Source organism: Clostridium sp. UBA3061, from assembly GCF_002367465.1.
In the GTDB taxonomy this organism is placed as follows: domain Bacteria; phylum Bacillota; class Clostridia; order Clostridiales; family Clostridiaceae; genus Clostridium_J; species Clostridium_J sulfidigenes.
Map to the genome: position 1 here is coordinate 115343 of NZ_DFCF01000008.1, position 57671 is coordinate 173013.

The following is a 57671-nucleotide window of genomic DNA, read 5'->3' on the forward strand; positions in this document are numbered from 1 at the left end:
AGCTTGAAAAATTAATTTAAGATTCTTCAAAGTTATCCCCCCAAATTATGATAGCTTGTATATTTATATTGAAGTCCACACAAGAATATGTGGAAAACTATTAATATGTGGAAAACTTTTTAAAGTATTGTTAGTAAATTTTCATTTAGGTATCTGAAAATAAATAATAAGTCAAAGATGAGAAGTATAACACAAAATAGACAAGCATTCTGAGTTGTTTATTTTTTGAAGATGTCTTAGTGGATTTTGAAAGATAAAAGAGTTAAACTATAATTGAATATAGAAGATTACTATATGGATATATTTAAAATAGATAACAGAAGAATAGGATAGGAAGATTAGAAATGAGAAAAGATTTTAATGGAAAGAGATATCATAATTTAAATTATTTTTTAAGAAAAAAGTTTAATGGACAAAAAACTTTTAAAATATCATTAGATGGTGGATTTACATGTCCTAATAGAGATGGAAAATTATCAAAAGGTGGGTGTATATTCTGCTCTGAGAGTGGCTCAGGAGATTTTGCTGGAGATAGGTTATCATCTATAACTGAGCAGTTTGTTGATATAAAGGAAATGATGAATAAAAAGTGGAAAGATGGTAAGTATATAGCTTATTTTCAGGCTTATACAAATACCTATGCGCCTGTAGAAGTATTAAAGAAAAAATATGATGAAGCATTAACACAAGAGGATGTGGTTGGACTTGCCATTGCTACAAGACCAGATTGTTTAGAAGAAGATGTGTTAGAATTATTAGAAGACTATTCAAAAAGGGTATATACTTGGGTAGAACTTGGACTTCAAACTAGCAATGATACTACAGCTACCCTTATAAATAGAGGCTATAAGTTAGAAATATTTAAAAAAGCAGTGGAGGAACTACATAAAAGGAAAATAGATGTGGTGGCACATATAATCTTTGGACTTCCAGGAGAAAGTAAAGAGGATATGTTAAAAACCGTTAAGTATATTTCTAAGCTTCCCATAAAAGGAGTTAAGATTCACCTTCTTCATGTAATGAAAAATACAAGGCTAGAAAAGCTGTTAGATGAAGGCAAGATTACATTACTAGAAATGGATGAATATATTGAACTTGTAACTAAGGCTATAACAATGTTACCACAGGATATAGTAATTCATAGACTTACAGGAGATGCTCCAAGAAATTTATTAGTAGGTCCTATGTGGAGTTTGAAAAAGTGGGAAGTCTTAAACGCCATAGATAATAAGTTAGTCACTGAAGACCTATATCAAGGAAAATATTATAAAGAAGATTGATTTAATTAAATGTATAATCAGGGGGGAATAGTACATGAATATTGATGTAGTTATATCTGCACAACATATTAAGCCAGAAAAATTTAAAGATAGGATAGTGGTTGTTATTGATGTCTTAAGAGCAACTTCAGTAATGGTTACAGCATTAAATAATGGTTGTGATAAAATAATTCCTGTAAAAGAGATAGAAGAAGCTATAGATATTGCAAGTAAAGATAAAAATAAATATCTTTTGGGAGGAGAAAGAGGGGGAATAAAAATAGATAAATTTGATTTCTCCAATTCACCTTTAGACTATATTGAGGATATAGTAAAAGGTAAGAGTCTTATAATGACTACCACAAATGGGACTAGAGCTATTAAAAATAGTGAGGAAGCAGAGAAGATATTTATAGGTGCTTTAATAAATGGAAGAGTAGTAGCAGAAAAATTAGCTAAGTTAAATAAGGATGTAACCTTTGTAAATGCAGGAACCGATGGAGAGTTCTCTATGGATGACTTTATAACAAGTGGGTATATAATCAACTGTTTAAGAGATATAATGAAAAACCATTGCACCTTAACAGATATAGCAAAAACTTCAGAATATGTATATATAAATAATCCTAGTATAATAAGTTTTGTAAAAGATGCACTTCATTATAAAAGGATGAAGTATCTCAGGTATAATGAAGATTTAAGATATTGCCTTTCAAAGGATTTAATAAATATAGTTCCAGAATACAAGGATGGAGAAATAAAGATATATTAATGAACAGATTTCTAAGCTTCAGAGGGAGTTTTACTCCTACTGAGGCTTAGAAATCTATTTTAAGAACTGCTGCTTTTAGTAGTTCTTTTTCTTTTAGCTAAAGTTAAAAATATAACTTCATATACTACAGTATATAAGGTAAAGAGAGCTATGAAAATAATTTGCTCAATACCATTCATTTTAGAGGTAGCAAACAATATTATTATAGGGAAACAAAAAACAATCTGAACAAATCTTAGAATGGATAAGCCTTTCATAACATCACCTTTTACCAAATATTACTATATTATTATTGTTACACTTTTAGAACTAACATTCAATAAAAACTGTACAACAAATTTATATCTCATTATCCTTATAATTTAAGAAAATCAAAGAATAAAATTACAATATGTAAAAATAAGTGAAATCATAAGTGATATGCATAAGTATACCTAGTAGTAAATAACTAAAATTTTATTGAATTTATATAAAATAATGTACTCATGTAAGGATAAAATGAATAAAATATATAAAGGGGGAATATTTATGGAATTCTTTAGTTATATTACAGAGAATGCATTGATACTAATACCAGTGCTATATATAATTGGTATGATTTTAAAAGGAATAGAGAAGATAAATGATAAATATATACCAGTAATTTTGCTTCCTGTAGGCATACTGTTATCTATGGGAGTTATGCACAGTTTTAGTGCTGATGCAATAATTCAGGGTGTTTTAGTTACTGGGGCTAGTGTATATGCTAACCAACTAGTAAAACAAAGTCAAAAGAAAGAGTAAAGAAGATTTAAATATAAGAGCTATATAATTTATAAATCAAATAAGATTATAAATTATATAGCTCTTTATAAATAATTAAACCACTTGGAAGATATAAAATTTTAAGTAGTATGATTCATCACTATTCCAAAGAATTGGATGATCAGGAGCTTGAGTTCTAAATTCTACTTGTCTTAGGGTAACCCTTGCATCTTTAGCTGCACTGGCAATGGTATCTCTAAACAGTTCAGGATTCATAAAGTGAGAACATGAACATGTTATAAAATAACCACCTTTATTAACTAATTTCATTCCTCGAAGGTTTATTTCTTTATATCCTCTTGTAGCACTTTTTATAGTAGAACGAGATTTGGTAAAGGCTGGTGGGTCAAGGATAACCACATCATATTTTCTGCCTTCATCAGACCACTCACGAAGTACATCAAAGGCGTTGTGACATTCAAATTTAACTACATCTTGTAGATTATTAAGCTCTGCATTACGTCTACAGAATTCTACTGCATGCTCTGATATATCTACTCCTAATACTGATTTAGCACCAGCAACACCAGCATTTAATGCGAAGGAACCAGTGTGAGTAAAGCAGTCTAGCACAGTGGCATCTTTGCAAAGCTTATGTATAGCAGCTCTATTTTCCTTTTGATCTAAGAAAAATCCTGTCTTTTGCCCATTTTCAACATCAACATAGTACTTAACGCCATTTTCAACTATCTGAATCATAGTATCAAAGGGTTCGGTTAAAAAGCCTTTAATCTGTTCCATGCCTTCAAGGATTCTAACCTTAGCGTCACTTCTCTCATAAATACCTTTAGCACCATATTCTTCTACTAGAATTTTTACAATGATATCTTTATATTTATCAATGCCTAGAGCTAGAGATTGAATAACGTAGTAATCTTCTAATTTATCAATTATAAGTCCAGGTACAAAATCAGCTTCTCCAAACAAAAACCTACAGCTAGAAGTATCTATTATCTTTTTTCTGTATTCCCATGCAGCTCTAAGTCTTTTTCTAAAAAATTCTTCATCAATTTCTTCATTGATATCTCTAGTCATAATTCTTATAGTAATTTTAGAAACATCATTAATATAACCTTTTCCGATGAATTCCTCTCTGCAATTATATACTTCTACAATGTCTCCATTTTCATATTCACCATCATATTCTTCTATATCAGTAGAGTAAACCCAAAGGTGACCATTCTCCACACTTTTTCCTTTTCCCTTTAGTAGATAGAATTTACAAGCCATTTACATCCTCCTATTATCAAAACAATAAATTATTAATAATAATTTATATTGTCAAATTTAAAATTGTTCTATATAAAAATTAAATTTCCTAAACTTTATTTAGACCTCTTATAGTATAAATTTATAGAGAGGATTTTGCAAATAAATTATTTAATTTTTACCATAGAAAAATCTTTGGCAGTAAAGTATAATATTCTTGGTTTGAATTTTTTTAACGCATACCATTTAATGGTGATAGTCAGAAGGATATAGGAGGAAAATGTATGAGTATACTTACAGTTAAAAATATAAGTCATGGTTTTGGGGATAGAGCAATATTTGAAGATGTATCCTTTAGATTATTAAAAGGGGAACATGTAGGTTTAATTGGAGCTAATGGTGAGGGTAAATCTACTTTTATGAATATAATAACTAGTAAACTTATGCCTGATGAAGGCCAAGTAATTTGGTCTAATAATGTGAGGGTAGGATATATGGATCAACATGCAGCTTTAGAACAAGGATTAACTATAAGAGATGTACTAAGAGATGCATTTAAATACCTATTTGATTTAGAGACTGAAATGAATGAACTTTATGGGAAAATGGGTGAAATGGACGAAGAACAAATGAATAAGGCATTAGAAAGAACTGCTATTATTCAAGATATGCTAGATAATAACGGGTTTTATGTTATAGATGCAAAGGTTGAAGAAGTTGCTAAGGGATTAGGACTTTTAGATGTAGGGCTAGATAAAGATGTAACGGCTTTAAGTGGAGGCCAAAGAACTAAGGTTTTACTTGCAAAGCTTCTACTTGAAACTCCAGACATATTACTTCTAGACGAGCCTACAAACTATTTAGATGAAGCACATATAGAGTGGCTGAAGAGATATCTACAAAGCTATGAAAATGCATTTATTCTAATATCTCATGATATTCCTTTCTTAAATTCTGTAATTAATCTTATATACCATGTGGAAGATAGAAAGTTAAGTAGATATGTAGGAGACTATGAAGAGTTTAAGAGAATATATGAAGCAAAAAAAGAACAGCTTGAAAGAGCATATGAAAGGCAACAAGCTGAAATTGCAAAACTTGAAGATTTTGTTGCAAGAAATAAAGCCAATGTTGCTACATCTAACATGGCTAAATCAAGGCAGAAGAAGTTGGATAAAATAGATAGAATAGAGCTTTCTAAGGAAAAGCCAAAGCCAACATTTAACTTCAAAACAGGAAGAGCATCAGGTAAGGTTATTTTTGAAACTAAGGACTTGGTTATAGGATATGATAGTCCATTAACAAAGCCTCTTAATATTTCTATGGAAAGAGGACAAAAGATTGCCCTTGTAGGAGCCAATGGACTTGGAAAAACAACTCTACTTAAGAGCCTTATGGGAGACATAAAACCTATAAGTGGAGAAGTTACCCTAGGTGACTATCAACAAATAGGATACTTTGAGCAAGAAGGTGCATCAGGAAATAAAAATACTTGTATAGAAGAATACTGGAAGGAATTCCCTAGCTGCACTCAATACGAAGTCCGTGCCGCCTTAGCTAAGTGTGGCTTAACTACTAAGCATATAGAAAGTATGGTTATGGTACTATCAGGAGGAGAAGCTGCCAAGGTAAGACTTGCAAAACTTATAAATAGGGAAACAAATATACTAATCCTTGACGAGCCTACCAATCACTTAGATGTAGAAGCAAAGGATGAATTAAAGAGAGCATTACAAGAATATAAAGGAACTATATTACTAGTTTGCCATGAACCAGAGTTTTATAAAGATGTAGTAACAGATATATGGAACTGTGAGGATTGGACGACGAAGATTGTATAATGCATATTTAAAGTTATGTTGTTAGGTGAGGTGTTATTTTACACCTCATTTTTTAAATTTTAAAATATTGAATAAGTAAAATTGGTGGACCCAAAAAGGAAAAATGTAGAATATAATATAAGTACATCAAAAGTAATAATGCTATTATAAGTGCATCAAAGGTGATGATGCTATTATGAGTGCATCAAAAGGGATGATGCTATTGTAAATGCATCATCATTGAAAAAGTATCTAATAAATGTTAAAATTAAAGAAATATTTAAGAAATTATGAGGTAATAAGCATGTACTTTGCAATTATAGGTGATATAGTTGAGTCAAAAAAGATATTAAATAGAAATGAAGCTCAGGAAAAATTAAATCATATATTAAAAGATATAAATATTGAATATGAAAGAAACATTGCTGCAAAATTTATTATTACATTAGGAGATGAATTTCAAGGTTTATTAAGTAATCCTATTCATTTATTTGATATTATTGATAAAATTAAGTTTAAAATGTATCCTATAAAAATTAGATTTGGAGTTGGGATTGGTAATATTTATACTAATATAAATAAAGAGATGGCATTAGGGGCTGACGGTCCAGCATATCATTATGCTAGAAAAATGATAGAGGAGATTAAAATATTAAATAAAACAAACAGTAAATCACAATATAATACAGATATAGGGGTTAGTTCGATTTATAAAACTGATATAGTTAGTTTAATTAATAATAATTTATGCTTATGTTACTTTATAGAAGAGAAGTGGACAGATAAGCAAAGAGAGCTTATTGAAAAAATAATGTTTTCAAATAAAACTCAAAGGGAAATTGCTAATGAATTAAATTTAGTTCAATCAAGCGTACAAAGGAGATTAAAGAGCTCAGGATATTATAATTATATTTATGTAAAACATAGTTTGAATAGAGTTTTGATGGAAGTGTGGGGAGAATATAAATATGCAGATTAAATTTATTGTACTGTGCTTGATAGCACATGTGGTTGGGGATTATTATTTGCAAGATGATGAAATGTCAGAGCTAAAGAAGGAAAAAATAGGTGGCGTATTTAAGCATTCAGTATTCTATAGCATTCCATTTATTTTAATTTTACTTTTGTTTAAGAAAAGTTATAAGATAACAGGATTAATACTATTATTATGCTTAGCTCATTTATTGATCGATGTAGTAAAATATTATTTATATAAGGGATATTTAAAAATATTTCATACTGCATGTAAAAAGAATAAAGTAAAGAAGTATATTAAATCATGGATGGTATATATATTTGATCAAGTTGTACATATAATTTTACTTATAGCCGTAATAGTTTGTTTTAGGGAGAATTTATATCATCCAATAGATACATTGTATATTGGATATAATATATTGGGTATCGATGGATTAACGGTTTTAAAATGGGCATTGATGGTGTTATGTATGCATAAGCCGGCAAATATAACTTTTAAAATAATATTTTCAGGATGTAAGCCTAAGGGAAACTTAGTTACTAGTAATAATTCGGTAGTTAACAATAGTATCAATAGCAGCGTTGCTAACAATGGTAGTAATAATGGCGCAGTTATAGGTTTTTTAGAACGTATAATAATTGCTATGTTTTTATATAGTAATCAATACTCGGCTATAGGATTCATTTTAACAGCAAAGTCAATTGCTAGATATAATAAGATTTCTGAGGATGCAGAATTTGGTGAGTATTATTTAATTGGAACATTATTTAGTACTTTATTTGTTATAGTTATTTATAACTTTATTTTTTAATCGGTTAATAAGATATTTTAATATATTAACTTGAGTTATTCACTAAAATTATTTATATAAGGACAACTACTGCATAGTTTAAATGGTATATATCTACAGCCAGTAACAATCTTAGCCGCTATAGATTATTAAATTTAATTTTCTTGTTTAATTCACATATTTTTCTATTAAACTATTCATATGAGTCTCTCCATTGTTAAGTGTTTTTCTGCAAGTTAACCATAACAAAGGAGGGACTCCTTTTCTATATTTTCATCATTTTTTAGGTGAAAAGCAAAATGTTAATAAATATAGGTATCAAGCTATGCATGGTTTTTATTTTTCTATGAATAATTCAGGTTAAAGCATATAGTTTTTGATAAAAGTATATTTTTTAAAAAAATAAGAATGTGAGAAGAAAAGAATGATGTTAGAATAAGTAAAAGCATATTTACAATATAAAATTATGAGAATATGATAAAATAGAATTTAACATAAGGCATCTTCGAAAAATAAATAAGTCAGAATGTTCGTCTATTTTGTGTTATACTGCGTCAACAGAACCCTTAGATAGTGCTACTATCTGCGGAACCTGTTTCCTTGTCTAACTCAAAATATACTTCCCATCTTTGACTTATTATTTATTTTCAGATACCTTAAATATATAATAAAAACTTTGAGGTGAAAAATGAAAATAAGAGTACCAAAATATCTTAATAAATTCAAATGTATAGCAGACAAGTGTGAGGATACATGTTGTGCTGGTTGGGAAATTGTTATTGATAAAGAAACTTATGATTACTATGAAAATCTTAGTGGTAGCTTTGGAGAAAGACTAAGAAGTGAGATAGTCAATGATGGAGAAGACAATATATTTGTATTGAAAAAAGGAAATTGTGCCTTTCTAAATGAAAACAAATTATGTTATATATATAATGAACTTGGAGAAGATGGTCTTTGCTATACTTGCAAGAAGTATCCTAGGTATATGGAGGAGTTCGGGAACTTACGAGAAATAGGTATATCACTTTCCTGTCCAGAGGCAGCAAGGATAATACTAGGTGATTCTAATAAGGTTGAATTTGAGTTAAGTGAAAATGATGAGTTTATAACTTCCTATAACGATATTGATGCCATGCTATTTATCGACCTTATGCAGTGCAGAAGTATAATTTTTAATATACTTCAGAATCGTAGTATTGATTTAAATATAAGAGCTGCTATAATTCTTGACTTTGCAAAGGAAGTTCAGGATAAGATAGATGAGGACGATCTAACTAGTTTAAAGACCATTAAAGAAAGATATATGGATAAAAACTTTATAAACAAGACTAGTGATGATCTTAATAAAACTATTAGAGATAAAGAACAATGGTATACTGATATAGAAGAGTATTTTTATGTATTTAAAGGCTTAAAGCATATAAATAACAATGATCCCTTAGGCTTAGATAAGGTGTTATCTTATATTAAGAGTAGTGCTGAGAATAAAGATATTTATCTAGATAAATATAAGGAATTTAACAATTTTTATAAAGATAATATGTATAAGTTTGAAAATATATTAGTTTATTTTGTGTTTAGATACTTTATGAAGGCTGTCTTTGATTATGATGTGGCTGCTAAAGTGAAGACTGCCGTGGTGAGTTATTTAATGATTAAACAGTTATGTGTAGTAAGGTGGATAGAAAGTGGAGAGCTTAGTGATGAGGATATGGTAGATATAAGTCATACATATTCTAAAGACATTGAACATTTAGAGGAGAATATAGACACCTTGGCAGAGATTTTTAAAAGAAATCCTGTATTTAAAGAAGATAGAATTATAAATATACTAATAAACTAAAAATAAGGTATTAGATAATTAAGTAATATTTAGACTACTTCGATTTTGAAATATTAGATTACAAATGAAAAAATTAAACTTATAGTTGGAGAAGGAGAGATATGGAACATTATAAAATTTTAGGTGTTGATAAAAATACATCTATGGAAGAGATAACAAAGGCTTATGAAGATAGGATAAATAAATTTAAAGAAGAGATAGAAGATGAAAAAAGAGCAAAATCCTTTATAAAAGTATTTGATGAAGCTTATGAAAAAATAAAGGAAGAGAGAGAAAAAAATAAAAGTCAGCAAACTGTGATTATAGATAATCAAGTGAAAGATTTAAATAATAATTTTCATAAAAATGATAGTAATAGCTATGAAAGTTTTAATGAATATGAACAAGAATCTACAGTTAGTAAAGAAAAGGAGAGATCATCTTCAAAGAGTACATCAATAAGAAAACAAAAAAAATCTAAAAAGAAGTCTACAGAAGATAGAGACAATATTAAATCTGAAAAACAAAGTAAAAGGGATAGTAGTAGAAAAGTAGGAAGTAATAAAAAGAGTAGTGAATCTTCCCTTACTCAATTGTCACTTAAGATATTGCTCATGCCTGTGGTAGTTATATTATCCATAATAATATTTCTATGTAAAATATTAAATATAATATCTTGGATTGCATCTAAGATTATAATAATAGCAGCTATAGCTATATCTGCTATCCATGGATATCAAATTTATATTGGACATGCTATTAAATATAAGATATTTGTATTATGTGCTGTGGGCTTTGTAGTTTCTTTATTTTTACCAAGTATCCTAAAAATTCTTGTATCTACGTTAAGTAAAGTAAATAACAAATTAAAAAAGTTTGTTTTTTAATGTTAAGTGGTAGAAATATAATTGTTAGTATTTTATATTTTTATAATTAAAAAATATAATTTTTATTATATTTTTAAGAAGTTAACTTGAAAAACTTTACTTTACTGAAACTGACCGAACCTTCTGTTGCAATAGTATTTTATTATTGATATAATGAATCAAGTAAAGTTTATTATAAACTTTTTTGATTGTTATAATTGTGGGTTAATTTTATTTTAAAGTAAAGAAAACTAATTCATTCATATCTTGAATATTTTTAAAATAGGAGAGATTGTATATGAAAGAATTTAGTATTAACACAAAGGTCTATTTTGGACAAGGCTCTTTAGAAAAACTAAATGAAATCAAGAATAAAAGAGTGCTAATTGTATGTGATAAATTCATGGAAACATCAGGTATGGCTGAGAAAGTAAAGCAAAAGCTTGTTGATTGTCAAGTAGCTGTATTTAGTGATATTGTACCTGATCCATCTGTAGAAGTTATTGCTGAAGGCATTCAGAAATTACAAAATTGTGATGCTCAGGTTATGATAGCTCTTGGTGGAGGTTCATCAATTGATGGAGCTAAAGCTATGAGAGAATATGCAAAAAAAATTACTGGTGGAGCTTCTTCTATAGAAGAATTCTATGCTATACCTACTACAAGTGGTACAGGGTCTGAAGTAACTGAATATGCAGTAATAACTAATAAACAAGAAGGGTTAAAGTATGCTCTTGCAGATAAATCTCTTCTTCCAACAGTTGCAATTCTTGATCCGGAACTAGTAAAATCTGTACCTAAGGCTATAACTGCTGATACAGGAATGGATGTTATTACACATGCTTTAGAGGCTTATGTTTCAAAGAATGCTACTGATTTTTCAGATGCTCTTGCAGAGAAAGCACTTACTTTAGCTTTTAGATTTTTACCACTAGCTTATGCTGATGGAAATGATGTAGTGGCAAGAGAAAAGCTGCACAATGCATCATGTCTTGCTGGAATGGCTTTTAATGCTGCTGGCTTAGGAATTACTCATAGTTTAGCTCATGCTGTAGGTGGGAAATTACATATTTCTCATGGAAGAAGTAATGCAATGATACTTCCTTATGTAATAGAATATAATGCCAATTTAAATAAGGGTGCTTTCAATGTAGAATATGACATAGCATCTAAAAAGTATCAAAGAGTTGCCAAATTATTGAAGTTGCATGCACCAAATGTAAATATTGGTGTTAATAATTTAATTAAAAGTATTGTAGAACTTCAAAAGACTTTGATGATTCCAACAACATTAAAGGAACAAGGTGCTGATATGGAACTAGCTGAAGCATCAAAAGAAGAAATCATTAAAGCAGCTCTTAATGACATATGTACAACAGCAAATCCTAAAGAAGTAACAGGAGAAGATTTATCAAAAATTTTAGAAAAAGTTTTTGGATAAAATTTTGTATTTTATACCACTCATTAATGGGTGGTTTTTTTATTGGTTCTGCTAAACTCCTTAAATTTAGGATGGAATGTTATACATTTAGCTTGATGTAATAAATTTCCTCTTTACAGTTTGACTATAATATGTAATATTGTTTATACGAATAATATATTTTTTCTTTAATTTCACATGGTAAAATATTCATTTTAAGGTTAAATATTATTCTTCAATTATTTTTGAATATTATCAAACTCTGTTTATTCAAAATCACATAATTAAGTATTTATAATTCTCATCATAATCATAATAATATCCATTTATTTATACAAAAAGTTTGATATAACAATTAGCTAAAATTTCATTAGGATTTTTATTATATATAAGTTTATGATAAACATTTTGAAAATTGCAAAGAGTTCGTGGCTCTTAGAATAAATTTAAAATGTTTATAAATATTACAAAGGTGAAGTTGTTTTTTAATGCTTATAAGGACTCCTCATTATATTCTTTACATTTAGTGGGGGAAATTCTTTTTAATAAAGTTTTGAAATCTTTGGAATAAAATGATTTAGATTTTAAAAACGGCTAAAAATATTATAAAAGAGGTGAACTTAGTATGGGAGAAGAATTATATTCCATAGGAAAAGTGGAAGAGATATGTAAAATAACAAAAAAAGCACTGAGATATTATGATAAAATGGGTATATTATCACCTGATAAAGTAGCTGATGAAAGTGGCTATAGATATTACAGCAAGAAAAACTTACTATCTGTACCAGTAATAAAATATTATAAGCAAAGTGGATTTAAGCTAGAAGAAATGAGAGCTTTTTTACAAGGAACAACTTATGATTTTTTTGATAAAAGTTTTAGAACAAAAATTGATGAATTAAGAGAACTTGAAAAGGAAATAAATTTAAAGATAAGATCTGTAAGAGATTGGCATACACTTATAGTTGAGGCACAGATGGTAATTGAAAATAATGTTTGCGATGTCTCTATAAAATATATTGATGAGCGCAATTTAATATTCTTAAATCAAAATTTTAATTATGATTATATGGAGTGTATAATTAACATAGAGTTTAACAATTATATTGATAGTATAAATAATGCAATAACAGGTCCTGTAATTATATGTTTTCCATCTTTTGAGGATAAGATTAATGGGAAATGTAGTAAGATGAAAATAATGCAAGAGACTATTTTAAAGTGTAAGGACGAAGAAAGTATTGAATTTGGTGGATGGTTAGCAGCTTCTTGCTATCATATAGGTACTCATGAAACAATTAATGAAACATATAAAAAAATAAAAGAATGGGCTAAGGAACATGATTACATATGTTCTGAAGAATCTTATGAAAGATATGTAACAGATTATTGGACAACTAAAAACACTGACAAGTTTGTAACGGAAATTTTGATTAAAATTAGAAGAAAGAGATAGATTCATTAAACTGAAAATACTGAAAACGTTGACCGTAGGGTAAGGGATAAAATGTCGATAAAACTCGGTTTGTAAAAAAATACAAATATATCTTTTGAAAAAAATACATATATTTCTTTTATAAAATAAAATTTCTACTCCATGATATTGACGGAAACTAGTATTTAGCACTTAAAACAACTGGCACAACTAACTTATAATTATTTATTAAGTTAGTTGTGTTAATTTTTTTTGAATTTTGATGACAAATACATGTTGACTTTACCCCATAGGGAAAGGCATATAATTTAATTGTTAATAAAATAACCACAAGATATCAAATGAAAAGTTATTCAATAGTTTTAAAATGAAATATCCCAAATTATAACAATCACAAAACGTACTCATTGTAAATTTTTATTTAGTAATATAAATTTAAAAGTTATTATCAAACTAAGTGGAGGGGATTTATTTTATGAAGGAAGTTTCGAAAACGGTAAGTTTAGAAGCCATTACTGCAAAAAACAAATTATCATCTGATTTCCTTAAAAAAGGTATTTCAATTGCTCTTTTTTCAGGTCTTATGTATGGATTTTATTCAGCATTTTTAACCTTGGGAATGACTAAAGGAGTATGGGGTGACTGGTATGGTGCTAATACAGCAGGTTTATCAGCAGTAGTTATTACATATGTGCTTGGTGCCCTTGGTAGTGCCGTAAACGATACATGTAGTGCTGTTTGGGCAGTGATTTATGCAACTGTTAAAGGTAAACTTGGAGATTTCTTCAGATGTCTTAAAACCAAACCAGGTGCTGTAATGATATTGGCAGCTCTTATCGGAGGACCAATTTCAAGTACAGCTTTTGTTGTGGCTTTACAAATGGCGGGTTCAATTGTTATTCCAATTACAGCTCTTTGTCCAGCTATCGGTGCTATTTTAGGAAGAATATTATTCAAACAAAAACTAGACAAACGTATGATGCTTGGTATTGCCATCTGTGTTGTATCTAGCTTTATGATTGGAAGTACTAGTATTGGTGGAGATGCTCCAGCTGGAATGTTCCTTGGAATTTGTATTGCATTTATTGCAGCTCTTGGATGGGGATTTGAAGGTTGCGTAGCTGGATATGGTACATCTATGATTGACTCAGAGATTGGTATTACAATTCGTCAAGCTACATCTGGGCTTTCAAACTTAATAATATTAGTACCTTTATTTGGAATGATATTTGGAGATGGGATTAAATTTTCAACTAATTTAGTTAGTCAAGCATTTACAAGTGGTCCTGCAATGATATGGTTTGCACTAAGTGGTCTTTGTGCTTTTGTTTCATACATGAGTTGGTATAACGGTAATAGTATGTGTGGTGCTGCTCTTGGTATGGCTTGTAATGGTACATATTCCTTCTGGGGTCCATTCTGCTGTTGGATAATTCTTGGAGTGATAGGCGGTATGGACGGATGGGCATTACCTCCAATCGTATGGATTTCTGCGGTATTAATGATGTTCGGTATCCTTGTAATAGCTATGAATCCAATGGATTTGTTTAAAAAGAAGGAGGTATAAGATAATGAAGCCGCTTAATTATGCAATATTAAAATATTTTACAAAAATTAATGAAGCTTGCGCTGATGATGTTATAAATGCTCTAAAAGTAGAGTATGGCAACTTTAAAGCTTTGAAAAAGAAAGCTGTAATTACGGCGTTAATGACAGCGGAGGCAAATGGTCTCATTGAAGAAACAAGATTTGAATTAGATAAAAATGATGAGTTGAGAGTTTATTATAGAGCCCACGAAGATGGTGCTGCTACAATCAACAAATATATAAAAGACTAAAAAAATTTTTTGAATTAATTAATTAAAAGGCTCATTGCTATAATTTATGTTTCATAGGGATGAGCCATAATTATTTATTAATATACAAAAGATATGGTTAATTGAAAGGAGTTTTATTTTATGAAGGAAGTTTCAAAAGCAGTAAGCCCACAAGCTATGGCTGCAAAGAAGAAATTATCAAGTGATTTCTTCAAAAAGGGTATATCTCTAGCTTTATTTTCAGGACTTACCTATGGGTTATATACAGCATTTCTGACTATGGGTATGACAAAAGGAGTATGGGGTGACTGGTATGGCATTAATTCAGCAGGTTTATCAGCATTTGTTATAGCATACTTACTTGCTGCACTTGGTAATGCAATAAATGATACATGTAGTGCAGTTTGGGCGATTTCATTTGCATTAGTAAAAGGTAAATTTAAAGACTTTGTAAGATGCATTAACACTACTCCGGGACGAATTATGATATTAGCAGCTCTTATTGGAGGACCTATAGCTGGTACTGCTTATGTTATAGCTCTTCAAATGGCTGGACCAATAGTTGTTCCAATATCAGCTCTTTGCCCTGCTATTGCTGCTATATTAGGTAAAATTTTATATAAGCAGGAATTAAATAAACGTATGGCATTAGGTATTGCAGTATGTGTATTTGCTAGTTTCTTAATTGGTAGTACAGGCTTTAGCGGTGGAGCTTCAGCAAGTACTTTAATTGGTATTTTAATAGCTATTATTGCAGCTCTTGCATGGGGATTTGAAGGTTGTGTAGCTGGATATGGTACATCAATGATCGATCCTGAAATTGGTATTTGTATTCGTCAAGTTACATCAGGTATAGCAAATTTATTCATCTTAGTTCCTGTTTTTGGAATTATGGCTGGTGGAATGAACATTTCTGTTGACCTTGCTATACAAGCATTTACAAGTGGTCCTGCAATGATTTGGTTTGCATTAAGTGGTCTTTTATCATTTATCACATTTATGACATGGTATGCTGGAAACAGTATGTGTGGAGCAGGGCTTGGAACTGCATGTAACGGTACATATTCATTCTTTGGACCATTATTCTGCTTATTGTTATTAGGAGTATATGGTGGAATGGATGGATGGTCATTACCTTCAGTTGCTTGGATTGGAGCTGTAATAATGATGTTTGGTATCCTTACAATATCTATGAATCCACTTGATTTATTAAGAGGAAAAAAAGAGGGGGATAAAATAGATGAAGCCGCTTAATTATGCAATATTAAAATATTTCACTAAAGTAGAAGAAGCTTGCGCAGATGACGTTATAGAAGCGTTAAAGGGACAATATGGAAGTTTTAAAGCTTTAAAAAAGAACGCTGTAATTACTGCGTTAATGACAGCAGAAGCAAATGGTCTTATAGAGGAAACAAGATTTGAATTAGATAAAAACAACCAATTAAAGGTTTATTATCATGCCCATGAAGATGGTGCAGCAACAATTAACAAATACATAAGAGATTAATTTTTAACATTACCCATAGGGTAATGCTTATAAGGAAAAATCTCTTATGAATTTAGTAAAATAGTTATTCTTATTAAACATTAAGAAAAGACTTTACTCTTAACAGCATAATTTCTTGTAAAAATATTTAAGAATTTTAATGCAAGAAATATATTGACTTTCCCCCAAAGGGTAAGGGATATAATCAATATATAATAACAAATAAAAGATGCATGCAAACATAAATATAATATATAGAAGTTATGTAGTTAAGCTAAAGTATATTGAGCTAAAAATAGGAAGGAGGAATTAGTAATGAGATATTATGGAGATGAGGCTTTAGGCCTTGTAGAAACAATAGGATTGGTTCCTGCACTTGAGGCTGCAGACAAAATGCTTAAGGCAGCTAATGTTGAATTAATTTCATATGAAAATGTTGGTTCAACACTTGTAACTATTATGGTAAAAGGTGATGTTGGTGCAGTAAGATCTGCTGTAGAAGCAGGTGCTGAAGCAGCGGCAGCAATTGGTAAATTAACAGCACACAATGTTATGCCACGTCCTATTAAAGAAGTTGGAGATATCGTTTCAGTACACGATATCGACGCATAAAGCATAGAAAGGAAATGATTTACATATGTCAAGATATGAAGCTTTAGGATTAATCGAAACTTTTGGTCTGGTTTTTGCTTTAGAAGCAGCAGACGCTATGTGCAAAGCAGCAGATGTAGAACTAATAGGATATGAAAACGTTGCGTCAGGTTATATATCTGTTTTAGTTCGTGGTGATGTTGGTGCTTGTAAAACAGCAGTAGATGCTGGTGTTGCAGCAGTTGAAGGAATGGAAGGTGGAAGTCTTTATAGTTCAATAGTTATTCCAAGACCACACCAAGATCTAGAAAAAATAATAAAACGTTATGCAATTACAAATCTTGTAACAGAATAATAAATAGAAAAACTTTTTATAAGGAAAAGGAGAGAGAAAAATGAATATTATTGATAATGATTTACTCTCCATGCAGGAAGCGAGAATTCTTGTTGAAAATGCTCGTGAGGCACAAAGAAAATTAGCAGCTTTCCCACAAGAAAAACTTGATGAGATAGTTGAACGTATGACCGAAGAGATTGAAAAACATTTAAAAGAACTTGCAAAAATGTCTAATGAGGAAACTGAATATGGAAAGTGGGAAGATAAACATATTAAAAATCACTTTGTATGTAAGTATCTGAAAAACAGACTTAAAGGTATGAATTGTGTAGGTATCATTAGTGAAGATAAAATGAACAAGACAAAGGATATAGGAGTACCAATGGGTGTTATTATAGCCTTTTCTCCATCAATGAGTCCTGTTTCTACAACAATATATAAAGCCTTAATTGCAATTAAGTCAGGAAATGCAATTATATTTTCACCTCATCCAGGAGCTAAAAATACAATTTCTAAAACAATTGATATTTTAATTAGAGCTGGAGAAGGGGTAGGGCTTCCAGAAGGTGCACTTGCATATTTGCATACAGTGACTTCAAGTGGTTCATTAGAACTTATGAATCATAAAGATACTTCACTAATAATGAATACAGGAGTTCCACAAATGCTTGATGCAGCTTATAAGTCCGGCAAACCAGTAATTTATGGTGGCAATGGAAATGGTCCAGCATTTATAGAACGTACTGCTGATATTGAGCAAGCTGCTAAAGATATTATTGATAGTAAGAGCTTCGATTATGGAGTTGTATCTGCTGCTGAGCAATCAATTGTTGTGGATAGCTGTATAGTAGCTGAAGTAAAACAAGAACTTATTAAAAATGGTGGATACTTTATGACAGAAGAAGAAGCTGAAAAATTGGCATCAATCTTATATTACAAAGATGGAAGTTCTGACATGGATATGATCGGGAGATCGCCACAATTTTTAGCTAAAAAGGCAGGCTTCAGTGTTCCTGAAAATATAAGAGTTCTTATTTCTCAGCAAAAATTTGTATCTCAAAAAAATCCTTATTCAAGAGAAAAGCTTTGTCCTGTTTTAGCTTTTTATATAGAAGATGACTGGATGCATGCTTGTGAAAAGTGTATAGAATTATTACTTAGTGAGAGACATGGGCATACACTTATTATACATTCAAAGGATGAAGAGGTTATTCGTCAATTTGCATTAAAAAAACCTGTTGGAAGAGTACTTGTTAACACTCCAGGAACTTTTGGAAGTATGGGAGCAACCACAAACTTGTTTCCATCAATGACTCTAGGCAGTGGATCTGCAGGGCATGGAATGACTTCAGATAATGTATCACCTATGAACCTAATATATGTACGTAAAGTTGGATATGGGGTTCGTAAGGCAGATGAAATTGTTGGCATGATGGACAATAAAGAGGATTCCAACTATGAAGTTTTAAAAGATAAATTAAACGCAAATGAAATTGATAGTGTTAAGCTATTAGAGAGTATTTTGAAAAAAGTTTTAAATGACTTAAAATAATAGGTCATACAAAATGTATGAAATATATTAAAGAATGTGAGGGAATAAATTGGATATTCGTGAATTTTCAAATAAGTTTATGGAAGCAACTCAAAACATGTCTGATGAAGAACGTGCTAGTTTAATGAAGATGTTTTCTAGTGTTTCCAAAGAAATAACAAAGGATGAATCAACTACTAGCTGTGTTGTGTGTGACAATAATGGTCAAATTCCAGATGGAATAACAGAGCGTTTAGTTAAGTTAAAGGAAAAATACTTAACTCATGTACCAACAATCACTACTCACAAAGCAAGAGTTATTACTCAAATAGCAAAAGAAAACCCTGGTATACCTAAGGCAATTTTACGTGGTAAGTCTTTCAAGCGTTGCTGTGAAACTGCACCATTAGTAATTCAAGATAATGAACTTATCGTTGGTGCACCAAATGGACAACCACGTGCTGGATCTTTCTCTCCTGATATATCTTGGAGATGGATGAGAGACGAACTTGATACAATAGGAACTCGTGCTCAAGACCCATTCTACGTATCAGAAGAAGATAAGAAGATCATGCGTGAAGAATTATTCCCATTCTGGGAAGGTAAATCAATTGATGAATACTGTGAGAGTCAATACAGAGAAGCTGGAGTATGGGAACTTTCTGGAGAATCTTTCGTATCAGATTGTTCATACCACGCATTAAATGGAGGAGGAGACTCTAACCCAGGATACGACGTTATCTTAATGAAAAAAGGTATGCTTGACATAGTAAAGGAATGTAATGAGAAATTAGCTGACCTTAGCTATGAAAGACCAGAAGATATGGAAAAAATATACTTCTACAAATCTCTAATCGATACTGCAGAGGGTGTTATGATATACGCTAAACGTATGTCAGATTATGCTGCAGAATTAGCTGCAAAAGAAACTAATCCTACTCGTAAAGCTGAGTTATTAAAAATTTCAGAAGTAAATGCTAGAGTTCCAGCTCATAAGCCAAGCACTTACTGGGAAGCAATTCAATCAGTTTGGACTATAGAATCATTACTTGTAGTTGAAGAAAACCAAACAGGTATGTCTATAGGACGTGTTGACCAATATATGTACCCATTCTACAAAGCGGATATTGAAGCTGGTCGTATGACTGATTTTGAAGCATTTGAGTTATCTGGTTGTATGCTTATAAAAATGTCTGAGATGATGTGGCTTACAAGTGAAGGAGCTTCTAAATTCTTCGCAGGTTACCAACCATTCGTTAACATGTGTTTAGGTGGAGTTACTAGAGAGGGAAGAGATGCTACAAACGAATTAACATACCTTCTAATGGATGCAGTTCGTCATGTTAAGATATATCAACCAACTTTAGCTTGTCGTATACACAAAGCATCACCTCAAAAGTATCTTAAAAAGATAGTTGATGTTATCCGTGCAGGTATGGGATTCCCAGCATGTCACTTTGATGACGTTCATATAAAAATGATGTTAGCTAAAGGTGTTTCTATAGAAGATGCAAGAGATTACTGCTTAATGGGATGTGTTGAGCCACAGAAGTCAGGAAGATTATATCAATGGACTTCTACAGGATATACTCAATGGCCTATATGTATAGAACTTACTCTTAACCATGGTGTACCACTATGGTATGGTAAGCAAGTATGCCCAGATATGGGAGATCTAAGCAACTTCAAAACTTACGAGCAATTTGAAGCAGCTGTTAAAGAGCAAATTAAATTCATTACTAAATGGACAAGTGTTGCTACAGTAATTTCTCAACGTGTTCACAGAGACCTTGCACCAAAACCACTTATGTCTATGATGTATGAAGGATGTATGGAAAATGGTAGAGGAGTAGAAGCAGGCGGAGCTATGTATAACTTCGGACCAGGAGTAGTATGGAGTGGTCTTGCTACTTATGCAGACTCTATGGCAGCTATAAAGAAATTAGTATTTGAAGATAAAAAATATACACTACAAGAAATGAACGAAGCTTTAAAAGCTGATTTCGTTGGATATGAACAACTTAAAAAAGATTGTTTAGAAGCACCTAAGTATGGTAACGATGATGATTATGCAGATTTAATTGCTGCGGATTTAATTAACTTTACTGAGCAAGAACATCGTAAGTATAAGACATTATATTCAGTTCTTAGCCATGGTACTTTATCAATCTCAAACAACACTCCATTTGGACAACTTACAGGAGCTACAGCAAATGGACGTAGAGCATGGATGCCTTTATCAGATGGTATAAGTCCAACTCAAGGAGCTGACTTTAAAGGACCTACTGCTATAATTAAATCTGTTTCTAAAATGTCTTGCGAGGATATGAATATAGGTATGGTTCATAACTTCAAGTTAGTAGCGGGTCTTCTTGATACACCTGAAGGTGAAAATGGAATCATTACATTACTACGTAGTGCATGTGCCCTTCAGCTTGGAGAAATGCAGTTCAACTATTTAGATAACAAAACATTACTTGAAGCACAAAAACACCCAGAGCAATACCGTGATTTAATTGTTCGTGTTGCTGGATATAGTGCATTCTTTGTTGAGTTATGCAAAGACGTTCAAGATGAAATTATCAGCAGAACTGTGCTTACACACTTTTAATTAAAAAAATTGTATAAAATCTGTAATCTGCAGCAGTGTTCTGTAGATTACAGATTATAAATAAGATATATATTAAAAATCAAGGTAATGAAACTGGAGAATGAAAAATATGAGTAATGAAAACTTAGGTATAATCGAACGAAAAGCGACGATTTTTAATATACAGAAATATAACATGTATGATGGAGATGGAGTAAGAACTTTAATATTCTTTCAAGGTTGTCCTCTTCGTTGTAAATGGTGTGCAAATCCTGAAGGACTAGTTAAAAAGCATAGAGTTATGTTTAAAAGTAATTCATGTGTTAATTGTGGGGCTTGCGTTTCTGTTTGTCCTGTTGGAATACATACCATATCTAATGAAACTTTAAAGCACGAAGTTAATCGTGATATTGATTGTATCGGATGTGGTAAGTGCAAAGAAGCTTGTCTTAAATCTGCATTAACAATAGTTGGAGAAGTAAAAACTATTTCGGAACTTTTGGAGATTGTAGAGGAAGATAGAACTTTTTATGAAGTTTCTGGTGGTGGTGTTACATTAGGGGGTGGTGAAGTTTTAATGCAGCCTGAAGCAGCTTGCAGTTTGTTAATGGCATGTAAGCAATCAGGAATAAATACTGCAATTGAAACTTGTGGTTATGCAAAACTTGAATCAGTACTTAAGGTTGCGGAGTTTACAGATTTATTCCTATTTGATGTTAAACATATTAATTCTGATAGACACTTTCAGTTAACAGGTGTGAGGAATGAACAGATTTTAGAAAATCTGCAAGAGCTACTTCGCCGCAAATATAATGTGAAGATTCGTATGCCTTTACTTAAAGGTATAAATGATTCTCAAGATGAAATTCAAAAGACCATGGAGTTTTTAACACCATACAAAGATTATAAAAATTTTAAAGGGATTGACTTACTTCCGTATCATAAGATGGGGGTAAATAAATACAATCAATTAGGAATGGAATATCCTATAAAGGATGATCCAAGTTTAAAAAATGAAGATTTAGATAGAATAGAAGGATGGATTAAAAAGTACGATTTACCTGTAAAAGTAATCCGTCATTAAATAATTTTCAAATAGATAATAAGATGGAAGGTAAGGTTTATGGGAGATTTTCTTGATAGAAACATACAGCGTGTTATACAAGAGTCAGTGCCAGGAAAGCAGATTACAATAGCACATATCATTGCGTCACCTATGTCTGATATATATGAACGTCTTGGAATCGATGAAAAAGGAGCTATAGGGATTTTAACTCTTTCTCCATATGAAACTGCAATTATAGCTGCAGATATTGCTACAAAGTCTTCTAATGTTGAAATTGGGTTTCTTGATCGTTTTACAGGTTCTGTTGTAATAAATGGCGATGTTCAAAGTGTGGAAACAGCACTTGGAGCAGTAAACGATACGTTAAGAGATATGCTTGGATTTACTCCGGCACCCATTACAAGGACATGAGAAAAAAGCGCATAATGGTAATTGGACCTTCAAGATGTGGTAAAACCACATTAGTTAATGCCCTAAATAATTATGATGGTCCGCTAAAACGAACACCAGATTTAATTTATGGTAAAAACACTATTGATGTTCCAAGTGCTTATTTAGAAAATTCATGGATGTACAAGCATATAATAGCAGCAGCTCAAGATGCATCTCATGTGCTTATATTGGTTGATCAGTCTAATTGCAATGAAATATACTCCCATGGATTTGCAAAGTCTTTTAGATGCCCGGTGATTGGAGTTATTACAAAATGTGACTTGATACCTGAAAATGAAGAAAAATGTTTACGACAGTTGAAGAACATAGGAGTATCAAAGCCATATTTTAATATTAGTTTTCCAATGGCAACAGGAATTGATGCTTTGAAAAAGTATTTATTTGAAAAAGGTGAGGAGTAAAGGTCAATGATGAAATTTATTACCGAAGAGTATTTGAGAGATTTATATCGAAAAGAACCTTTTAATACCTACAAGTTACAACAAGGACAGCGCCTTACACCTGGAGCAGCTCAATATTTGTCTGATAAAAGAATAACAATGAATAATGATGATTCTAAAAAAGATAAAAATGTTTCTCAAGAAAATAAGACTGAAGCAGTAAAACCAGAGAGAAACACTAATTTATATTTGAAGAAACTTTGTTGTAAGTTGAAATCTATGGAGGCAGTATTTCTTGTTACTAGTAGTGAAATATTAAGAGAAGATATCATTTTAGCACAAAATGTTATGAATTTAGGTAGAAAAATATCAAACATCAGAAATGTTGTGGAAGGAAAAGGTGTTCTTGAGTCTATTTGCTGCAAAGAATGCACTGGAATTAATCCATTAAATTTCATGACTGACCTTGATGATTGTTTTGAAATAACAGAATTTCATATGCAGCTTGAAAAAAGCAATGCAATTTTAAAAATGAACGCACTACGTTGTGCTATGCGAGAATTACAATTTGATATAATTGATACCTACAAAAATGATGATGACGGTTTAAAAAGTAGAATTATGGAGAACACTAATTCAATAATTAATTCGCTGTCTCAATTGATTTGTTCAGCAGTAGGAGGAAAAGAATGTCAAAGAAAAAATTAACTTTTGAATATTGTGATAAGATGGTTCAAGATTTTGAAGAGGTTATAGAAAAGCCAATCCTTAACGGATCTTCTGTTTATTATACAGGTGTGGACTTAGGTACTGCTTGTGTAGTATTGGCTGTTTTAGATGAAAACTATAAGCCGGTGGCTGGTGCATATAGGTATGCGGATGTGGTTCGTGATGGTATGGTTGTAGACTATATTGGTGCCATAAGAATTGTTAGAGAACTTAAGCAGGAAATTGAGGAAAAATTGAATACAGAGCTTCTTTATGCAGCCGCTGCAATTCCACCTGGAACGGATGCTTTAGATTCTGGAGCAATTAAAAATGTAGTTCAGTCAGCAGGATTTGAATTAACAAATCTGTTAGATGAACCTACTGCTGCCAATGCTGTACTTAAAATTGAAAATGGTGCAGTTGTTGATATCGGTGGTGGTACAACTGGAATATCAATTTTAAAAGATGGAAAGGTTGTTTATGTTGTTGATGAACCAACAGGAGGTACTCATTTCTCTTTAGTTATTTCTGGTGCTTATGGAATGCCTTTTAAAGAGGCAGATAAGTTTAAAAGAGATAATGAAAACCACAAGGAAATTTTACCTGTGTTAAAGCCAGTAGTTGAAAAGGTGTCATCAATTATTAACCAGCATATCAAGAATCATGATGTGAATGAAATTTCTTTAGTTGGTGGTACTTGTTGTTTGACTGGAATTGAAGAAATTATTCAGAAACAGACTGGAGTTTATACTCACAAACCTAAGAATCCTATGTTTGTTACACCACTTGGAATAGCATTAAGTTGTACACAAGATATTATGGAATAATAAGGAGAGTGTTTAAAAGTGGATTTTAGAATTATAAAATCACCTTCCCAGAGCACTAAAGATATTCTTATAAGACGAATTGGTGGAAATTGTAAAACCAAATTAGACGGTGTTGATGCAATAGGACTTGTTCAAGGCAAACTTATCGATATGATATATGCTACAGATATTGCTGAGAAAAGTGCTGGTGTCACTGTTGAAGATATAAAGGGCACATGTCCCCAACACATGGTTTTAATTGGAATTTTTGGCGACACATCATCAGTTGAATCTGCAATAAATGAGATTAAACTGAAAATGAAAGAAGGAAAAACAATATGATAGTAGCAAGACTTATTGATAATGTATGGGCAACTAGAAAAGCTGAATCACTTAACGGACTTAAGTTTATGCTTGCTGAGGAAATTGGTGGAGTAGATGAAGGACGTAGATTTATTGTTGTTGATAATATCAGTGCAGGTATTGGTGATAGAGTTATCGTTAGTACTGGATCATCTGCTCGTAGAATGTTAGGTGATGATAATATACCTGTAGATGCAGTTGTTGTTGGAATAGTTGATAATGATTGTAACTTTGGTTAAACACAATCTTTCTTAAAAATAATCATAGGATTTTAGGTTTTTTATAGATACCAATATTATTTGAAAGGAAGTGAAAATATGAAAAAATTAATCTGTGCAAAAGATATTGAACAATTAATATTAAAGGGTGAAAAAGTATTTTATATAGATGGTAGTGAAATAATTACACCATCAGCTAAGGATCTTGCAAAGAACAATGAAATACTATTTACTACAGAAGCTCCTGCACCTAAGGTAGAGACTTTAGAAGCTAAAAAGGTTCCAAGCATAGAAGGTATGGATAGTGAAATGATGCTTAATTTCTTCAGAGCAATGATGGACAAGGGTCTTTTACAAGAAATGCTTGAATGCTTAAAACCAAAAAATCTTCTATTTGAAGCTGAAGGTGATCCTAATGGACTTAAAGTTGTTAGAGGAAAAACAGTAAAAATGGATGTATTCGACACTGGAAATCCAAATGCAAAGGCTTATTTTCAAGAGTTAGTAAGTAAGGAAGAATCAAAAATGAGTGCTGGATTTTTAGTTATTGAAAATTCAAAGTTTGATTGGGAATTAACTTATGAAGAGATTGACTATGTTATCGAGGGAACTTTAACAGTTGAAATCAATGGAAAAACATATACAGCTCATGCTGGAGATGTGCTATTTGTTCCATCTGGTTCTAAGGTAGTTTGGGGTTCTCCAGACAAAGCAAGGGTATTCTACACAACATATCCAGCTAACTGGGCAGATCTTTTATAGAAGATTAGGAGGATTGACCTATGCAAGCACTTGGGTTAATAGAAACAAAAGGATTACTTGCATCTATTGAGGCAGCTGATACAATGGTGAAATCTGCAGATGTAAGTATTATTGAAAAAACCTATGTAGGTGGCGGTCTTGTTACAATTGCAGTTACAGGTGATGTAGGTGCAGTAAAAGCAGCTATAGAAGCTGGAGTAGCAGCTGTTAAAAATCTTAATGAAGAAGCTTTAGTATCAGAACATGTAATTCCACGTCCTCATGAGGAGTTGGAAAGCATAATTGGATCTAAATCTTCAGTGGAAACTCAAGAGATTTTAGTATCTGATGAAAAAGTTGAAGAACCTGAAGAAATTCAAGAGACTCAGCAAAGCCAGGATGCAGAAGACTTAGAAGTTGTTGAAGAAATTCAAGAAACTAAAGAAATTGAAGAAATTCAAAATAGTGATGCTTTAGACAATGATTTAGATAAACTTCATAAAGGAAGTTTAGAGAATCTACATAAAGATGATGTAGATAATTTAGTTATTAAAAATGGTATTGAAAAAACCGTTTTAATATTATCTAAGCTAAAGGTAGTTAAGCTTAGAAATCTAGCTCGTGAATATAAAGATTTTGGAATTACAGGTAGAGTGATTTCAAAAGCAGGTAAAAATCAATTACTTGCTAAATTCAAATTGTATTACGAGAAAAATTAGATATTGTAAGGTTTACGAAAGGAAGTAATGACCAATGGAGAACTTTGATAAAGATTTACGTTCAATACAAGAAGCGAGAGATCTTGCTAGACTTGGAAAGGTAGCAGCTAATAAAATTGCTGATTATACTGAAGAGCAAATCGATAAAATTTTACGTAACATGGTTAGAGTTGCAGAAGAAAATGCAGTTTGTTTAGCACAAATGGCAGTTGAAGAAACTGGTTTTGGTAAAGTTGAAGATAAAACTTTTAAAAACCATTTAGCAGCTACTATACTATATGAATCAATTAAAGATATGAAAACTATCGATATAATTAGAGAAGATGAGGTAAACAAGCTAATAGAGATTGCTGAGCCAGTTGGTTTAGTTATGGGTATAGTACCTTCAACAAACCCAACTTCTACTGCTATTTTCAAAGCTATGATTTCAATTAAATCTCGTAATGCTATAGTATTCTCACCACACCCATCTGCTGCAAAATGTACAATTAAAGCAGCTCAATTAATGCACGATGCAGCTGTTGAAGCTGGTGCACCAGAGAATGTTATAACATGTGTAACTTCACCTTCAATTGGAGCTACAAATGAGTTAATGAAAAGCAAAGAAGTTGCTATAATAATAGCTACAGGTGGTCCAGGAATGGTTAAAGCTGCTTACAGTGCAGGAAAACCAGCTCTAGGTGTTGGTGCAGGAAACTCTCCAGCATACATAGAAAAAACTGCCAACATAGAACAAGCTGTTAGAAATATTATGGCAAGTAAAACTTTTGATAATGGTACAATCTGTGCATCAGAACAATCAATAATCTGTGAAGAATGTAATGAAGCTGCAGTTATTCAAGAGTTCAAAAAGCATGGTGGATACTTCATGACTAAAGAAGAAACTGATAAAGTTTGTAAATTATTATTCAAAAATGGACATGCAATGAATGCTAAATTTGTAGGAAGAAGTCCACAAGTTATTGCAAGTGCTGCAGGAATTGAAATTCCTCAAGGAACTAAAGTACTTATAGGAAGACAAAATGGAGTAGGTGAAGGTAATCCATTATCATTTGAAAAACTTACAACAGTTCTTGGATTCTATACAGTAAAAGATTGTTACCAAGCATGTGATTTAAGTATTGAATTACTTCAAAATGGAATTGGTCACACAATGAGTATCCATACTGAAAATAAAGATATAGTTATGAAGTTTGCTAAAAAGCCAGCTTCTCGTATCCTTGTTAACACTGGTGGAACACAAGGTGGAACAGGTGCAAGCACAGGTCTTAATCCTTCATTCACTTTAGGTTGTGGTACATGGGGAGGAAGCTCAGTATCTGAAAATGTTACTCCTGAGCACCTTATAAACATTAAGAGAGTTGCTTATGGCTTAAAAGATTGCGCAACATTAGCATCTAATGACCCAACTTTCAACTGTATAAAAACTGCTGAGAATTGTCACAGCGTACAAAATCAACTTATGAATATGAGTCCAGCTCAAATTGCAGCAGCTGCAGCGGCTTTAAGTAAAGATAACGCTTGCGTTAACAATAATAATACTTGCACTGAATGCAATACTGATAGCACAAAAAATGAAGAGATTTTAGATTTAGTTAATCAAATAGTTGCCGCTATGAAAGGGGCAAACTAATGGATAATTGTGAAGCAGTATTAAAGCTTTTACTAGAAGCTGTGAAAAACGATGGACAAAAAACTGCATCTCAGGGAAATTCATCTGAGATTCCAGTAGGAGTTTCCAATAGACATGTACATCTTTCACAAAAGGATTTAGAGAGTCTTTTTGGTACAGATTACAGTCTTACAAAACTTAAAGACTTATCTCAACCAGGTCAATATGCATGCAAGGAACTTGTAACAATTTGCGGACCAAAAGGTGCAATTGAGAAAGTTAGAATCCTTGGGCCTGTAAGAAGTAAGACTCAAGTTGAAGTATTAAATGGAGATTGCATTAAACTTGGAGCAGCATCAAATGTAAGACTATCTGGAGATTTAAGTAGAACACCTGGAATTACATTAGTAGGACCAAAAGGTTCTGTTCAAATTGAAGAAGGCTTAGTAGTTGCCCAAAGACATATTCACATGACACCTGAAGATGCTAAAAACTTAGGAGTTTGTGATGGAGATACAGTATGTATAAAATTTGACGATTTAAGAGGCGGAATATATAGTAATGTAGCTATTAGAGCTAATGATGCTTCAAAACTTGAATGTCATCTTGATATAGAAGAAGCTAATGCAATGGGCATTAACTCAAAGTCAAAAATAACAATTGTAAAGTAAAAAAGTAACAAAATAAGTGGTTATAATTAAAAATTATAATATAAATAAAAGATATTTAGGAGGATTATAAAATGAAATACGATGCATTAGGAATGATAGAAACAAAAGGTTTAGTAGGATCAATTGAGGCAGCTGACGCTATGGTTAAAGCAGCTAACGTATATTTAATAGGTAAAGAATATGTTGGAGGCGGACTTGTAACTGTTATGGTTAGAGGAGATGTTGGAGCTGTTAAAGCTGCTACAGATGCTGGAGCTGCTGCTGCACAACGTGTTGGAGAATTAGTATCAGTTCACGTAATCCCACGTCCACATTCTGAGGTTGAAGTAATTCTTCCATCTTCTAAAGAAGCTGCAAAATAGGATTTTAATAATATTTTAAAAATAGAAACGTCGCTAAAGATAATTTAGCGGCGTTTTCTTTTTTTCTTTTTTTGATATTATAATATAAAGATAATTTTAGAATAACTAGATAATTATGTATTAAATGTATTATAATTATTTAAATGAGCAGTAGAATTATATATAATTCATATTATCAAGAAGATAATTTAGATATTTTACAATTGTAGATAAGATTAAGTAAATAGATTTTTGATAATTGAATAGTATTATATTTTAATAAGTGATATAGCTTGGTGAATGGAGGAAAAATGGAAAGGAATATAATTGAGAAGATAAAGGAAGATGTAAAAAGAAGATGTGAAAGTCCAAATAATTTTTTTGGTGTTGGAAGTTATGAACATATTGAAAGCGTAGCGAATAATGCAGTTGAATTAGCTACACTATATAAAGCAGATGTTGAGGTATGTGAAATTGCAGGATGGTTGCATGATATAGCTTCAATCACAGATTATAAGTTATACGAGAATCATCATATTCATGGTGCAAATATGGCAGAGAAAATTTTAAAATCATATAATTATCCAACAGATAAAATTGAGTTAGTTAAATTATGTATATTAAATCACCGTGGAAGTGTATTAAAAGAAAAAACAACTAAGGAAGAAATATGTGTTGCTGATGCTGATGCTATTTCTCATTACGATACATTACCATCACTATTTTATTTGGCATTTGTTCAAAGAAAACTGAATATTGATGATGGGTTAGAGTTTGTTAAAAGCAAACTTGAAAGAAGCTATAATAAAATGTCTAAAGAGGGTAAAGAATATTATAAAGATAAAAGAAATATGATTCAAGCTATATTAAGATAATTAGTGTTGAGATGTATTATACATATTTAAATAAGGTAGTAAAAAAATATGGAGGGTACTTAATATGGAAATAGTAGAAATGAAAATTTCAAACTACGAGGATATTTTTAAACTATGGACTTCTACCCCTGGAATGGGTCTAAGAAATTTGGATGATTCTAAAGAAGGTATAGATAAATTTCTAAGGAGAAACCCTGCTACTAATTTTATAGCTGAAGAGGATGGTAAAATAGTAGGAAGTATATTATGTGGACATGATGGTAGACGAGGATATATTTATCATACTGCTGTAGATATGAGATACAGAGGAAAAGGTATTGGGAAAAAGATAGTCAATTCAGTTATTAATGCCTTAAAACGTGAAGGAATAAATAAAGCTGCACTAGTTGTATTTACTAATAATGAAGTTGGGAATGGGTTTTGGAGATCTATGGGATGGGAGAAAAGAGAGGATTTAAATTACTATAATTCAAGCATTAATAAAGAAAATTAATTTAGTTGGGGGATTAATATGGAGAAGAAGATAAAATTGATTATAACTGATTTAGATCGAACCTTTTTAAGGACGGATAAAAGCATTTCTACCTATAGTTTAGATGTTATAAGAAGATGTAAGGAGCAAGGAATATTTATTGCTATAGCTACAGCCCGTTCAGAGCAAGCCGCTGCAAATTATATTAAATTAATTAATCCTGATATTGTAATTTCTAATGGGGGAGCATTGGCAAAGTGCAAAGATGAGGTTATTTATAAATGTATGCTATCAGCACAGGTATCTGATTCCCTAATTAAAGATTGTGTGATGAGTTCAAATATTGGTGAAATAACTGTTGAAACTGAAGGTGGATATTATTCCAATAGTGAAGAGATAAATAAATTCGGTGAAGATTATACTCATGCTAAATATAATGATTATTCCAAGTCACTAAAATGTATGACCTATAAAATAACTGTGGAGGTTTTCGAAAGTAAAGCTGCAGAGGAGCTAGCTTCTAAATATCCACAATGTAGTTTTCTAACTTATGTTGGAGAAAACTGGTGTAGATTTGCTCATAGAGATGCGACAAAAATTAATGCTATTAATGAAATAGTTAAATATTTAAATATAAGCCTAGAAGAGGTAGCTGCATTTGGTGATGATATTAATGACTTAGGAATGATAAAACATTGTGGACAAGGCATAGCAGTATCAAATGCAATTAAAGAAATTTTAGAATGTGCATCACATATTACAGGAAGTAATGATGAGGATGGTGTAGCAACTTTTATTAGTGAAAATTTCTTATAATAAATTCATTAAGGGGGTGCTTTAACATGAAAAAGAAACTAAAACTTATATCAACATGTTTAATATCCATTCTTTGTTTAACAGCTTGTTCAAAGGTAAATGAAAATCCAGAAGTAAAGGCTTTGAAAAAAAGTGTAATACCAATAAGTACAGTAGAAGCTGGTAATGGCTTTAAAGATTTAATGCCACTTAAGGATATATTGAAGGATAAGAAGATAATTGCTATGGGGGAGGCAACTCATGGTACTAGTGAATTCTTTAAAATGAAACATAGATTCTTTGAGTTTTTAGTAGAAGAAATGGGATACAGAGTCTTTGTTATGGAATGTGATGGGGGTGGCGGACAAGTCATAAATGATTATATTTTAAATGGTAAAGGTAGTTTAGAAGAGGCTTTAGAAGCTACTGTATTTTACGTATGGAGAACAGAAGAAGTAAAAGACATGATAGAGTGGATGAAGAAATATAATGATGATCCATCTCATAAAGAAAAGATTAGATTTTATGGATTTGATATTCAGAATATAATCGATACACTTCCTAAACTTAGTTATTATTTAGGGAGACTAGACAAAGAGCTACAGACTAAGGTAGAAGAAGATACTCTTAACACAATATATAGAAATGATATTAAAGCACTTACCAATGAACAACTTGATAGTATTCTATTAAATATAAATGAAGTTAAGAAAGATATGGAAAATTCAAAAGAAAAGTACTTAAATAACAACTTACAGGATGAGTATGAGTTAGCTATATGGAATCTGAACCTCATATCCCAATGTGCAGAATATAATATAGAAGTTAATAAAAATGATAATAAAATGGTACAATCGCCTATAGCAAACAATTTGAGAGATAAATATATGGCGGCCAATGTTAAATGGATACAGGAGTATGAAAGCAAATTAGGAAATGATAAGGTTATGCTATGGGCACATAATTTACATGTATCATCTATGGACGGCAATTTTAAATATATGGGTAAAAATTTAAAGGAAATGTATGGAGATAAGTATTATTCTATAGGATTTGAATTCTCTAGGGGAAGTTTTAATGCATCTAATGATATGTCTACTGGGACTATGACAAGATTTGATATAGATAATAATGGTCCTGAATATTTAGCATCAAAATTTGATAAAACTCAGATACCTATATCATTTTTAGATTTCAATTCAGCATCTGAGAATAAAGAGGTATCAAAAATATTATCAAAGAATCAAACTTTTAGTCTTATCACTGCATTTTATGATGAGAGTATTCCAAAAAGCTTTCAATATATACCTAAAAATTTGTTTGATGGATTAATATATATAAAAGAAACTACAGAGTCTAAGCTCGTATACTAAAATAATAGCTTAATGGGGGATAATGAATATGAAAAAGAAACTAAAACTTATATCAACGTGTTTAATATCCATTCTTTGTTTAACAGCTTGTTCAAAGGTAAATGAAAATCCAGAAGTAAAGGCTTTGAAAAAAAGTGTAATACCAATAAGTACAGTAGAAGCTGGTAATGGCTTTGAGGATTTAATGCCAATTAAGGAGATATTAAAGGATAGAAAGATAGTTGCTATGGGGGAAGCAACTCACGGGACTAGCGAATTTTTTAAGATGAAGCATAGATTCTTTGAATTTTTAGTAGAAGAGATGGGCTATAGAGTCTTTGTTATGGAATGTAATGGTGGAGCTGGACAAGTAATAAATGATTATATTTTAAAGGGAGAAGGTAATGTAGAGGATTCTTTACCTGAATTATATAGAACGGAAGAAATAAAAAACATGATAAAGTGGATGAAGGAATATAATAATGATCCATCTCATAAAGAAAAGATTAAATTCTATGGGATGGATATTGTTGATATATTAGATACACTTCCTAAACTTAGTTATTATTTAGGGGAACTAGACAAAGAGCTACAGACTAAGGTGGAAGAAGATACTCTAAACACAATATATAGAAATGATATTAAAGCTCTTACAGCTGAACAACTTGATAGTATTCTATTAAATATAAATGAAGTTAAGAAAGATATGGAAAATTCAAAAGAAAAGTACTTTAATAACAACTTACAGAATGAGTATGAGTTAGCTATATGGAATCTAAATCTTCTATCCCAATGTGTAGAATATCGCATAGAAGCTAATAAAAGTGTACATCCATTTGTCCTATCAGTTGCAGCAAGTAATTTACGAGATAAATATATGGCGACCAATGTTAAATGGATACAAGAGCATGAAGGTAAATTAGGAAATGATAAAGTTATGCTATGGGCACACAATATACATGTTTCATCTATGGATGATATTTATAAATATATGGGTAAAAGTTTAAAGGAAATGTATGGAGATGAATATTATTCTATAGGCTTTGAATTTTCTAGAGGAAGTTTTAATGTATATGATGGTATGTCTACTAATAGTTTTACAAAATCAGATATAGATATTAGTGCTTCTGAATATTTAGCGTACAAATTTGATAAAACCCAGGTACCTATATCATTTTTAGATTTTAATTCAGCATCTGACAATAAGGAGTTATCAGAAATACTATCAAAGAATCAAATTTTTAATTTTAGTAATGCATTTTATGATGAGAGTATTCCAAAAAGCTTTCAATATATACCTAAAAATTTGTTTGATGGGTTAATATATATAAAAGAGACTACACCTTCCAAAATACAATAAGGCATTAAAGTTTGTCAAAATTATTAAAATGAAAAAAGAGTAACACAGTTAAGAGGATAATTTAGATGAAGAATAAAGATTTTATAAATATAGACTACCTTAAACATGGTAATATAAAACAACAAAATTCATATAAAGTACTTAAGGAGCTAGATATATTTAATGTTTTAAGAAAGTTTAATCCAATATTAGTAGGAACTATACCTATTAATATTGATATAGAAAACAGTGATTTAGATATAGTATGTGAAGTTTATGATTTTAAGGAATTTCAGAAGATAGTAGAAGATAGGTATTCTATGTTCAGTAAATTTCATATAAGTAATAATAGTACAGATAATGAGACAATATTAACTGTAAACTTTTATGTGGAGGATATTGAAATAGAAATATATGCTCAGTCATTGGATAGTTGTAAACAGAATGGTTATAGGCATATGGTAGTGGAAGATAGAATACTTAGATTAGGTGGAGAAAGAACTAGAGAAGAGGTTGTTATCCTTAAGAAAAATGGATTGAAAACAGAACCGGCTTTTGCAAAACACTTAGGTCTAGATGGAAATCCATATGATGAGCTATTGAAATTAGAAGAATATAGTGATAAAAAGATTAAAGATATGTTAGATAATATTAGAAATAATTAGTTAAATTTAGATATTTAACAATAAACATTAAAAGAACTACTAAAACTTCTAATTTGGAGGAAAAACAATGGTTAGGGCTATAATTAATGGTTTGACATGAAAATTAGAAGGGTATAATATAATAGTAACAATTGAATATTATGGAAGATGGGTTCGATTATATTTTCCTATAACTGATTAAAAGAGAAGCTGGGTGAAAATCCCACACGGTCCCGCCGCTGTAAGAGAGGAGTTTTCTTCTAATATGCCACTGTTTTTATGGGAAGGCAGAAGAAAATAATGATACTTGAGTCAGAACACCTGCCTATTTTTTACGCTATAATTCTACGAGAGATGGAAGGGTGTGATTTAATCTATGATAGATAAGATTTAAGACCTTTTAGTTTTAGTAGCTAAGAGGTTTTTTAATTTGCCATTAATAAAGCAATAAATTTAAATTATTAGTAAGGAGTGAGTGTATATGAAAAGAGCACAATTTGATAAGGGAAGTTTATTATTAGTTATATCAGAAATACCAAAGGTTTTAAAAAACTTAGATAATATTATAGATAGGAATAATGAAAAACCAGATACTTCAGAAGGAAATTTTAAGGCGGAATTTACTAACTTTATAGAGCTTTTAGGAAAATATATGAGTAAATGCTTAGTGACTATAAGCGAGCCTTATAATGAAAATTTATATAGTGTAAGTATAGACAACTCAGTAGATGCTGGATTTTTACCACAAATATCATCTGAGTTTTATAACTATTTAAAAGGCTTTAGAAACTGTGAAGAAACTATAAAAAATGTATCCTATAATGAACTATATAAATTCTACGTGGATAACCATGATAACATAAATAAATTATATGACCATATGATAGAGTTTACTAACAAATTATAAAAAAATAAACCGTACCCTAAAAGGTACGGTTTATTTTTTTAATTAAATCTTTATTTTAGTTAAAAAGTGAACTGAAGAAATCGCTAATCCAGCTAAATAGTTTATCAAAGAACCCTGAATCCTTAAGTTCTTTTCCTAGAGCTTCCATTTCATCTTTAAATTTAGATGCACTTTTGTCTAAGGTATCCTTAAGTTTAGAATAATCTAAGTCTAGGTCATTTATATTAGACATTAATGCAACCATATTGTTTTGAATGGTAGCACTTATATCTACATCATATTTTTTTTCAACTTTTTCAATAATTTCTTTAATTTCCTCTTCGCTAGAAGGCTTGTCTTTTATAACAGCTGTTTTAACTTCGTTGATAATTGCAGAAGCTTCTGTATCCCCTATCTCTTCAGCTAAGTCTAGGGATACGTCTATTTCCTCTTGAGCTGCTTTTTTATTAGAGGTAGATAACTCACCACCCATTATATTCTCAGCACCAGCAAGGATTCCAGCAAGAGCTGATTCTCCAGTTACTTCAAAAGGAGCTGAGGCTGTAACCTCTGCATTCAATATTCCAGAAGTAATTAATGCATTTGCAAGCATATCATTAGTTACTAGTGTTAAGTTAGAAGAGTTTACTGTTACGCCATTTTCCTTTTGTAATAGCTTAACATAGGCACTAGAATACCATCCACCTGTAAAATTGGCTAATTCTTTTTCATCAAGACCAAATTGTTTTAGTGCCATTTTACTGTCTACATATATAGCTTCAATATTGTCTGGAGCTTTAAAGTACTTTCTTAATTGAGCTTCTTGACTATCACTTAAATCAGAACCAAAGCTTAGAATTTCACCACTTGGATATTCACCATGAATATCTGCAAAAGCAGTTGTAGGTATAGATATACATGTTAAAATACCTATAGTCATAGCTAATTTTTTAAAAAATTTCTTTGACATCTTAAATTCTCCTTATACTTAAAATGTAAGTAATACTATCTATATAATAAAATCTAGATAGTTACTTTATATATCTTATTATATATATTATATTTTATATTTATAGGATATAGAATAAATATTAATAAATTTGTAAGAAACGAAAAGCGTAAATTAACTGTAACATCTATGGAAATAAAACAATTTTAGTATTAGAATGGAATTATAGTTAAATTTTAAAATAAAGGTGGGATTTGGATGTATAAAAATCAAATAGAAGAATATTTTCACAATCATAAGGATGAAATGTTAAATGACATATGTGATTTAATAAGAATAAGAAGTGATAGATCAGAGGCTAAAGAAGATATGCCTTTTGGAGAGGGCCCAGCAAAGGCTCTTAAGGCTGCTTTAGAGCTAGCAGAAGGTATGGGATTTAATACTACAAATTATGATAACTATGTAGGAGCTATTGATTTTAATGATAAAGAAAAGCAATTAGATATTTTAGCCCATCTAGATGTAGTACCGGTTAGTGATGATTGGACAGTTACAAAACCTTTTGAGCCAATAATGAAAGATGGTAAATTATATGGAAGAGGTTCAGCTGATGACAAGGGACCAGCATTAGCAGCTTTATATGCTTTAAAGGCTGTTAAAGATTTAAATATACCTTTAAGTAAAAATGTTCGTCTTATATTAGGAACAGATGAGGAATGTGGAAGTTCTGATATAGCATATTACTATAAAAAAGAGAAAGAAGCACCTATGACCTTTTCACCTGATGCAGACTTTCCTGTTATAAATATTGAAAAGGGAGGACTACATAGTCCCTTTGAAAGTAAGTTTGAAGAAGATAACAATTTACCAAGAGTAGTTTCTATGACAAGTGGAGTTAAGGTTAATGTAGTTCCAGACACTGCAATTGCAGTTGTGGAAGGCTTCTCAGAGGAAGAAATAAATAAATATTGTATAGATGCAGCAAAAAGCACAAATTTAAAATTCACCTTTGATAAAGACGGTGAAAGCTGGGTTATTAAGGCCAAGGGAGCAGGAGCACATGCGTCTACTCCTGAAAATGGAAATAATGCTCTTACAGGAATGTTACAGTTACTTACATCTATGCCATGCGCTAATAGTGAAGGATTTAAGAAGCTATGTGCTGTTAGTAAGTTATTTCCACATGGAGATTTCAAGGGGGAAGCTTGTGGTGTTAAGATGAGTGATGATTTATCTGGTGAATTAACTATAACTTTAAATATATTTAAATATACTACTTCAGAGTTAAGTGGAATCTTTGATTGTAGAGCGCCACTTTGTGCAACTAATGAAAATGTGCGTGATGTTTTAAGAGACAATATGGCAAAGGATAATATAATCTTATCTAGGGATGATATGTTCCCAGCTCATCATGTTGATGAAAACTCCGAGTTTATACAAACTCTTTTGAAATGTTATGAAGAATATAGTGGACAAAAGGGAGAATGTATAGCCATAGGAGGAGGTACCTATGTTCACCATATTAATAATGGAGTAGCTTTTGGATGTACAATGCCAGGTACTGATAATAATTTACATGGGGATGATGAGTTTGCAGTAGTAGATGAACTTCTACTTAGTGCTAAAATATTTACTCAAGTAATTATTGATCTATGTAAATAATATTTTAATTTAATAAGCCTAGTTAGGATAAGTAGAATAATAATTTCATTTATCTTAGCTAGGCTATTTTATAGTAGTTAAATAGGTAAGAAGAGTATTAAATATTATCCCTATTATAACATGGATTTAACCATGTTATAAAACAGCAAAATCCCAGAAACCCGCATGAATAAAACAACTAGTTAACTAGTTATATAGTTAACTAGTTATATAGTTAAATAGGCTTATATGTAAATAGTTTCCTATATGAATATTTGTATAGTTTCCTAAGTGAGATTTTATTATAATTAGTATATGATATTATGTTATAACATATCGAAGTTATAGTGAATATTTTATTTCATATATAAAGGAGAATAATATAATGGAGAAGTTTGAAGGACAACTTAAAGAAGCAATGGGAAAAGGTGGAGCATATATAGAGATACCTTTTAATGTAGAAGAAATTTTTGGAGCTAAGAGGGTTAAAGTTAAAGCTACTTTTGATGGGGTGCCATATAGGGGATCTATTGTTAAAATGGGAACAGAGTGCCACATAATAGGTGTAACTAAAGATATAAGAAAAAAGATAAATAAAGATATTGGAGATTATGTTAAAGTTACAGTTGAAAAGGATGAGGAAGAAAGAAAAATTAATCTTCCTGAAGATTTTAAAATAAGAATTGAAGAATCTAATGAAGTATATGATTTTTGGAATAGTTTATCTTACTCTAATCAGAAGAAATATGTGGATTATATAGATTCTGCTAAAAAGGAAGAAACACGAAAAAAACGAGTAGAGGATTCGATAAATAAGTTAATTAATAAAGAGAAGCTATAAATAAAGTCCCCAAATCCTATGTAGTACAAAGATTATTGATGAATAGTCTGTATAATAAAATCCCTGCAATACTATATTACAGGGATTTTAATAAGTTTTGGGTTGTATAAACTCTAGTTTCATTCCTTTAAAAGTACCTGGGGGGGACAAATTGTAAAAGGGAATCTTATGAAGCTAGAGTATGTATAGAGAATATTATTTAAACTACAACCTGGAATTTACTAGGTTGTAGTTATTCTATTTTAAGTTAAATAACTTTATATATTATCTTTTGTGGTTACAAAGAGTTGGTGATTCAATTAAAGTCGCAAACATATATTTATGAGTATGGTCATCTTCATCAGAAGTTCTTCCTTTTACAAAGTGAACATGTCTTCCATTGCCAACCGGAATAGCTGGTCCAGTTGTATCACAAATTTCATGAAAGTGATCATAGAAATCAGTATTTGTTTGAAGCTTATGGACGTGTGAGTTACGGTAAGGAATAGCTTCACCAGTTACCCCAGCAAATCGATGGTTATGAACTGAACAATCTTCAGAAGCTATTATTGTACTACCAGTATATTCATGAACATGGGTTTGCTCTTTGTGTCTACAAGAGTCATTAGAATTATTACTACAGTTATTGTGGTTCATATAGTTATCATTGGCATCATATTCATAATTAGAATAGTTAGGATAACATTCATAATTCTCATAGTCTTCATAAGCATCATTATAATTATTATAGTTACTATACATATTACTCATTTATTTCCCTCCAATACCTTAGAGGCATACTACATATTATGATTATTCTAATATATTGGTGACACCTTTATTATGATTTTTAAAAATATATTTTATTAAAAGATATATTTTTCTTATAAAACCTTTTAGATAATATTTTAGAGTGAAATGTAGCATAATTAAGATATATATTTTATTTCATTACTACTTTTAAAGTTTTGTTTAATATCAATTGAAGTAGATATTAGTTAAGTGAGAGGAGGAGTAGGTTTGAGTTCAATAATATATATACAGATTATAGGATTAATAATATTAATAATACTATCTAGCTTTTTCTCTGCATCAGAAACTGCCTTAATGTCTATTAGCAAGATAAGGGTTAGACATATGGTAGAGGAAAACATAAAGGGATCTAATAGAGTTAAGGAATTAACTGATAATCCTAGTAGCTTATTAGCATCAATTTTAGTTGGGAATAATGTTGTGAATATAGCATCATCTTCTTTAGCAACGGTTTTAGCTATTAATCTTATTGGAAGTAGAGGTGTGGCTATAAGTACTATAATAATGACTATAGTAGTACTTATTTTTGGTGAGATTACCCCAAAAACTTTAGCTTCACAAAATTCTGAGCAAATATCACTAAGAGTTGCAAATCCAATATTTATTGTAAGTAAGATGCTTAAACCAGTAGTTATCATAACTACTACAATATCAAAGTTCTTTATAAAATTACTTGGAGGGAAAAGTGATAGTAATAAACCATTTATAACAGAAGATGAATTAAAAACTATGGTGGACGTTAGTGAAGAGGAAGGTATACTAAAGTCAGAGGAAAAGGATATGATTCATAATGTATTTCAATTTGGAGACCTTTATGCAAAGGATGTTATGGTTCAAAGGGTAGACATAATAGCTTTAGATATAGAGGAAAGTTTGGATAAGATTATTTCAGTTATAAAGGAAGAAGGGTTTTCAAGAATACCTATATATTCAAATACTATAGATAATATAGTGGGGATATTAAATGTTAAGGATATTATATTTATGGAAGATACTAAGGGATTTAGTTTGAAAAACTATATGAGGGAAATAACCTATACCTATGAGTTTAGAAAGGTTACAGAGCTATTTAAAGATATGAATAAAAATAGGCAGCATATGGTAGTAGTCCTTGATGAATATGGTGGAACCGTTGGAATTGTAACTATTGAAGATTTAATAGAGGAGATAGTTGGGGATATAAGTGATGAATATGATGATGAAGAACCAGAAATATATGTGGTAAAGGAAGATGAGTATATAGTTGAAGGAAGTGTTAGAATAGAGGATATAAATGAACTTATAGGAACAAAAATTGAGTCCGAGGAATTTGATTCCATAGGTGGATTTATAATAGGTGTGCTAGGAAGATTCCCTAATATAAGCGAAGAAATAATTTATAGTAATTATAGATTTATAATTGAAGATATAGATAGGAATAGGATAAAGAAAATTAGAATATATACATAGGTTGGAGCAAATAAAGAATAGATATTAATAAAACTATACTAATATCTATTTTTTATTTATAGAATTTATACTGCTTATGTTGTAAAGCTGTTATAGAGCTAAACTAAGAGCTATAAGACCTTGTCCTACATAGTAACATAACAAGTTCAATGCTGTCATGTAAGATGGTGATTTTTTATGAAAGTATATAAAACACAAAATTAAATCAGATAAAAAGAAGAGACATGCACCTATAATTATAAGTATAGTACTTAAAAAGTTTTCATGGATTAAGGGAGTTAATGATAATGCCCTTGTAACCATAAAACTAATTATAATTGAATAAGTAACAACTAGTTTATAGGCTCCCTTAAAATCAAAGCCTTTTATTAGATTTAAAAATAGAATAGAGATTATTGAAATTAGAATAAATAATAGAACATGCCAAATTAGCACAGGGGTAAGAGTAGCAAAGGCTAAAGAAAAGAATATATGAGCAATAGAAAAACTAATTAATCCATATACAAACATTTTGCTTACTTCATCATCTTTATTAGTATTAAAGGCAAGGAATACATCTCCAATTAAAGATGTTATTAATGCAAAAAGTATAAATATGAAGTATTGGGTATTGAAGTAAAGAATTTTATAGCTAGATACGCATATAGCAATAAATAATAGACTAGTAATAGTCTTAACTATAGGCATTTTATAGCCATGAGGATGATAATTAAAGTATATTAGAAATCCTAGTGATATTAGCATAAATATAAAAAATGTAAGTGATAACATACTTAACCCTCCTTCAATAAAATACAAGTAATAAAATTATTATAGCATATGTTACATATAAGTAAAACAATGGAAAAGAAAATATTTTATTAATGGATATATTTGATTTAAAAAATGTATTGATTTTTTATAAATAATGCTTTAACATTAAGTTACATAGATTTCGAAAATGAGAGAGAGGTATTTTTGTGAGTGTCTAGTATTTAAAATAGTAATTAAATATTAATCTTAAAAATTTGGGTAGTATATACCTTTATTTGTTGTGGGATTAATTAAAACTATTAAAGATACAAGTCCACGAAATTTACCTTAGGATAGCTATAGCTATCTCTGTTAATGGCAAGTTTAAAGCTGTGGGAGTATCCATGGCTTTTTTTATTTTGGAAATCTATGAAGGATTTCATGGACTTAATAATAAGTAAAGGAATCGTGAAAATGAATATTAGTACATTGGAAAAATTACATTATAATAAAATAAAAGAAATTATTAAATCTTATTGTGTAAGTGGATTAGGAAGAGAGTTACTAGATAAACTTCAACCTAGTAATAATATTAAGCAAGTGAAAAGAATGTTAGAGGAAACATCTGAAGGTAGAAACCTTATTGATGCTTCTTATCACATGCCATTAAAGGGAATATTTAATATTGCTCCTTTGATAGATAAGATTGAAAAAGGCTCAGTGCTTGAACCATCAGAGCTAACAACAATAGATAATTTTTTGCGTGGATGCAGAAAGGTTAAAATTTTTATAGAAGATAAAGAAGGATATGCGCCAACTTTAAGTGCTTATGGTAAAAGTATCACAGAATTAAAATATATTGAAGAGGAAATAGAGACTTCAATTAAAGGAAGCATAGTGGATTCTAATGCTAGTAAAGAACTTAAGAGAATTAGACGACATATAGAAAGTTGTGAAGAAAAGATAAAAGAAAGGTTAGATAAGTTTATAAGAAGTAGTGCCAATAAAGAATATATTCAAGAATTTTTTATAAGTCAAAGGAATGGTAGATATACAATTCCTATAAAAGCTTCCTATAAGAATCAAGTTCAAGGATCTATTGTAGAAGTGTCTTCTAAAGGGACTACTGTATTTATAGAGCCAAGTTCTGTATCAAAGTATACTACGGAGTTAACTACACTAAAATCAGAAGAGGCCATGGAAGAGTATAGAATACTTGCAACATTAACTGATATGATATTTGAGAGGATTAAAGAGTTAAAGATAAATATAGAAGTCATTGCAGAATATGATATGATTATAGCAAAAGCAAAATATAGTAAAGATATAGATGGAATACAGCCAATTCTAAATAATCATGGATATATAAATATAATTAAGGGTAGATATCCATTAATTAAAAATGCCGTTCCGCTAGATTTTAATATAGGGGATGATTATAGAACCTTGATTATAACTGGACCTAATGCAGGGGGGAAGACAGTGGTGTTAAAGACAGTGGGACTTCTTACATTAGCTACGCAAAGTGGATTTCATATAGGTGCTGAATCAGGAAGCGAAATAGCCATATTTGAGAAAATATTTGTGGATATTGGAGACGATCAAAGTGTGGAAAACGCTTTAAGTACATTTTCATCTCATGTTAAGAATCTTAGTGGAATTTTAAAGGAGAGTAATAAAAATACCCTTCTTCTTTTGGATGAGATAGGAAGTGGTACAGAACCTAATGAAGGAGCAGCACTTGCTATTGCGATACTAGAGGAGTTTTATCATAAAGGATGCATTACCATAGCATCTACTCATTATGGAGAGATTAAGAACTTTTCTCAGAATCATCCTGATTTTGAAAATGCAGCCATGGAATTCCAAAGAGAGACCTTAGATCCACTATATAAGATTTCTATTGGGAAGAGTGGAAATAGTAATGCCCTTTATATTTCAAAAAAAATGGGTATAGCTGATAAAATAATAGATAGAACAAGAAAATATATTGAAACTAAAAGTTATAACTATGAATTGTTAAGAGATAGCAAGATTAATAGAAATAAAGAAGTTGATAATTATAGTGAAGAATCCTATAACTATGAAAAAGGTGATAGGGTTATTGTTCTAGATAAGAAGTTACCAGGGGTTGTATATAAAGAAAAAGATGAATTTAATAATATAATTGTATTTTTAGATGGTGATTTTATTGAAGTGAATTATAAGAGGTTAAAGCTAGAGGTTAGTGCTACAGAGTTATATCCTGAAGGTTATGACTTAAATCAGATTTTTATAGCTTATAAGGAAAGAAAGTTAGAACATGATATAGAAAGAGGTTCTAAAAAAGCACTTAAAAAAATTAGAAAGGAATCCCAAAAGGGAATTTGTGAACAATAAGTAACCTTTGTATTCTTATAGAAAATATTGTCCATAATATAAAAAGATTTTGTTAATTAGTGGAGGAAATTATGGCAATAGAAAAAAGTTTAATTGAAGGATTTTTAAAACAGTTTGATACAGTTCCTTTTTCGGTAAAATATAAGGACGAAGGGAAATTTATTATAGGTGAAGGTGAACCTAAGTTTAAGATAGTTATAAGAAAATTACCTAATAAAACTGATTTGCTAAAAAGTACTTCTCTCGCTTTAGGAGAAGCTTATATGAATGGAGATATAGATTTAATAGAAGGAGATCTATACTATGCTCTTGATACGCTATTAAGTAACATAGATAAGTTTACCTTAGATATAAAAGGTCTTAAAAAGCTACTGCATACTTCTACTTCTTTAAAGCATCAAAAGGAGGAGGTATGTTCTCATTATGATATAGGAAACGATTTTTATAAGTTATGGCTTGATAAAACCATGAGTTACTCTTGCGCTTACTTTAAAAATGATAATGATACATTAGAAGAAGCTCAGATGAATAAAATATATCATATACTTAATAAGCTTAATTTAAAGGAAGGTATGAGCTTATTAGATATTGGATGTGGTTGGGGGTATTTATTAGTAGAAGCTGCTAAAAAATATAAAATCCATGGCGTTGGTATAACCCTTAGTGAAGAACAATATAAGGGGTTTTCAGAGCTAATTGAGAAGGAAAACCTAAGGGAGTATCTACAAGTTAAGCTTTTAGACTATAGAAAATTAAAGGATTCAGGTATGACCTTTGATAGAGTAGTTAGTGTTGGTATGATTGAGCATGTTGGAAGAGAAAATTACAGTTTATTCTTTGATAATGTAAGTAAAGTATTAAATCCTAAAGGTGAGTTTTTATTACACTATATAAGTAGTATCCATGAATCTCAAGGAGACCCATGGATTAAAAAATACATCTTTCCAGGCGGTGTAATTCCTAGTATAAGAGAAATAATGGATACTGCTTGTGAGCATAAGTTTTGTACTATAGATGTAGAAAGTTTAAGACTTCATTACAAGAAAACATTGCTTTATTGGTATAAAAATTTTCAAGATAATATAGATGAAATTAAAAAATTGGTAGATGAAAGATTTATAAGAATGTGGGAAATATATTTATGTTCTTGTGCGGCTTCATTTAATAATGGAGTTGTAGATTTACATCAAATGCTATTTACTAAAGGAGCTAAAAACGATCTACCACCTACAAGAGAATATATGGATAAATAATTTTAAAGAATAAAACGGCCAAGTATATCCTGGTCGTTTTGTTTTTAAAAATTTTAATAATACTATGAATAATTTGATTTCTTTTAGAGAAAGATTTAATTTTTTATAATGTGAGTTTCTATAATTTGAAGTTCTTTAATCAATTCTTGTCTAACAAAACCCTTTGTATTTACTGTGTCAGAGGTTATAAGGCGTACTTCGTACCATAAGGTTTCTAAAGCTTCAACTCCATCAAGAATTGCTACCCTTGAGTTAGATGGGATGGAGCGGAGTATAGGACTATTACTGAGAGGTGAGATATAAAGAGAGCACCGTTTTATTGTTTCACCAGTATTAAATCTAATAGGTCTAGAGTAAACTTTTAAAGTTTCATTTGGCTTATTAATAGTGTTTAATTGAGATGTTAAACTATTATTTTGTTTTGTTAGAACTCTTACTTGAATATTTTGTTTGTTATATTTATCATTTAAAAGATAATATAAAATTCCTAATCCACCAGAGGTAAGAAGTAGGACATAAATGAAAAAAGTTTTTATCACGAATGTACCTCCATAAAAGAGTTTGGTAGTATAAATATATTCCTTTTATTTATGAAATAGACTTAGTAAAATTAATAAGTAATATTAATAAAACTAGTAAAAGTTTAGTGATATAATTCTATGTGAGGAGTTGATGAATAAATGGCTAATACTAAAACTAATGTGATGAGGATACTAGATAATAGTAATATAAATTATAATATATATACATATGAGGTTAAGGATAGTGCTGTAGATGGAATATCAGTAGCCAATAAACTTGGAGTAGCAGTAGAGAATGTATTTAAGACTCTTGTTACAAAAGGCCATAGTGGAGATTTTTATGTATTCGTAGTTCCTGTGGCAAAGGAACTGAATCTTAAGGCGGCGGCAAAGCGTGTAGGAGAAAAGTCAGTAGAAATGATAAAAGTTAGTGATATGCTTAAGATAACGGGATATATTAGAGGTGGATGCTCGCCTATAGGTATGAAGAAAAATTATAATACTGTAATTGATGATTCATCCCTGAATCTAGATAAAATCATTGTAAGTGGTGGTAAAATTGGATTTCAAGTAGAAATAGCACCAAGGGATTTAATTCAGCTGATAAATGCTGAAACCGGTCCTATTGTGAATTAAAATATACATAAAAGAAATAAAGGTTGTCCTAGAAGATAATTTAATTCTTACTAAGACTACCTTTAATTATTATATAGCTAAAGAAAAACTAACATAATCTAATATAAAATCATCAGCTAAAGCTTTCATGTCATTGTGCTGCTCTAGGGAATGTTCATCATATACGCCTATAACCTTCATACCAGCTTTTTTAGCACCTTGAATGGCTGGAAGTAAGTCTTCAAAAACCATGCACTTATCAGGAGAAACACCTAATTTATTTGCTGCTAGAAGATATACATCTGGAAAATCTTTTCCCCTTTTTACCTCATTAGTTAAGGCTATTGTATCAAAATATTCATATATTCCATTAGCTTTTAAGCAAGCTTCTAAAAGTAAAGTGTTATTGCTAGTAGCCAATGCAATTTTTATATTATTTTCTTTAAGTAGGTTAAAAAATTCTTTAACACCAGGCTTTAGTTTCACTTTATTACAGTAAGCTTCATAAGCCATGTCATTCCAATGCTCTTTAATTTCTTCTAAGGTATAAGGTAAATTAAAGGAATTCTTAAAGTAAATAGCTACTTCATTAAAGCTAAGATGAGCAATGTCATTATTTAATGATGGAGGCACATCTAAATTATGTTTAGCTAGGTATTCCGTATCGATTTTATTCCATACCCACATAGAATCAACTATAGTACCATCCATATCAAAAATTGCAGCGTCTATATTTTTAAACATATATTATCACCCCCGCATATTAACATAACAAATAAAACTTTTAATGTAAAGAGTAATGAATATAATGTGGAAACTACCTTTTACTACTAATAAAAAAGTAATAAGAAAGAATGTAATAAAATTAAAAACATATAATGTATTAGTAAAATAAAGGGGGGAAACTATGGATCTTTTAGGTAAGTTTTGGGGGGTTATTTCGGTTATATTTACTTTAGGAGCATTGTCAAGAGTAGTATCTTTAGGGTTTTATAATAAGTTTATTAAAGGTTTGTCAAAGAAAAAACATAGAGGCATAATAAATAAAACTATTAACATAAATAATGTTTTAGAAGAAAACCATGGGGTGTTTGGAGTGGGTGCATTTATTTCTTCAATAATTCATATGTTAATAATGAATTATAAGGAAAGTTTTTCTTTTTGGGGAATTGCAACCTTTGTGTGTGTTTTAATAATGGTAGCTACTGGAATTATAAATAAATTTATTTATAGAGATAAGAGGGGCCAAATAAGAAAGTTTCATACAACTATAATATTAATATATATTGTTTCTTTAGTAATGCATATAATTTTCACCAAATGATATATTATTAAAAAAAGACATTGTTCTTATAGCAGATTTAAGGTCTAGTTACAAAACACTATCTTCCTATAGTAAATAAAAACATATATAGTAAAATAAAAAGGAACATGACATTCATGTTCCTTTTGGTCGGGGTGACAGGGATTGAACCTGCGACCTCATGGTCCCAAACCACGCGCGCTCCCATCTGCGCCACACCCCGCCGACAAAAATTATTATATGATATATTTAATAGGTTGTCAACATATTTTATGCAAAAAGTTTTGCGATATTATATATTATTTTTAAAAGACCAATAAAAGGTATTATAAAATCAGTATATTGTAAATAATAAAAGATGTTACTGAATACAAAAAGTTTAATATATATTTACATAATATTATTGTCATTAAAAAAAGGAGGAGTACAAAAGATGAAGGAATATAGGTTTAGTGAGGCTTCTAAAAGATATATGAGAAAGCAATTGTCTAATAGTATACTTTTATCGAGTCTTTTACTCATAATTACAATAGGATTATTTATAAGGAACAATCTTTTTTATGGGAGATTTTTATTAGTGTTTTTTATAGTAGGATTAATAGTTACAGGTCTTGTTACTAAAAAAGTAAGAAGCATTGATGAGCTTAAATATATAAAAGTATATAAAGATAAATTTTGTATAAATAACAATATGAATGAAAAACCAAAAACTCTTTATTTTAGAGATGTAAATAAAGCAATGAGGGATAATAAAGGGATTATATTTTACGTGGGGAAAAGGGATTATAGAATATTATCTAGTTTTTTAGAGCAAAGTGAAGTTGATGAACTTTGGAAGAAGTTTTCCAGGTATAAATAGATATATTTACTATAATTAAATTCTATAGATTAGATTATGAGCATAGGTATATATTATTCTTAAATTAAGGGGGAGCATAAATGAATAAAATGAATCTTGCTACTTTAGGAGTAATTATATTAGTTATTTTGGGATTAGTGTGGATTATATGCTTTGATAATATTGATAATAGTAGCCATGAAATAATTAATAAAGAAAGAGAAATTATAAATTATGATGAGATAAAGGGAATTTGGTTATCTTATTTAGATTTATCAGCTATGCTTAAGGGGAAAAATGAAAATGAATTTAGAAAAAATATATCACAAGCAATAGATAATGTAGAATCTATGGGGTTGAATACTTTAATTGTACATGTAAGACCTTTTTCTGATGCCTTATATCAATCTAAATATTATCCATGGTCTATATATTGTTCGGGCATAGAAGGTAATGCTCCGGGATATGATCCTCTTCAAGTTATTATAGAGGAAGCTCATTTAAGAAATATAAGAGTAGAGGCTTGGATTAATCCCTATAGAGTTAGAAGTGATAGTGTTAAGTTGCCACTGTCTTTGGAGAATCCTGCTAGCAAATGGATAAAAGATGGTAGTGATAATATAATAAAATGTAATGGTGGAATATATTATAATCCTGCCAAAGAAGAAGTTAGGCAACTTATAGTGAATGGAGTAAAAGAAATAGTGGAGAACTATGAAGTTGATGGAATACATTTTGATGATTATTTTTATCCATCTAGTGATGTGTCTATAGATAGTAAAGCTTATGGCGAGTATACAAGTTCAGGAGGAGATTTAGATTTAGAGAGTTGGAGACGTGAAAATGTTAATATTCTCGTAAGGCAGGTTTATTCAATTGTTAAAGAGATAAGCCCAGAGGTAGTCTTTGGAATAAGTCCACAAGGCTCTATGGATAATAACTATAATAGCCAATTTATTGATGTGAAGAAGTGGATTCAAAACCCTGGATATATTGATTATATTTGTCCACAAATATATTATGGCTTTTTAAATGATAATAGCAATTTTCAACAAGTTATTGAAGAGTTTGATAGTCTTGTTGATGAATCTACAGTAAATTTATATATAGGTTTATCTGTATATAAAGTTGGTAGTGAAGATACTTGGGCAGGTAATGGAAAGGATGAGTGGAGAAATAGTACAGATATATTAAAAAGACAGGTGGAAGCTTCAAGAAAGTTAAAGAAGTACAAAGGAATATTACTATTTAGGTATGACTCTTTGTTTAATCCATCATCAAATGTAAAAAGTCAGATACAACAGGAGAGATCAAATTTAAAATCTTTATTTAAGTAAAAAAAGAAAGGGGTGACTATTTATAAGTCACCTCTATAGTTTTTTCTATACTTCCTATGCCACCAACTTTTATTAAATAGTCATTATTAATAGCTTCACCCGTGCAGATGATTTCACTTGGATTATTCATGTAATAACCTTGTTCGCAACATATGGTTAGTTTATCTTTAAAATCAAGTATGTTATGTTTCATTATGTATGCACATAATGCGCCATTAGATGTGCCAGTAGCACTTTCTTCATCGATACCTACACTAGGACCGAAATTTCTAGTTGCAACAGTGCTTTTAGAATTTTCAGTTTCTAAAGAGAAGGCATGAAGACCTACTAAATTTAAGTTATCTGTGTATTCTTTTAGGCCTTGAAAATCTGGATTTATTCTTTTTAGAGCATTTAGAGATTTAACTGGGAACATTATATCTTTAAGCCCTGTAGAAATTATCATAGGTCTTAATGCATGACCTTGGATTCCAGCATCTTCTAAGGTTATTCCTAATATATCACAAAGTTCTTTTACATCATCAATATATGAATAGAACTTAGGATTAGTTTGAGTCATAAGCACATAGGCAATTTTTTCATTATCAAAATAAATTTCTATGTCTAAAATACCGGCAAGAGTTTTTTGTTTTAATTTTACTGGACTTGTACTTGGTTTGATAAAGCCTAATTTAGCTAAGGTATAGAAAGTGGCGATGGTAGCATGACCACATAAATCAACTTCTGTTGAAGGGGTAAAAAATCTAACCTCATAGTCATAATCGTCACATTTTGATTTTATCACAAAGGCAGTTTCGGAAAGTTTTACTTCTTTTGCGATAGCTGCCATGTCATTAGAGGATAAGTCATCACAATCAATAACTACACCAGCCTTGTTTCCACCCATATCATTGTGAGTAAAGGCATTAACTATGTACACAGTTTTATTAAAGTTTGATTTCATTTTGTCACCTCGTTTATATATTAAAAATATAGCTATCTTAATTAAAGGATAGCTATATTAATTGGTATAAGATAAAATTAATTAGCTAGATACATTTCACCAACAACATTTATATCTCCAGCACCTACGGTAATAATAAGATCACCATCTTTGGCCTTTGATTTTAAGTGATTAACTATTTCTTCAAAGCTATGATAGTTTATTGCATCAACTCCTGTAAGTCTTATAGCATCGCCTAACTTTACTGAGTTAACAATTCCAGTATCTTTTTCACGAGCAGCGTATATATCTGCTAATAATAAATGCTTTACTCCATTGAAGGTTCTTACAAAGTCATCAAAAAGAGTTATAGTTCGAGTGTAGGTATGAGGTTGAAATACCACATATAAATCTTTATGAGGATAATTTTTACAAGCACTAAGAGTAGCTTGAATTTCTGTTGGATGATGAGCATAGTCATCTATTACAGTAACACCATTTTTAGAACCCTTAAATTCAAATCTTCTATGAGTTCCTCCAAAATTAGATAATCCTTTAATTATAGATTCATTAGAAATGTTAAGAGCTAAGGATGTACATATAGCAGCTAAAGAGTTAAGCACATTATGTTCTCCAGGCACATTTAAGGCTATAGGAAATAACATATGGTCATTTTTATATAAATCATAAGAACCACAACCAAGAGAATTATAAGTTATATTTTTAGCTTTATACTCACCATTATTTATTCCGTAAGTCATTATAGTACATTTATGATTATTTAATATATCAGAAACGTTACTATCATCACTATTGCATACAAGGAAACCATCATCTGGTATGATATCTATAAATTTATTAAAAGTATCTTTTATGTGATTTATATCCTTATAAAAATCTAAATGGTCTGCATCTACATTTAATATAATTCCTATATAAGGATGAAATTTTAAGAAAGATCCTTTATACTCACAAGCTTCAGTAACAAAGTAATCACTATTTCCAGCAAGAACATTACCCTCTATAACATCTAATTCTCCACCTACTAATATGGTAGGATCCACTTGTTCTTCAATTACAATGTGGGCAAGCATTGAAGTTGTGGTTGTTTTGCCATGAGTACCAGCAACAGCTACATTATATTTATGGCCAAGCATAATTCTGCCTAAGAATTCAGCTCTATCCATCATAGGAAGGTTTAGTTCAATTGCCTTTTGAAACTCAGGATTATCATCACTGATAGCAGCAGTGTATACTACTAAATCTGAATCCTGTATGTTATCTGCACTGTGTCCTATATATATATATGCACCTTTATTTCTAAGTTTTTCAACCATATTTGAATTTTTCATATCTGAACCAGATACAGTATATCCGTTTTTAAGTAGAATCTCAGCAAGACCACTCATACTAATGCCACCAATACCAATAAAGTGAACTTTTTTATTTTTATCTTGTAAAAAATCAAAACTCATATAATAACAACTCCTATATAAAATATAATACTACATTCATGAATTTGTATATTAAAACATAGTTATAGATCAACCTAATAACCATTGTATGTGTATAAAAATAAATGAATACCTAATATAAATTATATACAAAAATCTATATAAAAAACACATATATTTTAGAAAGCTTCGTAAATTATATATCTATAGGAAAAATGAATGAAAATATCCAAAAAAATTAAAAGAAAATTCAGAAAAAGGCTTTTCGGATAGAAATAAATATGTTAAAATAAAAACAAAGTTAGAGATGGTTTTTAAGTATAATAACTAATTATATTTATTAAGTATCTAAGTGGAAATAATAGATGTTTTCTAAGTGTATGTATATTTAATATCAATTACAATAACTACTAGGCCATAAGGCTAGTAGAAATTTTCTGGAGGAGTGTGTTAAAATGTTAACAATTGGTCTGAGAGAATATGTAAATTGGCAACTGAATATTAATGGTGAAGAAGAGGATAAAATGCTCAATACTTGTGAAGAGAATGATATCATGGGTATGGAGTTTGAATATTTATTGTGGCAATTTAGCTTGTAAATTGCCAAATCTATTTTAAAGTCCCTATAATAATCGTGAAAAAGTCCTTAGTTTAGACTAAGGACTTTTTTATTATGTAATTATGTTAAAAAGTTGTGCTGTAAGTTTTGTAATTTGCAAAGAGTATTAACAATGGAGAAGATGATTACTCCAGCTAAGTTAGAAGTGATATTATCTTTATCAAATCTAGGTGCCACTTCACATATATCAAAGGTTATAACCCTATTTGACTTTAAAATATGTTTAAGTAGTTTTATAACTATTTCTGGGTTTAGACCTAAGGTTTGCGTAGAACTAACCCCTGGTGCAAAAGAGGCAGAAAATACATCTGAGCAAATAGTTACATATATATAATCTTGGTTTCTCATAAAGGTATTTAGCTCTCTTAAAAGTTGCCAACCATCACTATATAGGATGTCTTTCGCAAGGGTGTATTGAACACCTAGTTTTTTAGCGGTTTTAAATAGATCCACTGTATTGCTGTGCTGTTGTATCCCAATACAGAAATAGGAGAAATCCATGTTTTTATCATGACAAATATCAGAGATTTGTTTAAACATAGTTCCAGAACTTCCCTCGTTATTATATGGTCTAAGATCGAAGTGAGCATCAAAATTTATAATTCCGATTCGAGGTTTACAAGATATTTTATCCAGATGAGATAGAGCCCCATTATAGTTCCCAAAGGCTGTCTCATGTCCTCCTCCTAGAACTATAGGAAAAATATTCAGATCTAGTAACTTAGACACGCAGTCGCTTAAAAGCTTTTGCCCTTCAGCAAGAGAAATGTCCTCAACTATGATATCTCCGGCATCAAAAATTTTTACCGATTGATTAAAAGTACAAGGTAGATTTGAAAGCTCTTTTCTGATGGATATAGGACCATTCATGGCACCTATACGACCTTTATTTTTTTTTACACCTTCATGGCAACAAAAGCCTAAAAGTGCAAAATTTAGTCCATCAAGAGGCTCAAGATCATCTCTTCGAAGATCAAGAGGTGTTATCCATTGATGCCATCTAAAAGCATCAAAATTATCGTCACTGTCTATTCTTCCTTGCCATAAGTTTTCGTTCATAGGTTCATAGTTTTTAATAAACATAAAATCACCCCACAAGTAACTTCTTAGTAGTATTATACGTTTTCAGTATAAGTCAAAGGAGAGATATTATCAATGTTATATGTAAAATAGTAGTTATATTTTATTTGTTTTTGAATATACATATTTAAAGATAAAGAGATATGCAGTGAATTAAAAGGTATTGATAATAATTTTTAGTAATGAAATAAAATAATATTGACAATTGAACGTATGTTCGATATCATGTAAATATGAGAACAGATATGGGGGTTAAAGAATGGGAAACAAAGATTTATTCATTGAGTTAAAGTATAAGGCAGATGGGCAAGGACTTGAAGGTATAAATTTTTTAGAAGATGATAAAGAAATAGGTGGTCAGAAATACATGCTTTGTGGTGGAGTTTTAAATAAGAATGGAGGAAAACTTTTATTTAAAGCTAGAAATATACAAGAAGCTAATGAATTTACAAAAAGGAATCCTTTGACTTCGAAAATGGTGGCATGTAGTTGATAGATATTATAAAATAATATTGAAATTAAAGGCTATTTCAAAATGAAGATTTATTTAATCTTTATTTTGAAGTAGCTCTTTTTATTTACAATGAGGATATTTTTTTGCTAATTAATCTGTGATTAACATAAAAGATGAATTTATATTGTTTTAAATAGTATATTAAAGAAAATAAAAAAAGTAATTGTAATATAGTAATAAAACAGATAGAATAAAGGTGAATAATAAAGGCAAAAATAAAGATAAAATTCGGAAAGGTATAGTTTGTATGGAGAAAATTAAGCATAAATTTAATAGAAACCAAAGGGTTATTGGTATAACAAAAGTTTTAACAGAAAATCCTAATAAGGTTATAACTTTAAATTTATTTACAGAGAAATTCAATGCAGCAAAATCTACTATTAGTGAAGATATTGTTATAGTTAGAGAAGTAATAGAAGGTTTATCCATGGGAAAGATAGAAACAGTAGCAGGTGCTGCAGGTGGAATAAGATTTATAAATGAAAAATCAAATGAAGATAGAAAACAGTTTTTAGAAGATTTGTGTGAAGCACTAAGACAGCAATCTAGAGTTGTTCCGGGTAATTTTCTATATATAACAGATATAGCATATAATCCAAGTATTATTCAAAATTCAGCAATAATATTAGCTAGTAAATTTAAAGATATGAACGTGGATTATGTAGTTACAATAGAAACTAAAGGTATTCCATTAGGTTATGAGGTTGCAAAACAATTAGGAGTTCAGCTTGTTACAGTACGTCATGATACTAAGTATACAGAAGGTACTACAGTAAGCATAAATTATGCTTCTGGTTCAAGCAATAGACTTCAAACTATGACATTATCAACAAAGTCTATGAAGAGAAGTAGCAGATGTGTATTTGTAGATGACTTTATGAGAGGTGGAGGAACTGCAAAGGGAATTAAAGAGCTTTTAAGTGAATTTGATAGTGAATTATTAGGTAGTGGTTTTTTAATAGATAATGTAGAAGTTAAGGATAAGCTGGTAGATGATTATATTTCATTAGTAAATTTTTATGGTATTGGAGAAGATGGAATTGCGATTGTTAGTCCATCTAGTGAAAAAAACGAATAAGTTACAAAAAAATATGGAAAATGTTTCGACAAATAGAAGGATTTACAATGCATTAGTAGAATAATACATGAAAGCACATCTTGGAGGTGGAATTTCATGATAATTACAGACGTTAGAATTAGAAAAATTACCACAGAAGGAAAAATGAAAGCTATAGTATCTATAACTTTAGATAATGAATTCGTGGTTCATGACATCAAGATAATTGAGGGTCAAAGTGGTAATTTTATAGCTATGCCTAGTAGAAGAACTCCTGATGGAGAATTTAAGGATATAGCTCACCCAATTAATACAGAAACAAGAGAGAAAATTCAAAAATCTATACTTGACGAGTATGAAAAAGTAAAAAATGAAGAGCAAGTAGAAGATGAAATAGTCTAATTATAAAAAGGAGCGTAGCACTCCTTTTTATTTTGTGTATCGTTAATAGTATATCGTTAATATATATTTTCATGTAAAAAATATACTTTGGTTGAAAAAGTGTAACAGTTTCAATATAATAGTATAGAAGTAGTATATAAAAATAATAAATATGATAGATTAATATTGAAAATTTAATAAATATTAGTTTTAAATTATTATAGAATAATTTATCAGGAAAGACTAATTACATTTTAAATGAAGAGGTGTATGAATTGTATAAATGTGCTATAATCCTTGCTGCTGGCGAAGGTAAAAGAATGAAATCTAATACTCCTAAGGTTCTACACAAAGTTTGTGGAAAAGAAATGATAAACCATGTTATAGATAATATAAGAAAGTCCGGAGTAGAAGAAGTAAGTGTGGTTATTGGAAAAGGTGCTGATAAAGTTAGAAAAGGCACTGAAAGTAGAAATATTTTCTACTCAGTTCAAGAAGAACAATTAGGTACTGGGCATGCAGTAATGTGTGCAGAAGAATTTTTAAAAGGTAAAAAAGGTTCAGTATCTATATTTGTTGGAGATGGGCCTCTAATAACACAAGAAACAGTTACAAAGCTTACTAAATATCATGAAGAACAAAAATGTAGTGCTACAATATTGACATCTATAATGAGTGACCCTCTAAAGTATGGAAGAATAATTAGAAATTCTCAAGGAGAAGTAGAGAAAATTGTAGAGTTTAAGGATTGTAATGAAGAAGAAGTAAAAGTTAATGAAATTAACTCAGGGATGTATTGTTTTGATATAGACATATTATTAAATACCTTAGGTAAACTTAATAATAATAATAATCAAGGTGAGTACTATTTAACAGATGTAATAGAAATATTAAAAAATGAAGGTAAGAAAGTTGGAGCTATTGCTGTTGATGTAGAAGAAATTACAGCAGTAAATTCAAAGGTAGAGCTTTCTGTTGCTAATGATATAATGAGAAGTAGAATAAATAGAAACCATATGGAT

Annotated in this window: 61 protein-coding genes, 1 tRNA gene and 1 riboswitch (2 of these 63 running past the window's edge); of the genes, 51 read left to right on the forward strand and 11 right to left on the reverse strand. The window is 30.3% G+C overall.

All coding sequences use genetic code 11. The annotated features are described in order from the left end of the window. Positions 1–36: the 5' portion of a transporter gene (locus tag B2P65_RS06875; protein ID WP_414632262.1), read on the reverse strand. 1041 nt of this gene lie to the left of the window's left edge; 36 of the gene's 1077 nt are visible here — the first part of the coding sequence; it begins with the start codon at positions 34–36; its stop codon lies beyond the left edge, outside the window. A gap of 308 nt (positions 37–344) precedes the next feature. On the opposite strand from B2P65_RS06875, the gene B2P65_RS06880 reads away from it, so the two are divergent. From B2P65_RS06880 to B2P65_RS06890, 3 genes are all read left to right on the forward strand, one after another. Beyond that, a complete protein-coding gene (locus B2P65_RS06880) occupies positions 345–1280 on the forward strand; it encodes a TIGR01212 family radical SAM protein (RefSeq protein ID WP_346876337.1) in 936 nt (311 codons plus the stop codon). 34 nt (positions 1281–1314) lie between these two features. Then, positions 1315–2031, forward strand: coding sequence for a 2-phosphosulfolactate phosphatase (locus tag B2P65_RS06885; protein WP_346879855.1), 717 nt, complete (start codon positions 1315–1317; stop codon positions 2029–2031). Between the two features lie 528 nt (positions 2032–2559). Further along, positions 2560–2814: a phage holin family protein gene (locus B2P65_RS06890; RefSeq protein ID WP_035134826.1), complete on the forward strand. Its 255-nt coding sequence runs from the start codon at positions 2560–2562 to the stop codon at positions 2812–2814. 75 nt (positions 2815–2889) lie between these two features. Here B2P65_RS06890 and B2P65_RS06895 read toward each other — a convergent pair whose 3' ends face one another. Further along, the gene (locus B2P65_RS06895) at positions 2890–4065 is read right to left on the reverse strand and encodes a class I SAM-dependent rRNA methyltransferase (protein WP_346876339.1); all 1176 of its coding nucleotides are present in this window, start codon (positions 4063–4065) and stop codon (positions 2890–2892) included. A 263-nt stretch (positions 4066–4328) separates the two neighbouring features. Between B2P65_RS06895 and B2P65_RS06900 the strand changes: the two genes are divergently transcribed. The 34 genes from B2P65_RS06900 (at position 4329) to B2P65_RS07065 (ending at position 35993) form a co-directional block, all read left to right on the forward strand. After that, positions 4329–5885, forward strand: a complete 1557-nt coding sequence (locus tag B2P65_RS06900) for an ABC-F family ATP-binding cassette domain-containing protein (RefSeq protein WP_346876340.1) — start codon at positions 4329–4331, stop codon at positions 5883–5885. A 283-nt stretch (positions 5886–6168) separates the two neighbouring features. Then, complete coding sequence (locus B2P65_RS06905; protein WP_346879856.1) at positions 6169–6843, forward strand: SatD family protein; 675 nt, start codon at positions 6169–6171, stop codon at positions 6841–6843. Next, positions 6833–7654, forward strand: coding sequence for a DUF3307 domain-containing protein (locus tag B2P65_RS06910; RefSeq protein ID WP_346848799.1), 822 nt, complete (start codon positions 6833–6835; stop codon positions 7652–7654). Before B2P65_RS06905 ends, B2P65_RS06910 begins: the two co-directional genes overlap by 11 nt. Positions 7655–8321: 667 nt before the next feature. Then, a complete protein-coding gene (gene fliB / locus B2P65_RS06915) occupies positions 8322–9479 on the forward strand; it encodes a flagellin lysine-N-methylase (RefSeq protein ID WP_346848800.1) in 1158 nt (385 codons plus the stop codon). A gap of 101 nt (positions 9480–9580) precedes the next feature. Further along, a complete protein-coding gene (locus tag B2P65_RS06920) occupies positions 9581–10345 on the forward strand; it encodes a molecular chaperone DnaJ (protein ID WP_346848801.1) in 765 nt (254 codons plus the stop codon). A 277-nt stretch (positions 10346–10622) separates the two neighbouring features. Beyond that, positions 10623–11765: a 1-propanol dehydrogenase PduQ gene (locus B2P65_RS06925; RefSeq protein WP_346848802.1), complete on the forward strand. Its 1143-nt coding sequence runs from the start codon at positions 10623–10625 to the stop codon at positions 11763–11765. 604 nt (positions 11766–12369) lie between these two features. Beyond that, on the forward strand, positions 12370–13200 hold the full coding sequence (locus B2P65_RS06930; protein WP_346879857.1) for a MerR family transcriptional regulator: 831 nt from the start codon (positions 12370–12372) through the stop codon (positions 13198–13200). A 454-nt stretch (positions 13201–13654) separates the two neighbouring features. Next, positions 13655–14746 (forward strand): hypothetical protein, encoded by a 1092-nt coding sequence (locus B2P65_RS06935; protein WP_150843634.1) that lies wholly within the window; start codon positions 13655–13657, stop codon positions 14744–14746. Between the two features lie 4 nt (positions 14747–14750). Further along, complete coding sequence (locus B2P65_RS06940; protein WP_346879858.1) at positions 14751–15017, forward strand: hypothetical protein; 267 nt, start codon at positions 14751–14753, stop codon at positions 15015–15017. 120 nt (positions 15018–15137) lie between these two features. Then, positions 15138–16250, forward strand: a complete 1113-nt coding sequence (locus B2P65_RS06945; protein ID WP_035134848.1) for a membrane protein — start codon at positions 15138–15140, stop codon at positions 16248–16250. After that, positions 16237–16503 (forward strand): hypothetical protein, encoded by a 267-nt coding sequence (locus tag B2P65_RS06950; RefSeq protein ID WP_150843637.1) that lies wholly within the window; start codon positions 16237–16239, stop codon positions 16501–16503. Before B2P65_RS06945 ends, B2P65_RS06950 begins: the two co-directional genes overlap by 14 nt. Positions 16504–16797: 294 nt before the next feature. After that, positions 16798–17094, forward strand: a complete 297-nt coding sequence (locus B2P65_RS06955; RefSeq protein WP_035134852.1) for a BMC domain-containing protein — start codon at positions 16798–16800, stop codon at positions 17092–17094. A 25-nt stretch (positions 17095–17119) separates the two neighbouring features. Beyond that, positions 17120–17428 carry a BMC domain-containing protein gene (locus B2P65_RS06960; RefSeq protein WP_035134854.1) on the forward strand — a complete coding sequence of 103 codons (309 nt, stop codon included), beginning with the start codon at positions 17120–17122 and terminating at the stop codon, positions 17426–17428. A 40-nt stretch (positions 17429–17468) separates the two neighbouring features. Then, on the forward strand, positions 17469–18962 hold the full coding sequence (locus tag B2P65_RS06965; RefSeq protein ID WP_346879859.1) for an aldehyde dehydrogenase family protein: 1494 nt from the start codon (positions 17469–17471) through the stop codon (positions 18960–18962). Between the two features lie 49 nt (positions 18963–19011). Beyond that, positions 19012–21552 carry a choline trimethylamine-lyase gene (gene cutC / locus B2P65_RS06970; protein ID WP_346879116.1) on the forward strand — a complete coding sequence of 847 codons (2541 nt, stop codon included), beginning with the start codon at positions 19012–19014 and terminating at the stop codon, positions 21550–21552. A gap of 109 nt (positions 21553–21661) precedes the next feature. Beyond that, positions 21662–22615, forward strand: coding sequence for a choline TMA-lyase-activating enzyme (cutD, locus tag B2P65_RS06975; RefSeq protein ID WP_346879860.1), 954 nt, complete (start codon positions 21662–21664; stop codon positions 22613–22615). A gap of 39 nt (positions 22616–22654) precedes the next feature. Next, entirely contained in the window at positions 22655–23008 is a 354-nt protein-coding gene (locus B2P65_RS06980) for a BMC domain-containing protein (RefSeq protein WP_035134859.1), read from the forward strand. Next, the gene (locus B2P65_RS06985; protein WP_346848808.1) at positions 23005–23451 is read left to right on the forward strand and encodes a EutP/PduV family microcompartment system protein; all 447 of its coding nucleotides are present in this window, start codon (positions 23005–23007) and stop codon (positions 23449–23451) included. The genes B2P65_RS06980 and B2P65_RS06985 overlap by 4 nt, the downstream gene beginning before the upstream one ends. A gap of 6 nt (positions 23452–23457) precedes the next feature. After that, positions 23458–24138: a cobalamin adenosyltransferase gene (locus B2P65_RS06990; RefSeq protein ID WP_346879861.1), complete on the forward strand. Its 681-nt coding sequence runs from the start codon at positions 23458–23460 to the stop codon at positions 24136–24138. Then, complete coding sequence (gene eutJ / locus B2P65_RS06995) at positions 24120–24965, forward strand: ethanolamine utilization protein EutJ (protein WP_346848810.1); 846 nt, start codon at positions 24120–24122, stop codon at positions 24963–24965. Before B2P65_RS06990 ends, eutJ begins: the two co-directional genes overlap by 19 nt. An 18-nt stretch (positions 24966–24983) precedes the next feature. After that, complete coding sequence (locus B2P65_RS07000) at positions 24984–25286, forward strand: BMC domain-containing protein (RefSeq protein ID WP_035134867.1); 303 nt, start codon at positions 24984–24986, stop codon at positions 25284–25286. Further along, entirely contained in the window at positions 25283–25546 is a 264-nt protein-coding gene (locus tag B2P65_RS07005; protein ID WP_035134869.1) for a EutN/CcmL family microcompartment protein, read from the forward strand. Before B2P65_RS07000 ends, B2P65_RS07005 begins: the two co-directional genes overlap by 4 nt. 78 nt (positions 25547–25624) lie before the next feature. Further along, complete coding sequence (locus B2P65_RS07010) at positions 25625–26287, forward strand: cupin domain-containing protein (RefSeq protein ID WP_346879862.1); 663 nt, start codon at positions 25625–25627, stop codon at positions 26285–26287. A gap of 20 nt (positions 26288–26307) precedes the next feature. Further along, complete coding sequence (locus tag B2P65_RS07015; protein ID WP_346879863.1) at positions 26308–26985, forward strand: BMC domain-containing protein; 678 nt, start codon at positions 26308–26310, stop codon at positions 26983–26985. A 34-nt stretch (positions 26986–27019) separates the two neighbouring features. Then, positions 27020–28618 (forward strand): acetaldehyde dehydrogenase (acetylating), encoded by a 1599-nt coding sequence (locus B2P65_RS07020; RefSeq protein ID WP_346876347.1) that lies wholly within the window; start codon positions 27020–27022, stop codon positions 28616–28618. Then, positions 28618–29268 carry a phosphate propanoyltransferase gene (locus tag B2P65_RS07025; protein ID WP_346876348.1) on the forward strand — a complete coding sequence of 217 codons (651 nt, stop codon included), beginning with the start codon at positions 28618–28620 and terminating at the stop codon, positions 29266–29268. The genes B2P65_RS07020 and B2P65_RS07025 overlap by 1 nt, the downstream gene beginning before the upstream one ends. Positions 29269–29339: 71 nt before the next feature. Further along, positions 29340–29630 (forward strand): ethanolamine utilization microcompartment protein EutM, encoded by a 291-nt coding sequence (eutM, locus tag B2P65_RS07030; protein WP_035134878.1) that lies wholly within the window; start codon positions 29340–29342, stop codon positions 29628–29630. A gap of 290 nt (positions 29631–29920) precedes the next feature. After that, positions 29921–30484, forward strand: coding sequence for an HD domain-containing protein (locus tag B2P65_RS07035; RefSeq protein WP_346879864.1), 564 nt, complete (start codon positions 29921–29923; stop codon positions 30482–30484). A gap of 64 nt (positions 30485–30548) precedes the next feature. Continuing rightward, positions 30549–30977 carry a GNAT family N-acetyltransferase gene (locus B2P65_RS07040; RefSeq protein ID WP_346879865.1) on the forward strand — a complete coding sequence of 143 codons (429 nt, stop codon included), beginning with the start codon at positions 30549–30551 and terminating at the stop codon, positions 30975–30977. Between the two features lie 18 nt (positions 30978–30995). Continuing rightward, entirely contained in the window at positions 30996–31772 is a 777-nt protein-coding gene (locus B2P65_RS07045) for an HAD family hydrolase (protein WP_346879866.1), read from the forward strand. Between the two features lie 26 nt (positions 31773–31798). Beyond that, positions 31799–33124, forward strand: coding sequence for an erythromycin esterase family protein (locus B2P65_RS07050; RefSeq protein WP_346879867.1), 1326 nt, complete (start codon positions 31799–31801; stop codon positions 33122–33124). 28 nt (positions 33125–33152) lie between these two features. Further along, complete coding sequence (locus B2P65_RS07055; RefSeq protein WP_346879868.1) at positions 33153–34463, forward strand: erythromycin esterase family protein; 1311 nt, start codon at positions 33153–33155, stop codon at positions 34461–34463. A gap of 65 nt (positions 34464–34528) precedes the next feature. Further along, positions 34529–35107, forward strand: a complete 579-nt coding sequence (locus B2P65_RS07060) for a DUF4269 domain-containing protein (RefSeq protein ID WP_346879869.1) — start codon at positions 34529–34531, stop codon at positions 35105–35107. Positions 35108–35239: 132 nt separating this feature from the next. Continuing rightward, a riboswitch (cobalamin riboswitch) is annotated at positions 35240–35429 on the forward strand. Positions 35430–35567: 138 nt separating this feature from the next. After that, positions 35568–35993, forward strand: coding sequence for a hypothetical protein (locus tag B2P65_RS07065; RefSeq protein ID WP_346879870.1), 426 nt, complete (start codon positions 35568–35570; stop codon positions 35991–35993). A 55-nt stretch (positions 35994–36048) separates the two neighbouring features. Here B2P65_RS07065 and B2P65_RS07070 read toward each other — a convergent pair whose 3' ends face one another. Continuing rightward, the gene (locus B2P65_RS07070; RefSeq protein WP_346848821.1) at positions 36049–36942 is read right to left on the reverse strand and encodes a DUF1002 domain-containing protein; all 894 of its coding nucleotides are present in this window, start codon (positions 36940–36942) and stop codon (positions 36049–36051) included. A gap of 237 nt (positions 36943–37179) precedes the next feature. Here B2P65_RS07070 and pepV point away from each other — a divergent pair, with 237 nt between their 5' ends. Then, complete coding sequence (pepV, locus tag B2P65_RS07075; protein WP_346879871.1) at positions 37180–38583, forward strand: dipeptidase PepV; 1404 nt, start codon at positions 37180–37182, stop codon at positions 38581–38583. 364 nt (positions 38584–38947) lie between these two features. Then, positions 38948–39403 (forward strand): YdeI/OmpD-associated family protein, encoded by a 456-nt coding sequence (locus B2P65_RS07080; RefSeq protein ID WP_346848823.1) that lies wholly within the window; start codon positions 38948–38950, stop codon positions 39401–39403. 264 nt (positions 39404–39667) lie between these two features. Here B2P65_RS07080 and B2P65_RS07085 read toward each other — a convergent pair whose 3' ends face one another. Continuing rightward, positions 39668–40039, reverse strand: a complete 372-nt coding sequence (locus B2P65_RS07085) for a YmaF family protein (RefSeq protein WP_346848872.1) — start codon at positions 40037–40039, stop codon at positions 39668–39670. 363 nt (positions 40040–40402) lie between these two features. On the opposite strand from B2P65_RS07085, the gene B2P65_RS07090 reads away from it, so the two are divergent. Then, a complete protein-coding gene (locus B2P65_RS07090; RefSeq protein ID WP_346848824.1) occupies positions 40403–41644 on the forward strand; it encodes a hemolysin family protein in 1242 nt (413 codons plus the stop codon). A gap of 90 nt (positions 41645–41734) precedes the next feature. On the opposite strand, the gene B2P65_RS07095 is transcribed toward B2P65_RS07090, so the two are convergent. Beyond that, the gene (locus B2P65_RS07095) at positions 41735–42415 is read right to left on the reverse strand and encodes a lysoplasmalogenase (RefSeq protein WP_346848825.1); all 681 of its coding nucleotides are present in this window, start codon (positions 42413–42415) and stop codon (positions 41735–41737) included. A gap of 435 nt (positions 42416–42850) precedes the next feature. On the opposite strand from B2P65_RS07095, the gene B2P65_RS07100 reads away from it, so the two are divergent. Beyond that, entirely contained in the window at positions 42851–44755 is a 1905-nt protein-coding gene (locus B2P65_RS07100) for an endonuclease MutS2 (protein ID WP_346848873.1), read from the forward strand. Between the two features lie 71 nt (positions 44756–44826). Further along, entirely contained in the window at positions 44827–46008 is a 1182-nt protein-coding gene (locus tag B2P65_RS07105; RefSeq protein WP_346848826.1) for a cyclopropane-fatty-acyl-phospholipid synthase family protein, read from the forward strand. A 95-nt stretch (positions 46009–46103) separates the two neighbouring features. Here B2P65_RS07105 and B2P65_RS07110 read toward each other — a convergent pair whose 3' ends face one another. Beyond that, positions 46104–46547, reverse strand: a complete 444-nt coding sequence (locus B2P65_RS07110) for a hypothetical protein (protein WP_346848827.1) — start codon at positions 46545–46547, stop codon at positions 46104–46106. Between the two features lie 141 nt (positions 46548–46688). Between B2P65_RS07110 and ybaK the strand changes: the two genes are divergently transcribed. Continuing rightward, a complete protein-coding gene (ybaK, locus tag B2P65_RS07115; protein ID WP_346848828.1) occupies positions 46689–47165 on the forward strand; it encodes a Cys-tRNA(Pro) deacylase in 477 nt (158 codons plus the stop codon). A gap of 69 nt (positions 47166–47234) precedes the next feature. Here ybaK and B2P65_RS07120 read toward each other — a convergent pair whose 3' ends face one another. Beyond that, positions 47235–47888 carry an HAD family phosphatase gene (locus tag B2P65_RS07120; protein ID WP_346848829.1) on the reverse strand — a complete coding sequence of 218 codons (654 nt, stop codon included), beginning with the start codon at positions 47886–47888 and terminating at the stop codon, positions 47235–47237. Positions 47889–48051: 163 nt separating this feature from the next. On the opposite strand from B2P65_RS07120, the gene B2P65_RS07125 reads away from it, so the two are divergent. Continuing rightward, positions 48052–48468 carry a hypothetical protein gene (locus tag B2P65_RS07125; protein ID WP_346848830.1) on the forward strand — a complete coding sequence of 139 codons (417 nt, stop codon included), beginning with the start codon at positions 48052–48054 and terminating at the stop codon, positions 48466–48468. Positions 48469–48594: 126 nt separating this feature from the next. Here the strand turns inward: B2P65_RS07125 and B2P65_RS07130 are convergent. Then, positions 48595–48670 (reverse strand) — tRNA-Pro (locus B2P65_RS07130). A 210-nt stretch (positions 48671–48880) separates the two neighbouring features. Here B2P65_RS07130 and B2P65_RS07135 point away from each other — a divergent pair. Together B2P65_RS07135 and B2P65_RS07140 are read left to right on the forward strand one after the other, a co-directional pair. Next, complete coding sequence (locus B2P65_RS07135) at positions 48881–49306, forward strand: hypothetical protein (protein ID WP_035132531.1); 426 nt, start codon at positions 48881–48883, stop codon at positions 49304–49306. 80 nt (positions 49307–49386) lie between these two features. After that, entirely contained in the window at positions 49387–50622 is a 1236-nt protein-coding gene (locus tag B2P65_RS07140) for a glycoside hydrolase family 10 protein (RefSeq protein ID WP_346879872.1), read from the forward strand. 16 nt (positions 50623–50638) lie between these two features. Here the strand turns inward: B2P65_RS07140 and B2P65_RS07145 are convergent, their stop codons facing one another. After that, positions 50639–51565: a PhzF family phenazine biosynthesis protein gene (locus tag B2P65_RS07145; RefSeq protein ID WP_346876355.1), complete on the reverse strand. Its 927-nt coding sequence runs from the start codon at positions 51563–51565 to the stop codon at positions 50639–50641. 77 nt (positions 51566–51642) lie between these two features. Beyond that, complete coding sequence (gene murC / locus B2P65_RS07150) at positions 51643–53019, reverse strand: UDP-N-acetylmuramate--L-alanine ligase (RefSeq protein ID WP_346848834.1); 1377 nt, start codon at positions 53017–53019, stop codon at positions 51643–51645. A 434-nt stretch (positions 53020–53453) separates the two neighbouring features. Between murC and B2P65_RS07155 the strand changes: the two genes are divergently transcribed. Beyond that, positions 53454–53597, forward strand: coding sequence for a hypothetical protein (locus tag B2P65_RS07155; RefSeq protein ID WP_156964321.1), 144 nt, complete (start codon positions 53454–53456; stop codon positions 53595–53597). An 80-nt stretch (positions 53598–53677) separates the two neighbouring features. On the opposite strand, the gene hutG is transcribed toward B2P65_RS07155, so the two are convergent. Further along, complete coding sequence (gene hutG, locus B2P65_RS07160) at positions 53678–54700, reverse strand: formimidoylglutamase (protein ID WP_346848835.1); 1023 nt, start codon at positions 54698–54700, stop codon at positions 53678–53680. A 256-nt stretch (positions 54701–54956) separates the two neighbouring features. Here hutG and B2P65_RS07165 point away from each other — a divergent pair, with 256 nt between their 5' ends. The 4 genes from B2P65_RS07165 to glmU all read left to right on the forward strand — a co-directional run. After that, a complete protein-coding gene (locus B2P65_RS07165; protein WP_346848836.1) occupies positions 54957–55190 on the forward strand; it encodes a hypothetical protein in 234 nt (77 codons plus the stop codon). A gap of 268 nt (positions 55191–55458) precedes the next feature. Next, positions 55459–56289, forward strand: a complete 831-nt coding sequence (gene purR / locus B2P65_RS07170; protein ID WP_035132520.1) for a pur operon repressor — start codon at positions 55459–55461, stop codon at positions 56287–56289. A gap of 96 nt (positions 56290–56385) precedes the next feature. Beyond that, positions 56386–56670 (forward strand): septation regulator SpoVG, encoded by a 285-nt coding sequence (spoVG, locus tag B2P65_RS07175; protein WP_035132518.1) that lies wholly within the window; start codon positions 56386–56388, stop codon positions 56668–56670. 254 nt (positions 56671–56924) lie between these two features. Then, a protein-coding gene (gene glmU / locus B2P65_RS07180; protein ID WP_346848837.1) for a bifunctional UDP-N-acetylglucosamine diphosphorylase/glucosamine-1-phosphate N-acetyltransferase GlmU crosses the window boundary here: on the forward strand, positions 56925–57671 show its 5' portion. It continues 624 nt past the right edge of the window; 747 of the gene's 1371 nt are visible here — the first part of the coding sequence; its start codon is at positions 56925–56927; its stop codon lies off the right edge, out of view.

What these genes read in the sequence shown, in the direction of transcription:
- B2P65_RS07135 (WP_035132531.1), top strand. Translation starts at nt 48,881, where the DNA reads ATGAAGGAATATAGGTTTAGTGAGGCTTCTAAAAGATATATGAGAAAG.
- B2P65_RS07165 (WP_346848836.1), top strand. Translation starts at nt 54,957, where the DNA reads ATGGGAAACAAAGATTTATTCATTGAGTTAAAGTATAAGGCAGATGGG.
- B2P65_RS07095 (WP_346848825.1), bottom strand. Translation starts at nt 42,415, where the DNA reads ATGTTATCACTTACATTTTTTATATTTATGCTAATATCACTAGGATTT.
- B2P65_RS06960 (WP_035134854.1), top strand. Translation starts at nt 17,120, where the DNA reads ATGTCAAGATATGAAGCTTTAGGATTAATCGAAACTTTTGGTCTGGTT.
- B2P65_RS07080 (WP_346848823.1), top strand. Translation starts at nt 38,948, where the DNA reads ATGGAGAAGTTTGAAGGACAACTTAAAGAAGCAATGGGAAAAGGTGGA.
- B2P65_RS07060 (WP_346879869.1), top strand. Translation starts at nt 34,529, where the DNA reads ATGAAGAATAAAGATTTTATAAATATAGACTACCTTAAACATGGTAAT.
- B2P65_RS06955 (WP_035134852.1), top strand. Translation starts at nt 16,798, where the DNA reads ATGAGATATTATGGAGATGAGGCTTTAGGCCTTGTAGAAACAATAGGA.
- B2P65_RS07055 (WP_346879868.1), top strand. Translation starts at nt 33,153, where the DNA reads ATGAAAAAGAAACTAAAACTTATATCAACGTGTTTAATATCCATTCTT.
- B2P65_RS07040 (WP_346879865.1), top strand. Translation starts at nt 30,549, where the DNA reads ATGGAAATAGTAGAAATGAAAATTTCAAACTACGAGGATATTTTTAAA.
- B2P65_RS07120 (WP_346848829.1), bottom strand. Translation starts at nt 47,888, where the DNA reads ATGTTTAAAAATATAGACGCTGCAATTTTTGATATGGATGGTACTATA.
- B2P65_RS06935 (WP_150843634.1), top strand. Translation starts at nt 13,655, where the DNA reads ATGAAGGAAGTTTCGAAAACGGTAAGTTTAGAAGCCATTACTGCAAAA.
- B2P65_RS07025 (WP_346876348.1), top strand. Translation starts at nt 28,618, where the DNA reads ATGGATAATTGTGAAGCAGTATTAAAGCTTTTACTAGAAGCTGTGAAA.
- B2P65_RS06910 (WP_346848799.1), top strand. Translation starts at nt 6,833, where the DNA reads ATGCAGATTAAATTTATTGTACTGTGCTTGATAGCACATGTGGTTGGG.
- B2P65_RS07070 (WP_346848821.1), bottom strand. Translation starts at nt 36,942, where the DNA reads ATGTCAAAGAAATTTTTTAAAAAATTAGCTATGACTATAGGTATTTTA.
- B2P65_RS06880 (WP_346876337.1), top strand. Translation starts at nt 345, where the DNA reads ATGAGAAAAGATTTTAATGGAAAGAGATATCATAATTTAAATTATTTT.
- B2P65_RS06985 (WP_346848808.1), top strand. Translation starts at nt 23,005, where the DNA reads ATGAGAAAAAAGCGCATAATGGTAATTGGACCTTCAAGATGTGGTAAA.
- B2P65_RS06945 (WP_035134848.1), top strand. Translation starts at nt 15,138, where the DNA reads ATGAAGGAAGTTTCAAAAGCAGTAAGCCCACAAGCTATGGCTGCAAAG.
- B2P65_RS07010 (WP_346879862.1), top strand. Translation starts at nt 25,625, where the DNA reads ATGAAAAAATTAATCTGTGCAAAAGATATTGAACAATTAATATTAAAG.
- B2P65_RS06940 (WP_346879858.1), top strand. Translation starts at nt 14,751, where the DNA reads ATGAAGCCGCTTAATTATGCAATATTAAAATATTTTACAAAAATTAAT.
- B2P65_RS07105 (WP_346848826.1), top strand. Translation starts at nt 44,827, where the DNA reads ATGGCAATAGAAAAAAGTTTAATTGAAGGATTTTTAAAACAGTTTGAT.
- eutJ (WP_346848810.1), top strand. Translation starts at nt 24,120, where the DNA reads ATGTCAAAGAAAAAATTAACTTTTGAATATTGTGATAAGATGGTTCAA.
- B2P65_RS06950 (WP_150843637.1), top strand. Translation starts at nt 16,237, where the DNA reads ATGAAGCCGCTTAATTATGCAATATTAAAATATTTCACTAAAGTAGAA.
- B2P65_RS07045 (WP_346879866.1), top strand. Translation starts at nt 30,996, where the DNA reads ATGGAGAAGAAGATAAAATTGATTATAACTGATTTAGATCGAACCTTT.
- eutM (WP_035134878.1), top strand. Translation starts at nt 29,340, where the DNA reads ATGAAATACGATGCATTAGGAATGATAGAAACAAAAGGTTTAGTAGGA.
- cutD (WP_346879860.1), top strand. Translation starts at nt 21,662, where the DNA reads ATGAGTAATGAAAACTTAGGTATAATCGAACGAAAAGCGACGATTTTT.
- B2P65_RS07155 (WP_156964321.1), top strand. Translation starts at nt 53,454, where the DNA reads ATGTTAACAATTGGTCTGAGAGAATATGTAAATTGGCAACTGAATATT.
- fliB (WP_346848800.1), top strand. Translation starts at nt 8,322, where the DNA reads ATGAAAATAAGAGTACCAAAATATCTTAATAAATTCAAATGTATAGCA.
- B2P65_RS07085 (WP_346848872.1), bottom strand. Translation starts at nt 40,039, where the DNA reads ATGAACCACAATAACTGTAGTAATAATTCTAATGACTCTTGTAGACAC.
- hutG (WP_346848835.1), bottom strand. Translation starts at nt 54,700, where the DNA reads ATGTTTATTAAAAACTATGAACCTATGAACGAAAACTTATGGCAAGGA.
- pepV (WP_346879871.1), top strand. Translation starts at nt 37,180, where the DNA reads ATGTATAAAAATCAAATAGAAGAATATTTTCACAATCATAAGGATGAA.
- B2P65_RS07145 (WP_346876355.1), bottom strand. Translation starts at nt 51,565, where the DNA reads ATGAAATCAAACTTTAATAAAACTGTGTACATAGTTAATGCCTTTACT.
- B2P65_RS06905 (WP_346879856.1), top strand. Translation starts at nt 6,169, where the DNA reads ATGTACTTTGCAATTATAGGTGATATAGTTGAGTCAAAAAAGATATTA.
- B2P65_RS07050 (WP_346879867.1), top strand. Translation starts at nt 31,799, where the DNA reads ATGAAAAAGAAACTAAAACTTATATCAACATGTTTAATATCCATTCTT.
- B2P65_RS07035 (WP_346879864.1), top strand. Translation starts at nt 29,921, where the DNA reads ATGGAAAGGAATATAATTGAGAAGATAAAGGAAGATGTAAAAAGAAGA.
- B2P65_RS06980 (WP_035134859.1), top strand. Translation starts at nt 22,655, where the DNA reads ATGGGAGATTTTCTTGATAGAAACATACAGCGTGTTATACAAGAGTCA.
- B2P65_RS06930 (WP_346879857.1), top strand. Translation starts at nt 12,370, where the DNA reads ATGGGAGAAGAATTATATTCCATAGGAAAAGTGGAAGAGATATGTAAA.
- B2P65_RS06900 (WP_346876340.1), top strand. Translation starts at nt 4,329, where the DNA reads ATGAGTATACTTACAGTTAAAAATATAAGTCATGGTTTTGGGGATAGA.
- purR (WP_035132520.1), top strand. Translation starts at nt 55,459, where the DNA reads ATGGAGAAAATTAAGCATAAATTTAATAGAAACCAAAGGGTTATTGGT.
- B2P65_RS06895 (WP_346876339.1), bottom strand. Translation starts at nt 4,065, where the DNA reads ATGGCTTGTAAATTCTATCTACTAAAGGGAAAAGGAAAAAGTGTGGAG.
- B2P65_RS06925 (WP_346848802.1), top strand. Translation starts at nt 10,623, where the DNA reads ATGAAAGAATTTAGTATTAACACAAAGGTCTATTTTGGACAAGGCTCT.
- B2P65_RS06990 (WP_346879861.1), top strand. Translation starts at nt 23,458, where the DNA reads ATGATGAAATTTATTACCGAAGAGTATTTGAGAGATTTATATCGAAAA.
- spoVG (WP_035132518.1), top strand. Translation starts at nt 56,386, where the DNA reads ATGATAATTACAGACGTTAGAATTAGAAAAATTACCACAGAAGGAAAA.
- B2P65_RS06885 (WP_346879855.1), top strand. Translation starts at nt 1,315, where the DNA reads ATGAATATTGATGTAGTTATATCTGCACAACATATTAAGCCAGAAAAA.
- B2P65_RS07020 (WP_346876347.1), top strand. Translation starts at nt 27,020, where the DNA reads ATGGAGAACTTTGATAAAGATTTACGTTCAATACAAGAAGCGAGAGAT.
- B2P65_RS07140 (WP_346879872.1), top strand. Translation starts at nt 49,387, where the DNA reads ATGAATAAAATGAATCTTGCTACTTTAGGAGTAATTATATTAGTTATT.
- B2P65_RS07125 (WP_346848830.1), top strand. Translation starts at nt 48,052, where the DNA reads ATGGATCTTTTAGGTAAGTTTTGGGGGGTTATTTCGGTTATATTTACT.
- murC (WP_346848834.1), bottom strand. Translation starts at nt 53,019, where the DNA reads ATGAGTTTTGATTTTTTACAAGATAAAAATAAAAAAGTTCACTTTATT.
- B2P65_RS06920 (WP_346848801.1), top strand. Translation starts at nt 9,581, where the DNA reads ATGGAACATTATAAAATTTTAGGTGTTGATAAAAATACATCTATGGAA.
- B2P65_RS07015 (WP_346879863.1), top strand. Translation starts at nt 26,308, where the DNA reads ATGCAAGCACTTGGGTTAATAGAAACAAAAGGATTACTTGCATCTATT.
- B2P65_RS07005 (WP_035134869.1), top strand. Translation starts at nt 25,283, where the DNA reads ATGATAGTAGCAAGACTTATTGATAATGTATGGGCAACTAGAAAAGCT.
- B2P65_RS06890 (WP_035134826.1), top strand. Translation starts at nt 2,560, where the DNA reads ATGGAATTCTTTAGTTATATTACAGAGAATGCATTGATACTAATACCA.
- ybaK (WP_346848828.1), top strand. Translation starts at nt 46,689, where the DNA reads ATGGCTAATACTAAAACTAATGTGATGAGGATACTAGATAATAGTAAT.
- B2P65_RS07065 (WP_346879870.1), top strand. Translation starts at nt 35,568, where the DNA reads ATGAAAAGAGCACAATTTGATAAGGGAAGTTTATTATTAGTTATATCA.
- B2P65_RS07100 (WP_346848873.1), top strand. Translation starts at nt 42,851, where the DNA reads ATGAATATTAGTACATTGGAAAAATTACATTATAATAAAATAAAAGAA.
- B2P65_RS06965 (WP_346879859.1), top strand. Translation starts at nt 17,469, where the DNA reads ATGAATATTATTGATAATGATTTACTCTCCATGCAGGAAGCGAGAATT.